At 53.6% G+C, this 57,550-nt stretch carries 56 protein-coding genes and 1 riboswitch (2 of these 57 running past the window's edge); of the genes, 40 read left to right on the forward strand and 16 right to left on the reverse strand.

Annotated elements, in window-relative coordinates; translation table 11 throughout:
* Positions 1–549: the 3' end of an RNA polymerase recycling motor HelD gene (gene helD, locus HQN87_RS01075; RefSeq protein WP_173126435.1), read on the forward strand. It extends 1,809 nt beyond the left edge of the window; the window shows 549 of its 2,358 coding nt (coding positions 1,810–2,358); its start codon lies beyond the left edge, outside the window; it ends in the stop codon at positions 547–549.
* Between the two features lie 95 nt (positions 550–644).
* Here helD and HQN87_RS01080 read toward each other — a convergent pair whose 3' ends face one another.
* From HQN87_RS01080 to fsa, 3 genes are all read right to left on the reverse strand, one after another.
* On the reverse strand, positions 645–1,865 hold the full coding sequence (locus HQN87_RS01080) for an MFS transporter (RefSeq protein ID WP_173126438.1): 1,221 nt from the start codon (positions 1,863–1,865) through the stop codon (positions 645–647).
* Positions 1,866–1,877: 12 nt separating this feature from the next.
* Positions 1,878–2,321 carry a MarR family winged helix-turn-helix transcriptional regulator gene (locus HQN87_RS01085; RefSeq protein WP_173126441.1) on the reverse strand — a complete coding sequence of 148 codons (444 nt, stop codon included), beginning with the start codon at positions 2,319–2,321 and terminating at the stop codon, positions 1,878–1,880.
* Positions 2,322–3,327: 1,006 nt separating this feature from the next.
* The gene (gene fsa, locus HQN87_RS01090; protein WP_042213033.1) at positions 3,328–3,975 is read right to left on the reverse strand and encodes a fructose-6-phosphate aldolase; all 648 of its coding nucleotides are present in this window, start codon (positions 3,973–3,975) and stop codon (positions 3,328–3,330) included.
* A 228-nt stretch (positions 3,976–4,203) separates the two neighbouring features.
* Between fsa and HQN87_RS01095 the strand changes: the two genes are divergently transcribed.
* Genes HQN87_RS01095 through HQN87_RS01105 form a run of 3 tightly spaced genes read left to right on the forward strand, consistent with a single transcriptional unit; the run spans position 4,204 to position 5,735 of the window.
* Complete coding sequence (locus HQN87_RS01095) at positions 4,204–4,668, forward strand: hypothetical protein (protein WP_173126444.1); 465 nt, start codon at positions 4,204–4,206, stop codon at positions 4,666–4,668.
* Complete coding sequence (locus HQN87_RS01100; protein WP_173126447.1) at positions 4,652–5,206, forward strand: macro domain-containing protein; 555 nt, start codon at positions 4,652–4,654, stop codon at positions 5,204–5,206. Before HQN87_RS01095 ends, HQN87_RS01100 begins: the two co-directional genes overlap by 17 nt.
* 52 nt (positions 5,207–5,258) lie before the next feature.
* On the forward strand, positions 5,259–5,735 hold the full coding sequence (locus HQN87_RS01105; protein ID WP_173126450.1) for a GNAT family N-acetyltransferase: 477 nt from the start codon (positions 5,259–5,261) through the stop codon (positions 5,733–5,735).
* 14 nt (positions 5,736–5,749) lie between these two features.
* Here HQN87_RS01105 and HQN87_RS01110 read toward each other — a convergent pair whose 3' ends face one another.
* Positions 5,750–5,947 (reverse strand): hypothetical protein, encoded by a 198-nt coding sequence (locus tag HQN87_RS01110; RefSeq protein WP_173126453.1) that lies wholly within the window; start codon positions 5,945–5,947, stop codon positions 5,750–5,752.
* A gap of 77 nt (positions 5,948–6,024) precedes the next feature.
* Here HQN87_RS01110 and rpiA point away from each other — a divergent pair, with 77 nt between their 5' ends.
* The 7 genes from rpiA (at position 6,025) to HQN87_RS01145 (ending at position 13,774) form a co-directional block, all read left to right on the forward strand.
* Positions 6,025–6,711 carry a ribose-5-phosphate isomerase RpiA gene (gene rpiA / locus HQN87_RS01115; protein WP_216857092.1) on the forward strand — a complete coding sequence of 229 codons (687 nt, stop codon included), beginning with the start codon at positions 6,025–6,027 and terminating at the stop codon, positions 6,709–6,711.
* Complete coding sequence (locus HQN87_RS01120) at positions 6,701–7,186, forward strand: VanZ family protein (RefSeq protein ID WP_367272642.1); 486 nt, start codon at positions 6,701–6,703, stop codon at positions 7,184–7,186. Before rpiA ends, HQN87_RS01120 begins: the two co-directional genes overlap by 11 nt.
* Before the next feature lie 97 nt (positions 7,187–7,283).
* The gene (locus HQN87_RS01125; protein ID WP_173126456.1) at positions 7,284–7,724 is read left to right on the forward strand and encodes a GNAT family N-acetyltransferase; all 441 of its coding nucleotides are present in this window, start codon (positions 7,284–7,286) and stop codon (positions 7,722–7,724) included.
* A gap of 569 nt (positions 7,725–8,293) precedes the next feature.
* Complete coding sequence (locus tag HQN87_RS01130) at positions 8,294–8,746, forward strand: MarR family winged helix-turn-helix transcriptional regulator (RefSeq protein ID WP_173126459.1); 453 nt, start codon at positions 8,294–8,296, stop codon at positions 8,744–8,746.
* Positions 8,743–11,901, forward strand: a complete 3,159-nt coding sequence (locus HQN87_RS01135) for an MMPL family transporter (protein ID WP_173126462.1) — start codon at positions 8,743–8,745, stop codon at positions 11,899–11,901. Before HQN87_RS01130 ends, HQN87_RS01135 begins: the two co-directional genes overlap by 4 nt.
* Before the next feature lie 221 nt (positions 11,902–12,122).
* Positions 12,123–12,635 (forward strand): sigma-70 family RNA polymerase sigma factor, encoded by a 513-nt coding sequence (locus HQN87_RS01140; protein WP_301953145.1) that lies wholly within the window; start codon positions 12,123–12,125, stop codon positions 12,633–12,635.
* Positions 12,632–13,774 carry a DUF4179 domain-containing protein gene (locus HQN87_RS01145; RefSeq protein ID WP_173126465.1) on the forward strand — a complete coding sequence of 381 codons (1,143 nt, stop codon included), beginning with the start codon at positions 12,632–12,634 and terminating at the stop codon, positions 13,772–13,774. The genes HQN87_RS01140 and HQN87_RS01145 overlap by 4 nt, the downstream gene beginning before the upstream one ends.
* 83 nt (positions 13,775–13,857) lie before the next feature.
* On the opposite strand, the gene HQN87_RS01150 is transcribed toward HQN87_RS01145, so the two are convergent.
* The gene (locus HQN87_RS01150) at positions 13,858–14,529 is read right to left on the reverse strand and encodes a tetratricopeptide repeat protein (protein ID WP_173126468.1); all 672 of its coding nucleotides are present in this window, start codon (positions 14,527–14,529) and stop codon (positions 13,858–13,860) included.
* Between the two features lie 263 nt (positions 14,530–14,792).
* Between HQN87_RS01150 and HQN87_RS01155 the strand changes: the two genes are divergently transcribed.
* The 6 genes from HQN87_RS01155 (at position 14,793) to HQN87_RS01180 (ending at position 18,604) form a co-directional block, all read left to right on the forward strand.
* Positions 14,793–15,794, forward strand: a complete 1,002-nt coding sequence (locus tag HQN87_RS01155; RefSeq protein WP_173126471.1) for an aldo/keto reductase — start codon at positions 14,793–14,795, stop codon at positions 15,792–15,794.
* Positions 15,795–15,842: 48 nt separating this feature from the next.
* Entirely contained in the window at positions 15,843–16,205 is a 363-nt protein-coding gene (locus HQN87_RS01160; RefSeq protein WP_173126474.1) for a hypothetical protein, read from the forward strand.
* Positions 16,206–16,287: 82 nt separating this feature from the next.
* Entirely contained in the window at positions 16,288–16,959 is a 672-nt protein-coding gene (locus HQN87_RS01165; protein WP_173126477.1) for an Hsp33 family molecular chaperone HslO, read from the forward strand.
* Positions 16,931–17,626 carry a MerR family transcriptional regulator gene (locus HQN87_RS01170; protein ID WP_173126480.1) on the forward strand — a complete coding sequence of 232 codons (696 nt, stop codon included), beginning with the start codon at positions 16,931–16,933 and terminating at the stop codon, positions 17,624–17,626. Before HQN87_RS01165 ends, HQN87_RS01170 begins: the two co-directional genes overlap by 29 nt.
* A 57-nt stretch (positions 17,627–17,683) precedes the next feature.
* Complete coding sequence (locus tag HQN87_RS01175; RefSeq protein WP_173126483.1) at positions 17,684–18,166, forward strand: hypothetical protein; 483 nt, start codon at positions 17,684–17,686, stop codon at positions 18,164–18,166.
* A gap of 279 nt (positions 18,167–18,445) precedes the next feature.
* Positions 18,446–18,604, forward strand: a complete 159-nt coding sequence (locus tag HQN87_RS01180) for a hypothetical protein (RefSeq protein ID WP_173126486.1) — start codon at positions 18,446–18,448, stop codon at positions 18,602–18,604.
* Between the two features lie 462 nt (positions 18,605–19,066).
* Here the strand turns inward: HQN87_RS01180 and HQN87_RS01185 are convergent, their stop codons facing one another.
* Positions 19,067–19,357, reverse strand: a complete 291-nt coding sequence (locus tag HQN87_RS01185; protein WP_436836445.1) for an HNH endonuclease — start codon at positions 19,355–19,357, stop codon at positions 19,067–19,069.
* 18 nt (positions 19,358–19,375) lie between these two features.
* Positions 19,376–19,588, reverse strand: a complete 213-nt coding sequence (locus HQN87_RS01190) for a hypothetical protein (protein WP_173126492.1) — start codon at positions 19,586–19,588, stop codon at positions 19,376–19,378.
* Positions 19,589–19,701: 113 nt separating this feature from the next.
* Here HQN87_RS01190 and HQN87_RS01195 point away from each other — a divergent pair, with 113 nt between their 5' ends.
* Complete coding sequence (locus tag HQN87_RS01195; protein ID WP_216857093.1) at positions 19,702–20,040, forward strand: hypothetical protein; 339 nt, start codon at positions 19,702–19,704, stop codon at positions 20,038–20,040.
* A gap of 131 nt (positions 20,041–20,171) precedes the next feature.
* On the opposite strand, the gene HQN87_RS32645 is transcribed toward HQN87_RS01195, so the two are convergent.
* The gene (locus tag HQN87_RS32645; protein WP_301953141.1) at positions 20,172–21,254 is read right to left on the reverse strand and encodes a thermonuclease family protein; all 1,083 of its coding nucleotides are present in this window, start codon (positions 21,252–21,254) and stop codon (positions 20,172–20,174) included.
* Positions 21,255–21,453: 199 nt separating this feature from the next.
* Here HQN87_RS32645 and HQN87_RS01210 point away from each other — a divergent pair, with 199 nt between their 5' ends.
* The 19 genes from HQN87_RS01210 (at position 21,454) to HQN87_RS01300 (ending at position 46,541) form a co-directional block, all read left to right on the forward strand.
* On the forward strand, positions 21,454–22,812 hold the full coding sequence (locus tag HQN87_RS01210; protein WP_173126498.1) for an ABC transporter substrate-binding protein: 1,359 nt from the start codon (positions 21,454–21,456) through the stop codon (positions 22,810–22,812).
* Positions 22,813–22,984: 172 nt separating this feature from the next.
* Complete coding sequence (locus tag HQN87_RS01215; RefSeq protein WP_173126501.1) at positions 22,985–23,938, forward strand: carbohydrate ABC transporter permease; 954 nt, start codon at positions 22,985–22,987, stop codon at positions 23,936–23,938.
* Positions 23,935–24,798, forward strand: a complete 864-nt coding sequence (locus tag HQN87_RS01220) for a carbohydrate ABC transporter permease (protein WP_173126504.1) — start codon at positions 23,935–23,937, stop codon at positions 24,796–24,798. Before HQN87_RS01215 ends, HQN87_RS01220 begins: the two co-directional genes overlap by 4 nt.
* Positions 24,799–24,983: 185 nt before the next feature.
* Positions 24,984–26,711: a cache domain-containing sensor histidine kinase gene (locus tag HQN87_RS01225; protein ID WP_173127623.1), complete on the forward strand. Its 1,728-nt coding sequence runs from the start codon at positions 24,984–24,986 to the stop codon at positions 26,709–26,711.
* A gap of 14 nt (positions 26,712–26,725) precedes the next feature.
* Complete coding sequence (locus HQN87_RS01230; protein WP_173126507.1) at positions 26,726–28,093, forward strand: ABC transporter substrate-binding protein; 1,368 nt, start codon at positions 26,726–26,728, stop codon at positions 28,091–28,093.
* 17 nt (positions 28,094–28,110) lie between these two features.
* Positions 28,111–29,706 (forward strand): response regulator, encoded by a 1,596-nt coding sequence (locus HQN87_RS01235; RefSeq protein ID WP_173126510.1) that lies wholly within the window; start codon positions 28,111–28,113, stop codon positions 29,704–29,706.
* Positions 29,707–30,541: 835 nt separating this feature from the next.
* The gene (locus tag HQN87_RS01240) at positions 30,542–31,756 is read left to right on the forward strand and encodes an MFS transporter (RefSeq protein WP_173126513.1); all 1,215 of its coding nucleotides are present in this window, start codon (positions 30,542–30,544) and stop codon (positions 31,754–31,756) included.
* Between the two features lie 115 nt (positions 31,757–31,871).
* Positions 31,872–32,954, forward strand: a complete 1,083-nt coding sequence (desA, locus tag HQN87_RS01245) for a Delta(5) desaturase DesA (RefSeq protein ID WP_173126516.1) — start codon at positions 31,872–31,874, stop codon at positions 32,952–32,954.
* A 162-nt stretch (positions 32,955–33,116) separates the two neighbouring features.
* Positions 33,117–34,253 (forward strand): sensor histidine kinase, encoded by a 1,137-nt coding sequence (locus HQN87_RS01250; protein ID WP_173127626.1) that lies wholly within the window; start codon positions 33,117–33,119, stop codon positions 34,251–34,253.
* On the forward strand, positions 34,253–34,855 hold the full coding sequence (locus HQN87_RS01255) for a response regulator transcription factor (protein ID WP_173126519.1): 603 nt from the start codon (positions 34,253–34,255) through the stop codon (positions 34,853–34,855). Before HQN87_RS01250 ends, HQN87_RS01255 begins: the two co-directional genes overlap by 1 nt.
* Positions 34,856–35,108: 253 nt before the next feature.
* A complete protein-coding gene (locus HQN87_RS01260) occupies positions 35,109–36,554 on the forward strand; it encodes an SWIM zinc finger family protein (RefSeq protein WP_173126522.1) in 1,446 nt (481 codons plus the stop codon).
* Positions 36,555–36,602: 48 nt separating this feature from the next.
* Complete coding sequence (locus tag HQN87_RS01265) at positions 36,603–38,447, forward strand: HEAT repeat domain-containing protein (protein WP_173126525.1); 1,845 nt, start codon at positions 36,603–36,605, stop codon at positions 38,445–38,447.
* A gap of 40 nt (positions 38,448–38,487) precedes the next feature.
* Positions 38,488–39,591, forward strand: a complete 1,104-nt coding sequence (locus tag HQN87_RS01270; protein WP_173126528.1) for an AAA family ATPase — start codon at positions 38,488–38,490, stop codon at positions 39,589–39,591.
* Complete coding sequence (locus tag HQN87_RS01275) at positions 39,588–41,933, forward strand: DUF5682 family protein (protein WP_173126530.1); 2,346 nt, start codon at positions 39,588–39,590, stop codon at positions 41,931–41,933. Before HQN87_RS01270 ends, HQN87_RS01275 begins: the two co-directional genes overlap by 4 nt.
* Positions 41,934–43,163, forward strand: a complete 1,230-nt coding sequence (locus HQN87_RS01280; protein WP_173126533.1) for a VWA domain-containing protein — start codon at positions 41,934–41,936, stop codon at positions 43,161–43,163. It begins immediately after the preceding gene.
* A gap of 122 nt (positions 43,164–43,285) precedes the next feature.
* Positions 43,286–44,371, forward strand: a complete 1,086-nt coding sequence (gene asd, locus HQN87_RS01285; RefSeq protein ID WP_173126536.1) for an aspartate-semialdehyde dehydrogenase — start codon at positions 43,286–43,288, stop codon at positions 44,369–44,371.
* Positions 44,372–44,516: 145 nt separating this feature from the next.
* Positions 44,517–44,702 carry a DUF3934 family protein gene (locus HQN87_RS01290; protein WP_173127629.1) on the forward strand — a complete coding sequence of 62 codons (186 nt, stop codon included), beginning with the start codon at positions 44,517–44,519 and terminating at the stop codon, positions 44,700–44,702.
* 114 nt (positions 44,703–44,816) lie between these two features.
* Entirely contained in the window at positions 44,817–45,512 is a 696-nt protein-coding gene (locus HQN87_RS01295; RefSeq protein ID WP_173126539.1) for a pseudouridine synthase, read from the forward strand.
* Positions 45,513–45,605: 93 nt separating this feature from the next.
* Positions 45,606–46,541 carry a hypothetical protein gene (locus HQN87_RS01300; RefSeq protein ID WP_173126542.1) on the forward strand — a complete coding sequence of 312 codons (936 nt, stop codon included), beginning with the start codon at positions 45,606–45,608 and terminating at the stop codon, positions 46,539–46,541.
* Between the two features lie 81 nt (positions 46,542–46,622).
* Here HQN87_RS01300 and HQN87_RS01305 read toward each other — a convergent pair whose 3' ends face one another.
* On the reverse strand, positions 46,623–48,455 hold the full coding sequence (locus tag HQN87_RS01305) for an ABC transporter ATP-binding protein (RefSeq protein ID WP_254075308.1): 1,833 nt from the start codon (positions 48,453–48,455) through the stop codon (positions 46,623–46,625).
* 182 nt (positions 48,456–48,637) lie between these two features.
* On the opposite strand from HQN87_RS01305, the gene HQN87_RS01310 reads away from it, so the two are divergent.
* Positions 48,638–49,201: a GNAT family N-acetyltransferase gene (locus HQN87_RS01310; protein ID WP_173126545.1), complete on the forward strand. Its 564-nt coding sequence runs from the start codon at positions 48,638–48,640 to the stop codon at positions 49,199–49,201.
* Positions 49,202–49,491: 290 nt separating this feature from the next.
* On the opposite strand, the gene thiE is transcribed toward HQN87_RS01310, so the two are convergent.
* The 7 genes from thiE to HQN87_RS01345 all read right to left on the reverse strand — a co-directional run bounded on the left by thiE (position 49,492) and on the right by HQN87_RS01345 (position 55,422).
* Positions 49,492–50,157: a thiamine phosphate synthase gene (thiE, locus tag HQN87_RS01315; protein ID WP_173126548.1), complete on the reverse strand. Its 666-nt coding sequence runs from the start codon at positions 50,155–50,157 to the stop codon at positions 49,492–49,494.
* A complete protein-coding gene (thiD, locus tag HQN87_RS01320) occupies positions 50,154–50,981 on the reverse strand; it encodes a bifunctional hydroxymethylpyrimidine kinase/phosphomethylpyrimidine kinase (RefSeq protein WP_173126551.1) in 828 nt (275 codons plus the stop codon). The genes thiE and thiD overlap by 4 nt, the downstream gene beginning before the upstream one ends.
* Before the next feature lie 45 nt (positions 50,982–51,026).
* The gene (gene thiM, locus HQN87_RS01325) at positions 51,027–51,830 is read right to left on the reverse strand and encodes a hydroxyethylthiazole kinase (RefSeq protein ID WP_173126555.1); all 804 of its coding nucleotides are present in this window, start codon (positions 51,828–51,830) and stop codon (positions 51,027–51,029) included.
* 24 nt (positions 51,831–51,854) lie between these two features.
* Entirely contained in the window at positions 51,855–52,937 is a 1,083-nt protein-coding gene (locus HQN87_RS01330) for an ABC transporter substrate-binding protein (RefSeq protein WP_173126558.1), read from the reverse strand.
* The gene (locus tag HQN87_RS01335) at positions 52,934–53,710 is read right to left on the reverse strand and encodes an ABC transporter permease (RefSeq protein ID WP_173126561.1); all 777 of its coding nucleotides are present in this window, start codon (positions 53,708–53,710) and stop codon (positions 52,934–52,936) included. Before HQN87_RS01335 ends, HQN87_RS01330 begins: the two co-directional genes overlap by 4 nt.
* Positions 53,691–54,512, reverse strand: a complete 822-nt coding sequence (locus tag HQN87_RS01340) for an ABC transporter ATP-binding protein (protein WP_254075309.1) — start codon at positions 54,510–54,512, stop codon at positions 53,691–53,693. Before HQN87_RS01340 ends, HQN87_RS01335 begins: the two co-directional genes overlap by 20 nt.
* 82 nt (positions 54,513–54,594) lie before the next feature.
* A riboswitch (TPP riboswitch) is annotated at positions 54,595–54,697 on the reverse strand.
* Positions 54,698–54,765: 68 nt separating this feature from the next.
* Positions 54,766–55,422: a TetR/AcrR family transcriptional regulator gene (locus tag HQN87_RS01345; protein ID WP_173126564.1), complete on the reverse strand. Its 657-nt coding sequence runs from the start codon at positions 55,420–55,422 to the stop codon at positions 54,766–54,768.
* A 181-nt stretch (positions 55,423–55,603) separates the two neighbouring features.
* Here HQN87_RS01345 and HQN87_RS01350 point away from each other — a divergent pair, with 181 nt between their 5' ends.
* Positions 55,604–57,124 carry a DHA2 family efflux MFS transporter permease subunit gene (locus HQN87_RS01350; protein ID WP_173126568.1) on the forward strand — a complete coding sequence of 507 codons (1,521 nt, stop codon included), beginning with the start codon at positions 55,604–55,606 and terminating at the stop codon, positions 57,122–57,124.
* Positions 57,125–57,407: 283 nt separating this feature from the next.
* Positions 57,408–57,550: the beginning of an amino acid ABC transporter substrate-binding protein gene (locus HQN87_RS01355; RefSeq protein ID WP_173126571.1), read on the forward strand. Its footprint extends 694 nt past the window's final position; the window shows 143 of its 837 coding nt (coding positions 1–143); its start codon is at positions 57,408–57,410; its stop codon lies beyond the right edge, outside the window.

The raw sequence follows: 57,550 nt of genomic DNA on the forward strand, positions 1-57,550 counted from the left end.
GAGAACACCGAGGTGATCTCCCTGACCCGCAGCTACCGCTCGACTTATGAGATTGTTGAATTCACACGGGCGATGATTCCCGGAGGCGAGAAGATCGTACCCTTTAACCGCAGGGGCGAGGAACCGCTCTTGACGGTAGTGGATAATGAAGCAGATCTGCTGGCCTCTGTGGAGCAGGATGTGCTGAACCTTCATGCCCAGGGCTACCACTATGTAGCCGTGATTTGCAAGACGGCGGAAGAGAGCGCACAGGTGCATAGTGAACTGGAGAAGCGGCTGCCGGTAAGGCTGGTCACGAAGGAGACGCCCAATTTCCAAAAAGGAACGCTGGTGCTTCCCGCCTACCTGGCAAAGGGCGTCGAGTTCGATGCTGTGATCATCTATGACGGCTCGGCGGAGAGATACGGCCGTGAACATGAGCGCAAGCTGTTCTATACGGCTTGTACCCGGGCGATGCATCTGCTGCATATCTACAGCCTGGGCCAGCCTAATCCGTTCCTTCCTGCTGCGGTGGGTGATACTGTAACGGCGGGCACATCGCCGAACTGAGCCATCGTCTGCTGAACCTGCTGAAATGACAAGACCGCCTGCGCGTATGACGCGAGGTGGTCTCTTCTGGTTATGAGGCTGCGCTGAGCGGCAGCTTATTCCCTGGAAGGCTGCGTTGCCGCTCCCGCCATAGGCGCTTTACGCTTATGGCCCTGCCGGTAAGCCGATACCGCAAGGTAGACGGTGAGCAGCAGAACCGGGGCCAGGATGGAATACCGGTACATCACGGCATAACTCGTGTACATGGCGATGGCACCAAGCAGCATGGAGCCGATAGCGACCCCAAGGTCCAGGGAGTTCAGGAACATCCCGTTGGCTAATCCGCGCTGGCGCGGCTCCACAGACTGGATCATCCAGGTCTGAAGTGCAGGCTGCATGGAGCCGAAGCCGAAGCCGTAACATAAGGCGGCCGGGAACAATGCCGCTGTTGTTGAGGCGAAGGACAGCAGCAGCAGGCCGGCGATGATGAACAGGCTTCCCGGGATCAGCAGGGCAGCCGGTCCGAAGCGGTCGTAGATCCTTCCGGACAGCAGACGGATCACTAAGATAGCTACCGCATTGAACAGGAAGAAATACGCGATATGCTGGAGGTTCCTCTCTGCCCCGAAGAGTGCCAGGAAGCCCAGCAGTCCCCCGTAAGAGATGGATAAGAGGAAATTGAGCAGGCCGGGAAGTAACAGCCTGCGGTACACTCCTCCTCCGGGGGCGGCAGCCGGAGCGGCAGGAGGCTCCTGATGCCCGGCTGGCAAGGCTGCGGACAGGCGGAAGCCCAGGGGCAGGATCAGAGCAAGTACGGCAGCCGTTCCCAGGAGCAGGGAACCGAAGCCCGGTCCCTGCAGCAGGCTTAGTCCGATTAACGGACCTGCCGACATGGCGAGACTGGTGGATAACCCGAAATAGCCCATGCCCTCACCCATCCGGCGGATCGGGATGACATCGGAGGCCATCGTCGGGAATGCCGTGCTGGCCATTCCGAAGCCTATACCGAACAGGATGCGGAGCAGCAGCAGGGTAAGGATGCTGCCTGCGAAATAATATCCGGCCACGGCTGCGAGTGAAACGGTAAGCCCGAGGAAGATCAGCAGGTTGCGTCCGCCCTTCTCCATGGCTCTGGCCGAGAACAGGCGGGAGGCAATGGCGCTGAGTGCGAACAGGCTGGTTACAAGACTGACCTGAACGGGAGTAGCCTGCAAGGCTGCTTCTGCATAAGCCGGAAGAGTGGACAAGGTCATCTGCAGTCCGAGGAAGAGCAGCAGATTACAGAGGGTAAGTGTGATGAAGGATGTAGTCCATAGACGTTCGGATGAAGGGTTCAAGTGAGTAGACTCCTATTCGTGATGTAGATTGCCGGTGTTGTGATAGATTTGCTCCAGCATGCTGCGGAGGTCTTCAAGCTGCTGCGGATTCAGCCCGGCTACAGCTGTGTTAATGGTCTGCTGCTCCAGTTCAAGCGTATTTACGATTAGCGATCTCCCTTCCTCGGTAGCGTAGAGCTGAAATGCCCTGCGGTCCCCCGGGTTGGTCGATTTGCTGATGAAGCCTTTCTTGAGGAGCAGCTCAACGATCCTGGCGGTTGTCGGCTGGTCTTTGGCGGCGGCGGCAGCAACCTCCTTCTGATTAATTCCGCTCTGGTCACAGATCATCAGCAGGACAGACCATTGCTCAGGCGTAATATCATAGGGCTTCAGGGCCCGGGCGAAGCCGCCCGAGATTCTCCGGTGGGTGGATCCCAGCAGGAAACCGAGGAATTGGTGAGGAGAGGAAGGGTTCATAATGAGTGGCTCCTTTATAATGATTGTTATGACAATTATAATTACAACAAGTAAAATGGTCAAGGCGGCGTTCGCGTGTGCCTCCCCGTTTTATACACCAACTAATCCCTGAAGCCGTATTCGTGCCATAAAAGTGAATGGTGCCCGCACTGCATGGTGCAGCACATAGTGCCCGCTCTGTGTGGTGCAGCACATGGCGCCCACTCTGTGTGGTGCAGCACATGGTGCCCACTCTGTGTGGTGCAGCACATGGCGCCCGCTCTGTGTGGTGCAGTGCATGGTGCCCGCTCTGTGTGGTGCAGTGCATGGTGCCCGCTCTGTGTGGTGCAGTACATGGTGCCCGCACTGCATGATGCAGCACATGGTACCCACTCCGCATGGTGCAACATTAGTTGGAAAAACGTATCTTAATTTAGATAATTTGCTGCGACTGGCGGAATTAGTTGGAAAAACGTCATTTATTTTTAGGATTTTCGTCTAATCGGGCGGATGTGAAGCAATTAAGTGTTGTTTTTCCAACTATTTCCTGAGAAACGTTCCTCCGCTCCTGAGCAAGTGGAGAAAATCCAACTGTTGTCGCCGGGGCCCCCGCATTTGTACCCGTACGAACAAAAGGCCCCACTCCGCGTGATGCAGTACATGGTGCCCACTCCGCATGGCGCAGCAATAGTTGGAAAAACGTATCTTAATTCAGATGATTTGCAGCGGTTGGCGGAATTAGTTGGAAAAACGTCATTTATTTTCGAGAATTTCCTCTATTCTGGCGAAAGTCCAGCTATTAAGTGTTGTTTTTCCAACTATATCCGGAGAAACGCTCCTCCGCTCTTAAGCAAGTGGAGAAAATCCAACTGTTGTCGGCCGGAGCCCCCGCATTTGTACCCGCACCCGCACCCGCACCCGCACCCGCACCCGCACCCGCACCCGCACCCGCACCCGCACCCGCACCCGCACAAAAAAGCCCCGCTCCGCTTGATGCGGAAGGGGGCTTGAACGGTATTCTTTTGTTTTAGACCTGCGGTACTTTCTCCCAGTCCTTCAGGAAGCGTTCGATTCCGTTGTCTGTCAGCGGGTGCTTCCAGAGCGATGGCAGAAGTGAACCCGGAATCGTGGCAATATGGGCACCGGCAATGGCAGCTTGCTCCACATGGGCAATATTGCGGATGCTGGCGGCGATAATCTCGGATTTCAGGCCGTAGTTGGTCAGAATCGTCTTCAGATCCTTGATCAGCTTCATGCCGTCTACCCCGATATCATCCAGACGTCCGACAAACGGACTGATATAAGTAGCTCCAGCCTTGGCCGCCATGAGGCCTTGAGCAGCGGAGAATACGAGTGTTACGTTGGTTTTAATGCCTTTTTTGGTCAGTTCATAGCAGGCTTCCAGACCATCTTCCGTCATAGGCAGCTTGATGACCACGTTCGGAGCCCATTCAGCGATCTCGTAAGCTTCCTTGAGCATCTCTTCTGCCGTAAGGCCGATCACTTCAGCGCTTACAGGACCGGGAACAATCGCTACGATCTCTTTGATTACGTCCTTAAACAATCTGCCTTCCTTGGCGATCAGCGACGGGTTCGTCGTTACGCCATCCACTAATCCGAGGCGGGTAATACGTTTGATTTCCTCAATATTTCCGGTATCCAAGAAAAATTTCATTTCCAGGTATCCTCCCTTGATTTCGTATGGATTGACAAAACAGCAGGCTCCACTTCATTATGAGACATGCCAAGTGAAGTTTCAACTGTTAATTTGAATATCTCAAAATAACTTTATGGAATCCCGGCAAAAAATTGATTTTACACGATAGGACCATTCACGGCTAGTTCTGTCCATGATAATATAGAAGCGGTATTGTCCATTACAGGCGAATGGCTGGTGAGAGGAATGTATACTTTAATTGCGGGAGTTGTGCTGTTTCTGCTGTTCACCGCCGGACTGATTGCTTACCAGAACAGCAGAATCCTTGCTGATCAGGAGACGGATGCTTCCCGGGCACACACCGGCAATCTGATGTATTCTGTATATAATCAGAGGTTCTCTCCGGATGAAGAGCTGCCGGAAGCGGTGCCGCTGTTTCAGTTCACTGTGCTTGACGGAGGTGCGGAGGCGATGCCGGAAGAGGCGGGAACGACCCGTGCCCTGTGCAGGGTTGCCGCCGGTACAGGCGAGCTGGTGTTATCCGATGCGCAGAATTATATGCTGGGCAATCTCCGTCAGGCCGCGCTGCAGGGGGGCAGGCTGGAGCATTTATCTTTTCCGGGAAAGGCCACCCTCAGGGGGGAGAAGGAACTGATCAAGGCGCTGGAGACTGCGGCGAAGGAGGAGGCCGAACATGCAAATTACCGTTAAGGATGTAGTAATTTCGGTAAAAGAGGGCGATATTACCGCCTGGCAGGGCGAGATGATTGTCAATGCTTCCAATTCCGGCCTGTATGGAGGCGGCGGGGTAGACGGGGCAATTCACCGGGCCGGCGGTCCAAGAATTGCCGAAGAATGCGCGGTGATCCGCCGCAAGCAGGGCGGCATTCTTCCCGGGGAAGCGGCGCTCACCACTGCGGGTCAGCTTTCTTTTCGCGGAATCATACATACGGTGGGGCCGATCTGGAAAGGCGGCACAGCCGGGGAAGCTGCGGTGTTGTCCAGGTGCTATAAGAGCAGTCTTGATCTGGCTTGCGCCCATGGCGTGCAGAGCCTTGCGTTTCCGAATATAAGTACGGGGATTTATAGCTTTCCTAAGGATCTGGCCTGCAAGACGGCCCTTGAATCCGTTATTCAATATATCCGCGGGAAGAACCCGGCAGAGCTTCCGCTGCGGCAGATCGACTTCATCTGCTTCGAGTCTGACAATGCCAGGTTATACGAAGCCATGCTGGGGACTTATAGTTGAAGCGGCGCTGTGCTGGAGACAATAGAGAAGAGATAAAGGAGTGGGGGCAAGTATGAACCCTGTAACTGAAGTGACTTTCGTGCGCGTTGATCCGCATCATACAGATCTGGGAACACTGATCGGCCAGCTCGATGAGGATCTGAAATCCCGTTATCCGCATGAGATGATCTATGGTGTGGATTTCTCCGATCCCAAGGTGAAGGAAATGACCTTCGTGATCGCTTATGTGAATGAACGGCCGGTGGGCTGCGGCGGGCTGCGCCCGCTGGACCCGCACAGCTCCCTGATGGAGCTGAAGCGGTTCTATGTAGATCCGGGTTCCCGCAAGCAGGGAATTGCCAGCCGGATGCTGCAGGATCTGGAGGCGCGGGCAATGGCAGCAGGGTGCCGGGAGATCAGGCTGGAGACCGGCATCAAGCAGCCGGAATCCATTGCCCTGTATGTGAAGCATGGCTATCAGCCAATCGAGCTGTTCGGGCCTTACATAGGTGATCCGGACAGCATGTGTTATGGCAAAAGCTTGTCCTGAACGCAGGTTCAGACTCAGGCATGGTATTTGCCGGTTGGGGCATTCAGTACCCATTCCAGCATTAGAATCAAATCCTCAAGCCGGGTAAGCTGGGCATCCAAGGCTGCCCGCTGCGGATCACCAGACGGCAAGGGAGCCAGCCGCGACTCAAGGGATCTGCGCTGAAGCGTCATTTCGTTAATTTTGGATTGGATTTGGTGTTCGGTTCTCATCCGGATTCCTCCTGGTGTGGTATTGGATTAAGGATCTGCTCATCGTTCATTATAACGGATAACATGGGGGTAATAAAATGAGTATCAATGTGAAGCAGCTTGCAGCGGAGAAGGCAGTCGAATATGTGCAGGACGGAATGAAGGTAGGCCTGGGTACAGGCTCTACTGCCTACTGGGCCATCCGCAAGCTGGGTGAGCGGGTAAACGAGGGGTTGAAGATTACGGCGGTAGCTACCTCACAGGCATCTGAGGATCAGGCCCGTGAGCTGGGCATTCCGCTGGTGTCCTTCAGTGAGGTGGACAGTCTGGATCTGACTATTGACGGAGCGGATGAGCTGGACGGGACGCTGCAGCTGATCAAGGGCGGAGGCGGCGCACTGCTGCGTGAGAAGATTGTAGCCATGGGCAGTACCCGCATGATCGTAGTAGCCGATGAGAGCAAGGCGGTGACCACGCTGGGCAAGTTCCCTTTGCCGGTTGAGATTGTGCCGTTCGCCTGGGAGTGGACGGTCGCTGATCTGGCCAAGCTGGGATGCAAGCCCGAGCTGCGGCGCAGCGGGGACGAGCTGTACAAGACGGATAACGGCAATTATATTGCGGACTGCCGGTTCGAAGCTATCGCCTCAGCCGCTGACTTGGCGCTATCTCTCCAGCGTATTCCCGGAGTAGTGGAGCACGGCTTGTTCATCGGGATCGCCAGCATGGCCATTGTCGGCAAAAGCGACGGTACCATTGAGATTATTGAAGTTGATAGTGGCCGCTAATACGCATCCGCGCCGCCGGAAGGGCAAGGCCGCTACAGGCAAGCAAGGGCTGCCGCCTGGACGCCGGGTACTGGCGTGGCTGTTGCTGATTACATATAGCGCATTCCTGCTGTACTGGATGTTCGTTGGATTCGGACGGACCGTACAGCTGGACGGGCCGCTGCGATACAATCTTGAACCGCTTCGTACGGTGCGTCTATTCTTCGATATGACCAACGGCTTATCGTATGCAAGCCGGCTGGTCAATCTGCTGGGGAATGTAGCGGTCTTTGTTCCTTTTGGCATTCTGCTTCCGCTGGTGATCTCCGGTTACCGCTCTGTTGTCCGGCTGACACTTCTGTCTGTCTTAGTCATCACCCTCCTTGAGCTGCTGCAGATGCTGCTGCATGTCGGAAGCCTGGATATTGATGATCTGCTGCTTAACCTGCTGGGCGTGTGGACAGGTTATGTGCTGCTGCGGCTGGTGCGGGGATAGCGGCGGGAAGTTTAAAGGTTCAGCGCAATTACGACTCAACTTCAAGTACCACTCTTAAGTGCGTCTTATTTAGCTATAAATTAAGGAGGTTACCCTAATGTTGATTGATTTGAAGCCGCTTGTCGGCACACCGCAGGTGAATGAGCTGCTGACTTATGCGGTGATAGATGATCCGGAGGCGCTGGAGCGTACTTCGGCAGAATACAGGGAGCAGGCGGCCATGCAGCTATGCGGCTGGGAAGAGGAAGGGCTGCTACTCGGGCTCACCGGATTTGAAGAGACGGAAGACGGCTCGCTGGATATCCGCCACATCGCAGTGCTCCCGGAGAACCGGGGCAAGGGCTACGCGCGCGGCATGATTCTGGAGCTGGTGACCACCCGGCAGCCGCGTTATCTGGTAGCGGAGACGGAAGACGAGATTGCCGCAGACTTTTACCGCAGCCTTGGCTTCATGGTGTACAGCCTGGGCGAGAACGCCGCAGGCATCGAGATGTTCCGCTGTGTCTACGAGGTTGAAGAGAGCGAGGACGAGGAGTAAGGCAGGCGTGCGGTAGTGGAAGCGAAACCGTAACCGCAACCGCAACCGCAACCGCAACCGCAACCGTAACCCTGTAGCTGCTTTAAACAGGACTGAACAACAGCCATTCTGCACTTACGGTGCGGGGTGGCTTTTTTGCGTCCAAGCGAGCCAACTTGCAGGAAATCCTGCACGTTATGCAACACGGCAGAGCCCGATCCGGGTAAGCGGCTGGAAATCCTGCGCATTTTGCAACAATACACGGTCTAATCGCGCCAAATCACCGGAAATCCTGCGTTATGTGCAACAAATTCGAATCCGGCCTGCTGGTCCGTCACAAATCCTGCATAATGTGCAACAAGTCTGGTATCCGAATGGCTGACGCGGGACAACAATAGTCATCATAGTCACCGTAGCCATCATTTCCCTGGAAATCCCGCTTGAAGGGCAGTTACCGCCCAATGAATATCTCAAATGAATCTCAATGTAAAATTCCTGAAAACCAGTTGACTTTTAATGAATCGGACAATATAGTTTTACTGTGAAACAGTTCTACACGTGAACTATTATCCAGAAAGGCGGACGCAGCATTGAAGAAAGATGCAGAGGAATGGATCAACCGCTACGTAGACGCTTATATGGTGGTCACCCGGCAGATCAATGCGCGGCTCCGGGATATTTTTGGAGAAGGGCTGACGAATGATCAATTCCTGATTCTCAGGCTGATCGCCGGGCAGGAGCAATGCACCTCCACCTATCTCGCTGAAGCTGTGGCGGTAGGCAAAAGCTCAATTACGGCCATTATCAACCGGCTGGATGAAGCGGGAATGATTCAGCGGACCCGTGATGAGAATGACCGCAGGCAGGTGTATCTGACCATGACGGCGCATGGGGAGAGTGTCTACCGGACCTGTGAGAAGCAAATGCAGGAAGTAATCTCCCCTTATTTGTTCCACTTCGAGGATGACAAGATTGAACAATTTATTGTGATGTTTGAGAAGCTGGCGTTTCTGATGCAGGACACTGGGGGGAGAAGCAATTGAGAACGATTTTGAAGGCAAGATGGGCGGTTATTGCGGTATGGCTGGCTGTGGCGGCAGTGTTATTCCTCACCGCACCCGGGATGTCTGAGCTGGTACGTGAAAAGGGGCAAATCTCGGTTCCGGCAGGCTACACCTCTTCAAGGGCTGCCGAGATTATGAAGGAGGTCGCTGCCGCCAAAGACGGGGAAACGGTGCATCAGGTGGCCCTGGTGTTCCATAAGCCGGAGGGGCTTGCAGCCGCAGACACCGAGAGTATCAAGCAGGGGGTGGAGCAGCTCGCCGGGAACAAGGATTCCCTGAAGCTCAGCACGATTACAGATCCTTTCTCGCAGCCGGAGCTTAAGGATACGCTGATTGCGGAGGACGGCAAGACGATCATGGTTGCGTTGTCTGTGCAAGGCGGGGAGGAGGCAGTCAAGGAACTCCCGGCTAAGGCCGCTGAGATGCTGGGTAACGTCACTGCGGAGCATTATATGACCAGTGAAGGACTCATTACGGAGGATACGATTGCCAGTTCGGAAGCCGGACTGAAAAAGTCGGAATATATCACAGTCGTGTTTATTCTGCTGATTCTGTTCGTCGTGTTCCGTTCGTTCGTGGCTCCGTTTGTTCCGCTGCTTACGGTTGGGCTGAGCTATATCGTCTCCCAGTCGGTTGTGGCTTTTTTGGTGGACCGGTTTGATTTCCCGCTGTCCACGTTCACCCAGATCTTCATGGTGGCCGTGATGTTCGGGATCGGGACCGACTACTGCATTCTGCTGATCAGCCGGTTCAAGGAGGAGCTGGTCCAGTCTGAGGATACTACAAGCGCCATTATTGCCACTTACCGGAAAGCCGGTGGAACGGTCTTCTATTCGGGGCTGGCGGTCTTCGTCGGCTTCCTGGCCATCGGGCTGTCCAAGTTCATGCTCTACCGTTCAGCGGTGGCGGTGGCGGTCGGCATAGCGGTGATGCTGCTGGCGCTGGTAACGGTCGTTCCGTTCTTCATGGCGGTGCTGGGTCAAAAGCTGTTCTGGCCGTCCCGCGGTAAGCTGGAGCATAGCGAGAGCCGGATCTGGGGAGCGGCCGGTTCGTTCTCCCTCAAAAGACCCTGGGCTGCGCTGCTGATTGTGGCCGCCATTGTGGTGCCGTTCCTGCTCACCTACAGCGGGAAGCTGAGCTTCAACAGCATGGATGAGATCGGGCCGAATTACGCCTCGGTCAAAGGGTTCAATATTATATCGGAGAGCTTCGGTCCGGGTGAATCCATGCCGGGCAAGATTGTGATCAAGAACGATGACCGGATGGATACCGCTGAATACATGGGGCTGGCGGAGAAAATCAGCCGTGAGCTGGAAAAGGTGGATGGAGTCAAGGCTGTGCGCAGCATGTCACGGCCCACCGGGGAGCAAATTAATGACTTCCTGATTCCTACCCAGGTGGCTACCCTGGCAGACGGTCTGGACCAGAGCAATGAAGGGCTGACCAAAATCCAGACCGGGCTGAGTGAAGCGAGCAAGCAGCTGAAGGCGAATGAGCCTAAGCTTACAGAGGCAGCTTCAGGCAGCGCCAAGCTGACAGAAGGGACAGCCGAGCTTAAGAAAGGCATAGCTGCCCTGGGCGATGGCTTATCGCGGATTGAGCGCGGTATCCGCAGCGGCTCTGCCGGAGCCGGAGAGATTAAGGCAGGCCTCGCGCAAGCAGCGGCCAGTGCGAAGCAGCTGGCAGAGGCAAATGCCGCGCTGCTTGAAGGGTATAAGAAGATAGGCAGCGGTCTGACCGCGCTGAACGGAGGGCTTGCAGGGCTGCAGACACAGCTTCAAGGCGTGGCTGATGCCCTCAACGGTCTGGGTGCCTCATTCACCGGACTGGAAGCCGCCTATCCGGAGCTGCTCCAGGATGTGAATTACCAGACGATCAAAGGCACGGTAACACAGAGCGGGACGGGGGCGGCAGGCTTGGCTGGAGGACTCGGCCAGATCTCTGATCAGCTCAGCGGTGCAGCGGCCGGATTGACAGAGGCCAACGCCGGGTACTCCAAAGCGGCGGCAGGCCAGGCGGCGCTGGCGAAGGGGCTGGATCAGCTTGTGGCCGGTATCGGCCAGCTGCAATCCGGCCTTGTGCAGGCAGCGGACGGACAGGGGCAGATTACCGGCAAGCTCCCATCCCTCACCAGCGGCCTGGATCAGCTTCAGGGCGGTCAGCAGCAGCTTGCCGACGGCTTCGATGAGCTTACGGGCCAGCTGGGTCAATTGACAGACGGACTTACACAAAGTGCGGATGGTCTGGGGCAAATCACCGGAGGCCTAAGCTCGGCGCAGGATTACCTCAAGCAGATTCAGGATGCCAAGGATGATGAGCTGAGCGGGTTCCTGGTTCCGGCAGAGGCGCTCAAGGCCAAGGGCATGCAGCAGGTATTCGATACCTATCTGTCCGGGGACCGCAAGGTCATGACGCTGGATGTGGTTTTCGCCGGGAATCCATACAGCGCGAAGGCTATTGACAGCGTCGGACAGATTCAGGCAGCGGTGGACCGTGCCGTGGCCGGCACCAAGCTGGAGAATGCGGAGACAGCCATGAGCGGCGTGACCAGCACCTACAGCGATTTGCAGACGATCTCGAATGAGGATTACACGCGTACGGTCATTCTGATGCTAAGCGGTATTTTCATCATCCTGGTGGTACTGTTCCGCTCGATGATTATGCCGCTGTACATCATTGCCTCATTGTTAATCACTTACTTTACGGCACTGGGCATCACGGAAGCGATCTTCGTCCATCTGCTGAACTACTCGGGGGTCACCTGGACGACGCCGTTCTTCAGCTTCGTTATGCTGATAGCGCTCGGGGTGGACTACAGTATCTTCCTGATGGACCGCTTCAATGAGAATAAAACCTGGGATGTGCGGGAAGCCATTCTCCACGCCATGCGCAATATGGGAACCGTGATTCTCTCAGCCGTTGTGATACTGGGCGGAACCTTCGCCTCGATGTACCCTTCAGGGGTGCTGTCGATGATGCAGATTGCTACAGTCGTGTTATCGGGTCTGGCGCTGTATGCCCTGGTATTCCTGCCGTTCTTCGTGCCGGTGATGGTGCGCATGTTCGGCCGGGCCAACTGGTGGCCGTTCCGTCCGGCGGCTGGGGATGATCAGCCTAGATCACTGGATATGTAGCGTTCTTCACTACCTGATAAGATACAGCAAAGAGCAGGCTTCCTGTTAAATGGAGCCTGCTCTTTGCTATTCGCGTAAGAAGAAGAGAAAATAATTGTTCGTGCTGAGGTAACCTTATGTGCCTGTGCTTCATCTAAACAGATATATACAACTAACAAGCGGGAAGCAGCAGCATCCCGAAGGAAGGGAGGAGATCTACCCTGGATACCGTACAAGAGGATCTGGTCCAGCGTGCACAGGCAGGCGACAGCGAGGTTTTCATCCAACTGGTGAAGAGTCTGGACAGGAGGATGTACAGTATGGCGAAGTCCATGGTCAGGAATGACGAGGATTGTGCAGACGCCATGCAGGAGACGGTGCTTAAGGCATTTAGAGCAATCTCCGGATTGAAAGAGGCGGCCTATTTCAACACATGGCTGTTTCGTATTCTGATCAACGAATGCAACATGATCCTGCGCAGACGGGACAGGGTGGTAGTGATGTCCGAGCCGCCGGAGCGCATAGAGTCCTCTTCTTCATCCGCAGAAGATATGGATCTGCGTCAGGCCATCAGCGGACTGGAAGAGGTAACGCGGACGATTGTTAAGCTGCATTATTATCAAGGATTAAGGCTGCAGGAGATTGCAGAGCTGCTTGAGCTGTCAGAGAGCGCAGTCAAAACCAGATTACACCGGGCCAGAAAAACCTTATATCAATCTCTCTCGCAACCTCTAGAAAGGAAGGTGAACGAATGAGTCAGCAGCCATTGGAGAACAGGCTGGCAGGTCTCAAGGAAGAGAGTCTTCCTGAACTGCCGGAAGCTGTGCACGCACGTATGGAGGACACTTACCGGATGATCATTGAAAGGAATGAGGTAAGCCTGGAGGAGACTCCAGAGCATCAGGAGACGCTCAGACGTAAAAGAATGCCCCGGTGGCTGACCCGGCTGATGATCAGTGCCGCATCTGTGGCCGCCGGGCTGGTGATCATTGTTAGTCTGGGGTTCATCTCTCCGGCAATGGCAGAGACCCTGAAGCAATTGCCGTTCATGGAAAGTGTGTTCAGACTTGTAGGGGATGCCGGGCTTCAAAAAGCAAACGAAGCAGGTCTAACCACAAATGTTCAGCAGAGCGTTACTCAGGACGGGACGACGATCAGTGTGTCGGAACAGATGTATGACGGAAGCCGCTTGTCATTGGTGCTTACCCGTGCTCAGGCAGCCGATGGTCAAAACACGGAGGCGTGGTGGGATTTAATCAACCGCAGGGGTCAGCCGCCGGGAGGAATCAATAATATTGAGTTTGTGGTTAACGGAAAAACGGTCAATACGGGATACGGCCTTGCCGCGGGAGGTGCGGGTGCACCTGAGTCTATCATAGTTACAGCACTGGATGGAGCTAATCTGCAAATTCCTGAGCAGTTTGATCTCACCTTGCTGGTCCTTATTGATGGAATGGATCAGCCATTCCGCTTTGAGTTTCCCGTAAGCAAGAATACGTTGGGTGACCTTGTGCTTGTTCCGGGAGAGGTCAAGGTACATGATCATATTCATCTGCGGTACACACGGCTAGAGTTAAGCCAGACATCAACCCGGCTGCTAACTGAAATTAAGGGAGACCCCGGGGGGGATACTAAGGCTATTGAAGAAGCTATTCCAGATAAATACAAGCAAGATGGGCTTTTCACTATTTGGTTTGAGCTGCGGGATGAGCAAGGGCAAGAGGCTGTCATGCTTGGAGGTAGCGGTACTGGTGACGGGGATACGCTGTCCAGCAGCAGTGTCTTTGAACCTTTTGAGAAGAGGCCGGAGAGTATCATCATTAAGCCTTACGTCTGGAAAGACCGGCATAAGCTCTATATTCCTGAACTTGAGGTAACGGTTCCTGTAAAATAAAACAAACGACCTCCGGGGCACTGCAACGTGCAGCAGCCGGAGGTTGTTTGCGGTTCATGTCATCTATTCCTAATATCTGCGGCTCAGCGCAGCTTGGCGAAATAACTGCGCAGCGCCCAGCCGCGTTCCTGGCGTTTCTTGTATTTGGGCAAGGTGCGGTAGATGGCAAGCGATTCGTTAAAAGCAAGCTTGGCGTCCTCCGTCCGGCCCAGCGCCTTGTACATGGAGCCTGCCAGATAATAAGCTTCACTGGAGGAGGACTGGATCTCCTGGAACTGGCTCACATAGTGGAGCGCCTTGTCATGGTCAACATGCCGGAAGGTCTCGGCCAGTCGCAGGTAAGGCTGCCCGTATTGCGCCCGGCGGTTGATCTCCAGTCCCTTGAGCATCTGAGCTTCTCCTTCGGGAAGCTGACCCAGCTTGAGGTTGGCGTAACCCAGTTCCACCCAGTATTCAGCGGAGGTCTCATAGCGGTCGGCAATGGCTATCAGCAGCTCCTTGGCCTCGCTGTAACGCTTGCGCTCAATCAGCAGCCGGGCCAGGTCGAATTTGGCGGATACATCGTTCGGGTTCTGTGCAATGGTCAAGCGCAGTCTGGAAATCTGGCGGCTGCGGCGGAAAGGCTTGGAGAAGCTGGGCAGAATGCCGACATAACGGCGGTCTACGAAATATAGAACGACGAGCAGAATGATCAGGGCCAGAAATGGATTGCCGAGCAGACGGTACAGCAGCAGGAAACCTAGAATTTTAATCATGGATAATGAATTCCCTCCGTTATGGTTGTGTTATGTAAGCTTCTTGCATGGATTAGCGCAGTAGGGCAGGGTAATTATACCATAAGCCCCTTTTTCAAGGCTACGGTAGTAGAGGAGGAGCGTCCGGCTCCCCGGTGCGGGCAGCGGCGGGACCAAGGCCCGCGCCTGTTCCGCTGTAATTGACAGTGCGCCGGGAAAGTCATAAGCTGTGACTACAGTTAGAGGGTCAGACAGCAACTAATATGCCGAGAGAAGGATGAACTATGGAAACACCTGTAAGTGAGGTCCGTCTGCGCTTCCTGGGACAGTCTGAATTATCTGTATCGCCGCTGGGACTCGGCTGCTGGCAGTTCAGCAGGGGCAGCGGCTTCGTAGGCCGTTACTGGAGCAATCTGACCGATACGGATATTCTGGATATCGTACGGGTCAGCCTGGAAGGCGGCATGAACTGGGTGGATACGGCTGAAATTTATGGCGGAGGCAAATCGGAGGAGGCATTGGCTCATGTGCTGGACCAGCTACAGCAGGAAGGCAGCTCACATGCTGCACCGCTGATTGCGACCAAATGGTGGCCGATGCTGCGGACGGCACGCTCGATTCCCTCCACAATTGATCAGCGCATTGCTTGCCTGGGCGGCAGGGAAATTGATCTGTACCAGATCCACCAGCCGTTCTCCTTATCCTCTATTGCCAGTGAGATGAAGGAGATGGCCGGGCTAGTGAAGGCTGGCAAAATCCGCTACGTCGGGGTAAGCAATTATTCAGCCAAGCAGATGGTGGAAGCGCACCGTATTTTACAGACTTACGGGCTCACTCTGGTCTCCAATCAGGTCAAATATAATCTGCTGCACCGCAGCATTGATCAGAACGGCATCATGTCCGCCGCCAAAGAGCTGGGAATTTCGATTATCGCCTACTCGCCGCTCCAGCAGGGGATTCTGACCGGACGATTCCACAATGATCCGTCGCAGATTAGCGCAGTCTCGCGGTCCCGGCGGATGATGTCCGGCCTGGACGACCGGAGCCTGGCCCGCAGCAGGCCGCTCATCACCACCCTGACCGCACTGGCTGACAAATACGGGTGCACACCGGGACAGATTGCACTTAATTGGCTGATTCATTATCATGGCGACACCGTTGTTGCCATCCCTGGCGCTTCCAAGGTCCGCCATGCCCGGGAGAATATCGGCGCCATGACCTTCCACCTGGAGCGGGACGAGCTGGAGCTGCTGAATGAAGGCTCCTGGGCAGCGGTGAAGAAGTAACCCTGACTTCGGCAGCTCTTCATTAATTCAAACGGGGGGTGAACTGACATGAATGAGAAATGCTGGGTAGTCGTACAATATCCCTTGAAAAGCATTAAAGGGAGCCAGCGCGATGAATGGTTGAGGGATAAAGTAACGGAATATCTGAATCTATTTTTGGCAGATGCTGAACTCGGCTATGTGGACGGGTTTGAGATGGGGAGAATGGTGTCTGACCCGCAGCAATATGTGCTTAACCTCTTTTGTGTTGTTACGGATGAACAACGGGGGATAGCTCTGATCAAAAAAGTTATAAGAGAGCATAGGCTTGATTATACCCGGATCAAAATGGCCACGATGCCCTTTGAGGGCGGAGGAGCCTATACGCTGAAATATGCCTCTAAGAAAGGCGTGACTGATTTTTCGTTGTAACTGTTAATAGCCTCTTAATGTAAATTAGGGCTTGTGTATCACGTAGCGTGATATCCTATTATTCATTCAAGAGGTGATAGACATGAATAATATCATAAGAATGCTTTCTGTAAACAAGGACTTCAGAATGGTCCTAGCGGACACCCGTCAGATTGCAGAACAAGCATTAAGCGAATTTAGAGGGACGGATTGCATGCGCGGGTTTTTGGAGCAGATCATTACAGGTTGTACGCTGCTCTCCTCCATCAATGATGTTAATGCAAAGATAAGTTTTTCTTTTCGTCTTTCTCAAGGGGTCTCTATTTTTTGTCAGATCACAGATGCAAATTTCACGATGGAGTATAAAGATACGATCCATGAATTTAAAGGGACAGTAGCTGAATTGTTTGACAATAAATCGGTTGTGTCTATTACAACGGGGAATTGGGAAACCGGATTACACACAGGGACCGTTGAGGCAAATATGGATAGCGTCGTGATGCTGTTTGCTCACTTTACAGTTCAGAGCGAGCAACTTCCCAGTCAGTTTATATGGGCCGGGGATGGGTGTTCCAGAGGGATCCTGATGCAGCCCTTACCGTTCGCAGTAGAACCATTCATTTCCAAAGCTGCGTATGAATTGAACTATCACTCCAAGGAGCTGGAGCACATGGATTGGAAGTGCGTTCCGGCCAGGTTCCGTCACTTAGCCAAGGTCATCTCAGAGAACAGGATAGGTAGACTGTATGACGATGGAACAATATATAAAAATTAAAGAGCTTTCCGAATTGACCGGTGTAAGTGTGCGGACCTTACAATACTATGATGAAATTAACCTGCTCACCCCGGCATATATCAACGAGTATGGTCACCGGTTTTATGATGCAGATTCCTTTTCCAAGATTTTCGTGATTATATCTCTTAAAAATATGGGGATGACTTTAAGGGAGATCAAGCAGTATATCCATAATACTGATTTTGATATTCGGCTTTTTATTAAAGCAGAACAACACAGGATTGAGACAGCCATTACTGACCTGCAGCTGCGTTTAATGCGCTTGTCCATTCTTGAGGAGCGGATCAGCGAGCAACAGGAGATTACCGCGTATCTTCTTCCGTTTTTTGCACAAATCACAGAGGATACGGATAGTTCAACATTCCGCGTTGATCATCCCGAACAGAAATTAAGCAAAACCTTCAATATTAAAGGCTGGAACACATTTATAAAGGATTTGAATTTCTGCCTGGAGCATAAGCTGTCTTCGGCGGACCAGAGAGCGATAAAGTGCATTCAATATTGGAAGGAAAACATTCTTGAGGCCAATCAGATATCCGGGGATATGATAAAATTTGCCGAAGGATTCTATCACAAGAACCCCGCGAATTCATTTGGGATTACAGAGGAGAATTACAAATATTTAGTCGGGCTGATGAATGAATAGGATGAAAATCACCTTGACGAAACCCGTATCCGGTTCGAATTTTTATGAGGTGACATTATGAGACAAAAGCGAATAAGCTTACTTGTTCTAATTGTTGGTTTGCTCATTTTAGGCTTTTTGGCTGCACGTTATTTCGGGTGGACAAATACACCTAAGGAGACTTCTATCCCTGAACCGAATATTGAGATTCAAACCCAAATAGTCGAAGACACAACCTTTGCCTTACGATATGCCTCATATACGAGGGATGAAATTAAGGTCGGTTACGAGATAAAAGGGATCACTATTTTAAAAGATTATAATATAGTCTGCAAACTTATTAACAATAAAAAGGATATAACCGCTTCAGATACGTCTGGAGGAGGATTAGTGAAAATGGGTGAAAACCATTATTATCTTACGGGTATGGAGAATATCAGCAAAATCGTCTTACCCGATCCTCTAATCTTGACTGTAGAGATAACAGCAGTGCCTACTGATTCTCGTCTAGAGCCTATTACTGCATCTTTTGAGTTGTCTCTAAATAAAGAAAAGAATTAATTCCATAGCTATGTGGTGTATAGCAGCCTACTCTGAATTAATTGTTCACTCTTTCTGAGCTTGGATTCAATGTAACTTCAAAAATACAGCGGCGGACCCGGACTTTATTTTAAGTCTGGGTCCGCCTTTGCTATTTTCAAGGGGGATAACTTTAAGATTCCATTCCCATTTTTCTGAGATAAAACTGTTTAGGATTGGAAAGAGCAGTTTATATAAGGGATAAGAAGTTTCGCACTCACGCAAATATAGGGTGAAGATTATGGAAGGAGGTTGAACTCAATGAGTATGAGCGTACATAATCTAATGGCTTTTAATCATCAGTTTTTTAGACCTCAGCCCGTTATTGATCCTAAAGCGCAGAGACAGGAAGACAAAGTCCAGAGCTTCCAGGAAGTTCTGAATGAGAAGCTGAATACCTATGGCGACATGAAGAAATAAGCAATGGAGCAGCAGAACTATTTTCCACAGAAGATCTTGCAGCAAATCATAGAGCCTTCAGCAAAAGCAGCAAAAAGGTGCCTCCCGGAACTCGGAAGGCACCTTTTTGTTGTTTAGGAAATTATAATTTCCTCCTCTTGTGGACAAGGTGTGTGTATTAGCGGATAAGGGCTCTTTGAATGGATGGCCCGAATGTATGCGGAAAACAGCATACATTGTGCTGGTGCGCAGGCATATGGCTCGTATGTATGCGGAAAACAGCATACATTGTGCTGGTGCGCAGGCATATGACTCGTATGTATGCGGAAAACAGCATACATTGGGCTGGTGCTCAGGTGTGTGGCTCGAATGTATGCCAAAAACAGCATACATTATGCTGGTGCGCAGGCATATGACTCGTATGTATGCGGAAAACAGCATACATTGGGCTGGTGCGCCTGCATTATCCTGCTGACCGGCAGATTAACGTTTGCTTCGTACGCGCTTTGATTTGCGCAGCTTCGGTTCGGAGCCCGGTGCCTGCCGCATGATCCATTTCAGGTAAGCGGAAATCTGCGGGTCGCTGCGTAGGCTGTCCAGTGTCGTAAGGCCAAGAACAACGAGATCGCTGTTGGTATACAAGGCATGAATCTGCCGGTGGCAAGCCTTGCACAGAAGGGCAGTCGGGAGCAGGCTGCCGCCTTTCTCGCGGGGGATCAAATGATGAACGGTAGTTGCAAGAGGAGAACGGCCGCACAGCTCACACGTGTCCAAGGCCCGGACAGTCATCCTTTAAGGCCGGACTTCGAAGAATTCGCAGCGGCTGCGCGAATAATAGGTTAAGTCGCTGACACGGGACTGGATTACAACATCCGAATCGGTAAACCGCACTATAGTAGCGCCGGAATTCACCAGATGGTCATCCTGAAAGACGCGGACAGGCACCTTGCGGTCAATCGCTTCCTGCAGATCCTGGTCAGTCAGCAAGGGACGGTTAATGGGCATGCGATATAAATCTCCTTTATATAGGGATAACTGCTGCTTCAGCAAATACGATCAGTATACCCGTCTGCCCGCCAGAAATCCACTTAACGCTTACTTTGGTGCGAAATATGAAAATGAAGGGAATTATGACAACTGGTTTAGCAAGTCCATCTACTTTTGAAGTTCGCCAAGCTCTTAATGCTAGTAATATTTCTTTTTTTACCAAATTAGTGTTGTTAAGTGAGATACTAGGAAATATAATATATATGTTTGTTCGTATCAGTACATTAGTTTTGAAGAGTGAAAACGGGAGGGGAACATTTGTGAGTAAGGTCGTATTACTAATTTCAAGTGTCGTTGTAGGTGTGCTTATAATGATATCACCAGGATTTATCACTGGGCATACTTTCGGCTCAACGCAATACCAAGGGAGCCTCTATATTGCTGAGTTCGTTGTAAGAAGTTTGGCTTAATTATTGGTTTGATGGTCATATATGATGGAATCAAATCCTTTTTCAAAAGACTGGAAAATATTTAATACAGAGTTTAGAAATGATATGAATATTACATAACAAAACCCCGGATCGTAATTCCGGGGTTAAATCTATTCACACGCTACTCCGTCACCCTCTCGATCAAGCTTTCTGGAGTAGCCAGGCTCTCCAGCATAGATCGGCGCAGCACCGGCTGCTCTCACAGCAGAACAGTTCTTGTAGTAAACATCTTGAACTGGTTGCGGGGTTGCTTTTGGTTTCGGTTTTTTAGTAGTTGCAGGTTTTTGAGTTTTAGCTGGAACAGGTTTTTTAGTAGCGGTAGGCTTCGGTGTGGCTGTGGGCTTAGGTGACGGTTTAATTGTGGCAGTGGGCTGGATAGTAGCTTTAGCCACAACGGTCTCATCATATCCTTTATCAGTTGCGTAATCTTTTAAGCTCCATATCCCTAATTTTGCTGCTTGGGCTTTTTTCTGGATAGACCTGAACTGATCCACATTTTTCACATTCGGCTGAAAGACAGCGACTCGTGCAAGACCTTTCTCCAGCAGCAATTCATTTACCATTTTATCATCGACATAGGCGTAAGCAAGGATACGTCCGTACTGGTCACGTTCGGATACATCGAATTCAAGTCTGACTGTATTATCCGTAAGCAACTTTGTTGTAAACGCACTCGCCTCTGGCCCGAAGGGCTGTACAGGTTTTATTTCAGGAGTGTCGATTAGGATGAGCCGCACCTTTTCAAGCTTTCCATCTAATTTGACTGTGAAGGTATCACCATCAGTCACTGCGGTGACCTTTGCTTCAATGGTTTTTGCATTCATAGACAAGCTGGTAAGTTCAGTGTTCTTCTGAGTTGTTTCAGATTTAAGCACATATGTGTCGAGAACTTCTGTGTGGTCATCAGTCTTATTAGTAGCTTGTTCCAAGGGAGAGGCTTTTGGAATTGCAATAACGAACAAAATAAAAAATATAATAAACATAACAGCAGAATACTTGGTAATTGTTTTTCGATTTCCCCGGCGAACAATGGTCGGCTTAAACATGCCAACGAACCAAAAAATAATTACAGCAAGTGAGGCAAGAAGAAAGTTCATCCCTAAGGCTTCTCTCAAGGACATGCCTGTAAAAATAGCAATTTCTAATAAAGCGATGATTCCGATGGTAATTAGAAGCTTTTTTGATCTAAACATTAAAATCCCCCTTTGTACGTCTACCTTTTAAACTATCGGTAATTTACAATGATTTGTAAATACTGTAATGATAAAAACTCTCCAGTTTTAGAATCGTAAGTATTTCCACCATAAATCGGCAATTTGCCTCCTCAAAAAAAACTTCTCCCTACGGTACACTAAGTCTTGTAAAAGAAACCTTTGAGAGGGGTACAGAGGAATGAAAAAAGTTAAAAACCTGGCGCTGACGCTGGTCTCTATCATGCTCATGAGTTCACTCGCAGCATGTGGAGGCAACAACGGCGGCAATAAAGCTGCTGAAGGAAATACAGGTAACAACCCGGCAAGTACGACTGCACCGGCAACAGATGGAGAGAAAACGGAGCCTGCAGAGAAGGTGGAGCTGTCTTTCTGGACGCTGGGCAACGTGAACTACGAAGAGCTGGCTACAGCCTACACGAAGGAACACCCGAATGTAACGATTAAGATACAGAACACCGGGGACCAGACTGCTCACCACAACAATCTGACGACAGCCTTGTCGGCGGGTTCGGGCGCACCTGATATTTTCCAGCTTGAGATCGGTTTCATGGAGCGCTTTCTGGGGGCCCAGGACAAATTCTACAACCTGAATGATCTGGGCGCGAAGGACATCCAAGCGAACTATCTGGACTGGAAGTGGAAGCAGGCATCTTCCCTCGACGGCAGCTTCCAGCTTGGACTTCCGACAGATATCGGCCCGACTGTAGTCTATTACCGCACCGATCTGGCTGAAGCAGCCGGCCTGCCGAGTGATCCTGAAGGCTTCGGCGCAGCCATTGACACATGGGACAAATTCGCTACCGTAGCCAAAGCATTCAAAGATAAGACCGGCAAATATTTCTCCGACCTGACAGATCTTACGTACAATGCCCTTCGTGACCAATCCGCTGACGAGATCTATTTCAGCAAAGCAGACGGCAGCTTCATCGGCGACACCAATCCGCAAGTGAAGAAAGCGTATGACTTCACCGTTAAAGGCATTCAGGAAGGCTGGATCAGCAATGTAATGCTCTGGTCGCCGGAATGGGGTCAAGGCATGAATGACGGTTCGTTCGCAGTGGTTATGGGCCCGGCCTGGATGGCTGGCAATATCAAGAGTAACGCGCCTGATTCTTCAGGCAAATGGAAGATTGCCCAGCTTCCTGAAGGAGCCGGCAACTGGGGTGGTTCGTTCATCACGCTGCCGAAGGAAGGCAAGCATTCCAAAGAAGCTTATGATTTCATCCAGTGGCTTGTGAACAAGGATAACCAGCTGGAGTCCTTCAAGACCAAAGGCCTGATGCCTTCCATTCCTGCACTGTATGAAGATCCTGCATTCGTAGATTTCAAGGATGACTTCTTCGGAGGCCAGCAGACGGCTGTTGAATTCGGTAAAGCGGCTAACCGCGTGAAACCGGTATATTACGGACCGCTGCATGACCAGACGGACACCTTCTTCAAGAATGCGCTCAAAAACGTACTTGAGAAAAAAGCCGATCCGGCAAAAGAGTGGGAAGATGCTGTAAAGCAGTCGAAAACTCTTGCAGAGCGCGGCTAAATTCTTAACCAGCGGGGAATCCCATTCCACGGACGTCCGGATTCATCCAAATATAAGAATTTTGATGTGCACACGATAACTTATCCTTTTAATTCTCGCTGAAACGGATGCCGTCCTATAAAGGGCGGCACAGCCGTTTTAGCTTGCGTTATGAATTCCCTGGAGGTGTGACATGGCAGAACCCGTAATCGCGAGTCCGCATGCCGAGAGCAAACGCCCTTTCCTTACTGAACAAAGACGGAGCCGCATCACTGCATATACATTCATTTCACCGTTCTTTATTCTGTTCTCGATATTCGGACTGTATCCAATCTTCTTCACATTCTATTTATCGTTCTTCAAGTGGGATGCCCTCGGTCCCATGAAATACGTAGGCTTCAAAAACTATGATCTCATCACCAGTGATCCGACCTTCTGGATCTCCTTCAGCAATACGCTGATTATGGGGCTGATGGGCACCGTACCGCAGGTCATTCTGGCGCTGCTTCTGGCTGTGCTGCTTCACTCGGGGATGACCAAATTCAAAAAGACCTTCCGCATTCTGTACTTCATGCCCAATATCACTTCAATCGTTGCCGTTACGCTGGTATTCAGCACGCTGTTCGGCAACAACGGGATGATCAACTGGCTGCTGAATGGAATGGGGATCGACAGCATGGCCTTCAACTCCGGCTGGTGGGGGGTCAAAATTGCCATCTCCACCATGGTGATGTGGCGCTGGACGGGCTACAATGCCATTCTGTTTCTCTCAGGACTGCAGAGTATTCCGATGGATCTGTATGAATCCGCCAAAATCGACGGGGCTAACCGCAGACAGCAGCTATTCTCCATTACCTTGCCGCTGCTCAAGCCGTTTATTATTTTCGTATCCCTGCAATCGACTATTGGAGCGCTTCAGCTCTTCACGGAGCCTTATGTCTTCCTGGGCCAATCGGGAACCGGTTCTACCCGGCAGGAAGGAATCACGATGGTTACTTATTTGTATAGCGAAGCATTCCGCAATGGATTCTTCGGCACGGCGGCGGCGACGGCAGTTCTGCTGTTCCTCGTTACGATTCTGTTCTCTGTCTTGAATATGCTGATCTCCAGAAGCGGCGGCAGAGAGACTGGAGGGAAAAAAGCGTGAGCACACTGCGTATGTTCAGAAAAAAACCGGATGACCTCGGCTTCTTCGGCAAGCTGGGCTTCTATTGTCTGCTGATCCTCGGGGCGCTGGTCTCCATCTTCCCGTTCTACTGGATGTTTGTGGTCGGTACCAATGATAAGGGAGCCGTGTTCCATGTCCCGCCTCTGCTGACCGTAGGAGATCAGTTCTTCGACAACTTCAAGCGTGTGCTGGAGAAGTCGGACTTCTTCCAGGCACTCGGCAACTCGCTGTTCGTATCATCCATGGTGACAATCTCGGTGGTGTTCTTCTGTACACTGGCCGGTTATGCGTTCGCCAAATATGAATTCCCCGGTAAAAACGTGCTGTTCGTGTTCGTTATTGCTACCCTGATCGTTCCGCAGCAGCTCGGCGTCTTGCCAACCTATGTTATTATGGCCAAGCTTCACTGGATTGACAGCTTCAAGGCACTGATTGTCCCGGCCATGGTGAATGCCTTCGGGATCTTCTGGATGAGGCAGTACATATCTTCGGCTGTGCCTACCGAGCTGATTGAAGCCGGACGCATTGACGGGGGCGGCCACTTCCGGATCTTCTGGAAGATTGCGGTTCCGGTCATTACACCGGCGATGGCTACCCTGGGTATCCTTAATTTCATGACGGTATGGAATGACTTCTTCTGGCCGCTGGTGGTCTTGAAGAACAAGGAGAATTTCACGATTCAGATTGCCCTGCAGCAGTTGTTCACTACCCGTGACGGTCTCGATTACGGAATGATTATGTCGGCGACCTTCACAGCAACCTTGCCGCTGCTGGTAGTCTTCCTGCTGTTCAGCCGCTGGGTAATCGCCGGTCTGACCTCCGGAGCCATCAAGAGCTAATCTATCTATTAATGTAAGCAAGAGGAAATACAGAATGCTGTGAAGAATAATAATCAAGTGGAAACGGCTTTGCCGTCCTTGTAAAGGGCGGCATTCGTTTCAGCGAGAAATAGAAGGATAAGGTATCGTGTGAAACCTATGAATTCTTCTATTTGGACAGAGACAGCAGGAGGAAGGGACAGACCATGAAGCTCCGCCGCAAAATCTTGTTCGCTATTATTCTTCTTGTATTCATACCCGTGATTGTCATGGGGATTGTTACGTATGTCAACTTCTCCAACGCCATGGAGAAAAAATCAAGCAATTTCTACTGGATCTCGCTGCTGGAGACGGACCGCAAGCTGAAGTTCGCGCTCAGTGAGATTTCCTCCATTACCAATTCAGCCATTACGCAGCCGGCGATTCAGCAATCGCTGAAGCAGCAGAATTTCGTTCTGACCTATGACCGCAAGCAGGAAATCAACAATCTGCTGATCAACCATCCGATGATCACTTCCTTCAGCCTGTACGGCAAAGACCGGCTGCTCTATCAATACAATGCGCCGATGTCTTTTGCAGATATGCATAAGCAGGTCTGGTTCGGAGCCATGGAAGGTGCCGAAGGGCGCCCTGTCTGGTCCGGTCCCGGGGAGAACGGCTCGGTAAGCGGCGATAAGCCGGTGCTCATCCATGCCAGAGTGATTAAGGATTACTATTCACTGGAGGATATCGGCTATCTGGTGGTGTACGTCAAGCCGGATCTGCTCGATCAGATCTTCTGGGAGGCAGCCACCTTGAAGAAGGGGGATATCCTGCTGGTGAACAAGCAGGGCAATATCGTCTTTAACAAGTCCGGTGAGCATATCGGAGAACGGACGGATTTTCCTTTTTTGCAGGAGAATTATACACAGGAGCAGGACTATTACATCGACAATTATCAAGGGGAGCGGTCTCTGATCACTTTCCTGCCTTCACATAATTCGGATTGGTTTCTGGCAGCGATTACACCGATGAATCTGATCTCCACGGAGTCGGCTTCGATCCGCAATATTGCCATTATTCTGGGGATGGTGTCGCTGCTGTCCGCCTTTCTGTTCGACCACTATTTCATCCGCAGGCTGGTCCGCAGCATTAACAGTGCCGTGAACGGCATGAAACGGGTGAAGCAGGGGATATTCACCCCGATCACCGTACCTCTGCGGGCCAATGATGAGAGCGATTCCCTGATTGACGGCTTCAACCGGATGAGCTCACAGATCAACGAGCTGATAGAACAGGTACAGACAGAGCAGGGGCGCAAGAAAGAAGCGGAGATGAAGGCGCTGATGGCCCAGATTAATCCGCATTTTATCTATAATTCACTGGAGTCGATCAACTCCATGGCTGTGCTGGCAGGCAACAGGGATATCAGCAAAATGGTGATCTCGCTCGGCAGGCTGCTGCGGATCAGCATCAGCCAGAATCAGGAGCTGATTCCGCTGCAGATGGAATTCGAGCATGTCCGGCATTATCTGGATATTCAGAAATTCCGTTTTGAAGACAAATTCTCCTATCAGCTTGAGCTGCCCGAGCCGCTGAAATACGTAATGACCCAGAAGCTGATTGTTCAGCCGATTGTAGAGAACGCCTTGTATCATGCCATTGAGCAGATGGAGGAGCAAGGGACGATAACGGTCACTGCCCAGGAGAACGGCAAGGATATTATCATTATTGTGAAGGACAACGGCCCCGGCTTCGATCTTGAGGTCCTGATGAGCCAGTGGAACAAGGAACGTAGCAACCCCAAGAAATACAGCGACAGCGGGGTCGGGCTGAAGAATGTGCATGAGCGCCTGAACATCCGGTTCGGCAATCCCTATGGCATTCTGGTCTGTTCCTCTCCGGGCTTCGGGTCAGCCATCTGCATCCGGATTCCGAGGATACAACCGTCATGAGAGGGAGAAGCCAAATGAAAGACCAGCGGCATATGGTAAGATGGCTGATCAACTGGGGGTGGATTCTGCTCTATATTGTGCTCATGTCCGGTGCCGTATGGTTCATTATGATGGAGGACCGGGAGCAGATTGAGGACACCTCGCCCGAGAAAATCACCTTGACGTTCCGGCATTTCTGGATCAAGGAGCATGACCGGCCGCTGCTGGCCATCTTCGAGGAGGTGGTGCGCAGCTATCAGGAGAGCCATCCGAATGTGAAGGTGAACTTTGAAGGGCTGGATCAGAATATTCACCGGGAGCAGAAGCTGAAGAGTGAGATGGTTACCGGGACACCGCCGGATATGTTCGTTCTGTTCGGCGGGGCGGAGATAGAGCCTTACGTGCGTTCGGCCCGGCTGATGGATCTGACTGACTTCACTATCGGGAACGGACTGAGTAATCAGTTCAAGGATCTGCATCTCTGGACGTTCAATAAGCATATCTACGGGCTGCCGATTGAGGGGAATGCAGAACCGCTCTATTACAATAAAAGCATCTTCACCAAGCTCGGAATCAGCATTCCGGCTACAGTAGCAGAGCTGGATGCCGCCATGGCGAAGCTGAAGGCGGCGGGGTATATCCCGTTTGCGCTGGGGAATGAAGACCGCTGGCCTGCCGGGATTTTTGCCCATTATCTGATGGACCGCTACGCCGGACCGGAGCTGATCCAGAAGCTGGTTACAGGCGAGGATCAGTCCAGCTTCCAGAACAGCAGCTACCTGGAGGCCTTCCGCCATTTGAACCGCTGGGTGGCAGCGGGCTACTTCAGCAAGGGCTCCAATGACACCTCCACGGAGAATGCGGTCCGCCTGTTCACGGAAGGCAAGGCCGCCATGTATCTGAACGGCAACTGGGATATCAATCTGTTCTCAGGTGCGGCAGCGCCCGGGGAATTCCAGACGCAGGTCGGTGTTATTCCGTTTCCTGTGCTGGCTTCGGGGACAGAGCCGTCGATAGCGGGCGGTTATACGATCGGCATCGGACTCTCTTCAAGCCTTAGCGGAGCGAAGCGGGAGGCAGCGCTTGAATTAATGAAGGGCTTCTACACGAAGGAGATTCAGACGCGGATTGTATATGAAGGACTTAGAATCCCATCCATGCGGATTGCGTTCGATCCCGATAAGACCGGACCGGTCTTCGCCCAGGTCATGGAGATGATGGAGGAGAATCACCAGAGCTTCGTTCCTTATGATAACCTGTTATCACCTGAAGTGAAGAAGACTTTCCTTAGTGTCATCGAAGAGATGATTGACGGAGGGCTGCAGGCAGACCTGGCCTTGAAGCAGCTGCAGGATGCGTCCAAGCAATACTGGAATCTGATCCGTAGTTCGTCCGATCAATAAGCCTGGGGGGGTATGAGATGAAGGAGCATCAGGAGAAATATAAAGTCCTGCTCGTAGATGATGAGCCGATTATTCTGCGCAGCCTGAAGGTTGCCATTCCATGGGATGAGCTGGGTCTGAGCATTGTCGGGGAAGCGAAGAACGGGGAAGTTGCGCTGCAGCTGATTCAGGAGACCTCGCCGCAGATCATTATTAGCGATATCCGTATGCCGGTGATCGACGGAATCGCTCTGATGAAAGAGGTGCTGCCGCGCAGCGCCAAGCTGATCTTCATCTTCATCAGCGGCTACGGGGAGTTCGAATATGCCAGGGAAGCCCTGCGGCTGGGCGCGTTTGATTACCTGCTGAAGCCGATTGACCATGATGAGCTGGCGGAAATGCTCAAGCGGGCGAGGGAACGGCTCGACCGGCAGAAAGAGAATGAGCAATTGCTGCTCTCTGTGCAGAACTTATCGCTGCTTGCCCGTGAGCGGATGCTGGCCGAGTTCACGCTCGGCAATCCGCGGCCGCTCCAGCATCTGAAGTGGCTGGAGAACAGTGAGCTGGAGGACGAATACTTCATGGCGGTGGTCCGTCTGGATGACTACGCCGGACTGACGGCGAGATGGAGTGCCGAAGAGAAGCGTCTGTGGCTGTTTGCCGTGCGCAACATTCTGGAGGAATGGTCGCTGGAGAACGGGGCGCTCTCTATCTTTCCGTTCTACAACGGGGAATGGATTCTGCTCTTCCCGGCCAGCCCAGGTATCGGCAAGAGGGAGCTTGGGGAGCAGCTGATTGCCGGGATCAAGCGCTACTCCAAGCTGAACTGTTCTGTCGGCATCAGCAGAAGCACCCGGGGAATTGATCAGCTCAGCACGGTTTATCCCTTGGCCGCCCAGGCGTTATACCGGCGCTTCTATTCCGGCCAGGCCGGGGTCTTCCTTGAAGAAGAGACGGCGGCGGGCGGCAGCCGTGAGGTGCAATATCCGAAGGAGCTGGAGCATTCGCTGATTGAGAGTATCCGCACCCTGAACCTGGAGCGTATGCTGGCCCTATTCGATGAGATGTCCGTATTCATCGAAGCCCAGAGTCTACCGCAGCCGCTGGCCGAGCGGCTGATGATTGAGATGAGTGTGGTGCTGTACCGGCAGTTCGAGCATCTGAACACACATAATGACTGGTCCATTGAAGGGCTGCTCAGCAGGCTGAACGGACTGGGCAGCTTGCCGGACATGATGAATGTCCTGAAGTCAACCTTCCGCGACTGGCTGGAGCAGAGCCGGGGGACCGCAGGCCGCGAAGACGGGCGGAGTATCATCGAGAAGGTCAAACGGTATATTGAAGCCAATTACCACAAGGATCTCAGCATCGAAGAGGTGTCTGAGGTGGCGGATCTCAGCATCAGCCATTTCTGTACCCTGTTCAAACAAATCTCAGGATACACGTTCCTGGAATTTGTCACCCACTGCCGGATGGAGAATGCCAAGTACATCCTGCGGAGCAGCAATGTGAAGGTCTATCAGGTAGCGCCGCTTGTCGGCTATCAGGACCCGCGGTATTTCACTCAAGTGTTCAAGAAGGCAACGGGCAAGACCCCCACAGAGTATCGGGAGGAGCATGTGAAGCAGGCTTAACAGACCGGCGGGTAAGAAGCTGCTTGAACGCAGGATATACATAAAGGCCGGATAAGGGTACCGCCTAAGAATCTGAGCAACTAAGAATCGAAGCACCGAAGCGCCCAAGCGACTAAGCACCCAAGCACCTAAGCTAATGGGTGCTTTTTTGTCGTTCGAGGCGTCGAGCCTATTCAAGCCTCATAATGCTGATTAATTCGCTGCCCGCCTGTGCCTGCTTCGAGGAAGCTGCTAAGTAAGAAGCACTAAAGAAATAAACAAAAAGCAAAAGAAGCGGAGGGGAAATTTGGAACTGTAGGAGCGATAGCGACCGCCTTTGTCACCGGATTTCCACCGCGAAGAGCGGAATAAATCAAGAAATCTGGGGACAACAGCGGCCGAAAGTCCAAATGTTCACCGCAGTGACGGCGAAGCTTCAAGTTCAAATCTTAAGTGCGTCTTATATAAGTGGAAAAACTCCAACTATTTCAGCCGAAATCATTGAAACCGGTGAAGCAGTTGGATAAACAACACTTACTGGGAGCGATATTGGAGCTTTAGCGGAATGGGGGCGAATTAGATGACAAAAATCCACTTACTCTTCTTATGGAAAGAGAAACGGAATTATTAAGTGTATAAAATCCAACTAAGGTGGCGAACAGGGGCTAGGGGCTGCTTTTCATTCATCATAACTGCTCATGTGTTGGACCGGTTAATCATGCTGCTATAAGAGATTCGTAGACGAATGGAAACATTATCTTTAAATATATAGACAAAAAAATAAAACATCTATATATTTATAAACAGATTAGATGTATATCTATTTAGTCAAATATGAAATGCGGAGGATGTTAACGTGTTAAGTAACAAGTATGTACGGACAATTATGCTGTCCAGGGTGCTGCTTCAGCTCGGGATTTGGGTGAGGAATTTTGCGATTCTGCTGTATGTAACGGATATTACGCAGAATGACCCTTATTATGTCTCGCTCATTTCGGTGGTTGAATATGCGCCGATCTTTATTTTTGCCATTATCGGAGGAACCTTCGCAGACCGCTGGCGGCCCAAGCGGACAATGATGTTAAGCGATCTGTTGTCTGCCTGTTCAGTCTTTGTGGTACTGCTGGTGGTCATGTCTGGATCATGGAAAGCGTTGCTGCTGGCAACACTGGCTTCGGCCATTCTGTCCCAATTCTCACAGCCTTCCGCCATGAAGCTGTTCAAGCAGCATGTGCCTGAAGAGCAATTGCAGAGTGTGATGGCCATGTTCCAGTCGATGACAGCCTTTTTCATGGTGATTGGTCCGGTATTCGGCACATTTATCTATGGACACTACGGAATTGAAGTATCGCTTATCGTGATGGGCGGCATGTTCATCGGCTCATCGCTCATTCTGGGCCTGCTGCCTCCGGATACCTCTGACGAAGCCGGACGTTCCCGGAGCGGATTCCTGGCTGAGATGAAATCGGGACTGGATTATGTGCGCTTTAACCGGGTGCTGAGGAATCTTGGAGCGGCATTTGCCTTCGCGGGACTTGCCGCCGGGCTGACCCAGCCGCTGGGCATCTTCATCATTATTGAGAATCTGGGCAAGGACAAAGAATTCCTGCAGTGGATTATGATGGCGAACGGGGGCGCAATGCTCCTCGGGGGAATGTTTATTATGAGTAAAGGCAAAACTATGAAACCACAAACCATGTTGTCCTTAGGTCTGCTGGTCAGTGCTGCCGGAACAACGGGTGTAGGCTGGTCGCATCATACCGCGCTAACGCTTGCCCTGCAGACGGTGAGCGGATTCTTTTACCCGTGTATCCATATCGGCATCAACACACTGCTGCTGCGTAATACCGAGTCGGCCTTTATGGGCAGGGTTGGCGGGATTATGGGGCCGATGTTCATGGGCTTCATGGTGATTGGCATGTCAATCGCAGGTTATCTTGCAGGAATTCTCTCCCTGTCTGTGGTGTTCTCCATCAGCGGTGCATTATTCCTGATCGCGATGCTGATACTGCTGCCGATGGTTCGAGCGAAAGAAGCTGAACAACAACCCTCCCTTCAGGGGCGACTATGACAAATGTCATACATCAGAGTTGATGTTTATGACTTACGGGGGTGACACTTCCTCCCCTATAATGACATTACATGAAGTATCCTTGAATGGATGCATCCTAGGAGGAACGATCCCGATGAACAACAACCACCATAACAATAACAACATACCCCAGCTCTCCACCTTGAAGAAAAGCGTAGCCCCTTACGAAAAAACAGACCGCAACACGAGCATAAAACAGCTCATCAATACGCTTGGACCGCTGGTGCTGTTATGGGCCGCCGCATACTTCAGCTTATCCGTGTCTTACGGGCTGACGCTGCTGTTTGCCATTCCGGCCGCCGGATTTGTCATCCGCACCTTTATTATTTTTCATGACTGCTGTCACGGGTCGTTCTTCAAGAACCGCAAGGCGAATGATATTCTCGGAACGATCACCGGTGTGCTCACCCTGGTCCCTTACCGTCAGTGGAAGCACAGTCACTCGATTCATCACGCCGGAAGCAGTAATCTGGACAAAAGAGGCATCGGTGACATCTGGATTATGACGGTGGATGAATATGTGGCTGCGAAGCCGCTGCAGCGGCTGTATTACCGGATCTACCGCAATCCGCTGGTTCTGTTCGTCATCGGACCGATTGCTGTTTTCCTGATCCAGTACCGGTTCAATGCCAAGGGTGCAAGACGCAAGGAACGGATGAATACGTATCTGACCAACGTCTCTATCGTGGGTTTATACACGGGTCTTATTCTGCTTATTGGCTGGCAGGCGTTCCTGCTGGTACAGCTGCCGATCGTGTTCGTGTCCGGATTCCTCGGCATCTGGCTGTTCTATGTGCAGCACCAGTTTGAACATACCTATTTCGAGCATGATGAGGAATGGAGTTACGTGAACGCTGCTGTAGAAGGAAGCTCGTATTATAAGCTGCCGAAGCTGCTGCAGTGGATTACCGGCAATATCGGTTTTCACCATGTGCATCACTTAAGCCCGAAGGTGCCTAACTATAATCTGGAGCTGGCCCATAATGCCAGCCCATCGCTGCAAAAGGCAACAACCATTACGCTGGGTACCAGTCTGCAAGCCTTGAAATACCGTCTCTGGGATGAGGACCACAAAACCTTCATCAGCTTCAAGCAAATGAAGCAGCGGCTGCGGCAGAACGAACCTGCTGTGACCGAGGGGCTGAAGGTCATCAAACCTGGATTTCAGAGTGAATAGAAACCATTAACTGAACTAGAAAGGCAGGTCCGGGGAGCAGGTTTCCGGGTCTGTTCTTTCTTTTTTGAAATATAAGCGGTGACTGGCGGGCGAAACTGCCGGTTATGTGATGGTTTATGTTAAAATGGGGGTATAAACTTGCTGGCAAAAAGGATGGCTAACATGCAGAAGTGGCATCATATTTTTCATAAAAGCACTGGACTGAGCCCTTATGTGTGGGTTATTTTTTACATTCTTCCGTTCTATTTCATCTTCCGCTCCTCCTCGGCGAACCGCTGGGTCTACGGGATTCTGATGATTATGGTCTTCTTCGCCTGCTACGTGCTGGCGTTCAAGTCGCGGGGCTGGGTGGTCTATTTCTGGACCAGTGTGCAGATGGTGGTCTCGGTTACAATGACGGTGCTGTTCGGGTATATGTATTTTGCGCTGTTTCTGGCTTTTTTTATCGGGAATATCCAGAAAAGGGCTGCCTTCTTCACCCTCTATCCGATCCATCTGTTGACGACCGTTATAGCGATTAACTATGAGCTGATTATGCGTAATCCCGTGTTCGTCTCGCAGCTGCCGTTCGTGCTGGTCAGTATCATTGCGGTGGTCCTGCTACCCGTCACGACCTATAACCGGAATAACCAGGATAAGCTGCAAGGGCAGCTGGAGGATGCCAACAAACGGATCTCCGAGCTGGTTATTATGGAAGAGCGCCAGCGGATCTCCCGTGATCTGCATGATACGCTGGGACAACGCCTGTCACTGATCGGACTGAAGAGCGACCTGGCGGGCAAGCTGATCACCAAGAATCCGGCACAGGCCATCATCGAAATTAACGATGTCCGCGTAACCGCACGCAGCGCGCTTAAGGAAGTCCGGGAGATGATCACACAGATGCGGGGCATCCGGGTGGAAGATGAGCTGGTACGCATCCGGCAACTCCTCCAGGCGGCGGAGATCGGTTATATGCTGGAGGGTGATCCCGTTCTGACCAATACCTCGCTGATTACCGAGAATGTGCTGAGCATGTGTATGAAGGAGGCCGTGAACAATGTGGTGAAGCATAGCGGCGCCTCGCTCTGCCTGATCCAGATTGAGCCTTCCCGGACAGACCTGGTGATTAAGGTGAAGGATAACGGCACAGGAATTGAGGGAAGCCATCTCTATACCAAAGGGCATGGCCTGCAGGGAATGAGGGAGCGGCTTGAATTCGTCAACGGGTCTATGGAAGTGGTACATGATGAAGGGACGACGCTGGTCATTAAGGTGCCCAATGTTGCACCGCTGCGCGAAATGGAGGTTACCGTGTAATGATTAAGATAGTGATTGCCGAAGATCAGCGGATGCTGCTCGGGGCGCTTGCGGCCCTGCTGGACCTGGAGGAAGATATGCAGGTGGTCGGCAGGGCCGGCAACGGGGAAGAGGCGGTGAAGCTGGTAAGGCAGCATCAGCCGGATATCTGTATTATGGATATTGAGATGCCTGCCATGACGGGACTGGAAGCTGCGGAAGCGCTCAAAGGAGCAGGCTGCAAAATCATGATCCTCACCACCTTTGCCCGGGCAGGCTATTTCGAGCGGGCGGTCAAAGCCGGAGTGAATGCCTATCTGCTCAAGGACAGTCCCAGCGAAGAACTGGCTCTGTCGATCCGCAGTGTGATGGACGGCAAACGGATGTATGCGCCGGAGCTGATGGACGAGGCTTACAGCCAGGAAGCGAACCCGCTGACCCAGCGGGAGAAGGAAGTGCTGGGGCTGATCGCAGACGGCAAGAACACGAAGGAAATCGCCAGCCAGCTCTATATCACCACCGGTACGGTCCGCAACTACATCTCGGTCATTCTGGACAAGCTGGATGTGGGCAACCGGATTGAGGCGATTACGCGGTTTAAGGAGAAGGGCTGGTTCAAATAGAATAACGCTGTACGCTTAACGGGGCTGTCTTTAAGATGGCTGCCGTTTTTTTGTTATATAGGACCTTTTAACTGTTTTTGGCGTGAATGGGGCTATAGCATTGGATCGGCCGGGCAGATTTGCTAATATAAATGCAAACATGTGATCTTATCCTGTGATTTTTTCATGTAAAGTATGGGTAATAGATTAATGTGTCCCATCTGCACTCTTATTTATTCTGCATATATCCTAATTCAGCCGGGAGGAATCTAATTTGCCAGAGCTTACATCCACTTACGTCGATTCACTTGCACCCAACGCTGCTGCCATCAAGAACGGCCAAGGGCTGGTCCGCAAAAAGAGCTTCGTGGAGCTTCATCAATCGGAGAACGGAGAGCTGCTGTTCGGAAAATGTGCCGGGAGCGGCAAAACGCCCTATGAGTGTTCAGTGGATTTCATCGCAGCAGACAGTCCGGTATTCCGCTGCACCTGCCCCAGCCGCCAATTCCCCTGCAAGCACGCGTTAGGTTTGCTGTATGCCTATACCGAAGGGCAGACGTTCACGGCTGCACCGGTGCCTGAAGACATCGCTTCCAAGCGGGAGAAGGCAGAGAAACGGGAAGAGAACAAAGTGAAGCAGGCGGCTGAAGGAGTAGAGCCCAAGCCTAAGAAGGTTAACAAATCTGCCCTGAAGAAAAAAATCACCGCACAGCTCGAAGGGCTTGATCTGCTGGAGAAGCTGGTGCTCTCGTTCGTCCGGGGCGGCTTATCGACGATGGACCGCTCTGCGGTGAAGACCATTCAAGAGCATGTGAAGCAGCTCGGGAACTATTACCTGTCCGGCGCGCAGATTGAACTGCGCCGCTTCTCGAACCTGATGTTCGGCGGTAAGGATCAGGAGCAGAACTATACATATGCGATGGAGCAGCTGACACGGCTTCACGCATTTATCAAGAAGGGCCGGGCGTACCTCCAGGCCCGGAGCGAGGACCCGGAGCTGGCTCTGGATCATGAATCGACCATTGATGAATGGCTGGGACATGCCTGGCAGCTAAGCGAGCTGAAGGAATACGGGCTGGTGAAGGAAGGGGCCGAACTGCTGCAGCTGGCCTTCTACAGCTTCAATGATGCGGCCCGCCTGGAGTTCGTAGACCTGGGCTACTGGCTGGACCTGTCTGCGGAAGGAGGGGGGATTCACCGGACGTTCAACTACCGCCCTTACAAGGCAGCCAAGCTGATGCGGGAGGAAGACAGCTACTTTGAGGTTGCTGTGGTTCCTCAGCTCTACACCTATCCCGGGGAGATGAATGCGCGGATTCGTTACGAGGCCGTGACTCCAAGGCAGGTGCAGGGCACAGATCTGCAGCGGGCTGCCGCTCAGGCGCACCGTTCTTACACTGAAGCCGTCAAGAAAGTGAAGAACCAGATCAAGAACCCGCTGAGTGACAAGCAGCCGGTGATGCTGCTGCATGCCGCGACTCTGGGCGTTACGGAGAACGGCCAGTATGTCATGACGGACGAAGAAGGCACCCGTCTGCTCCTGGAGGATCTCCCGTCCGTGCCGCAGGGGACGGTAGAGCTGCTGCCGTTCCTGCCGGCTGCCGCCCGGGAGGACTGCTATATTCTGGTGATGTTCGAGCATAATCTGGATCAGGGACGTCTGCGTGCCCAGCCGTTAACCGTCATTAAGGATGAAGAGATGATCCGTCTGTTGTACTAGAGTACTTCAACTACATCCATTAACTTTATTCATAGGGGAGGACAGTCCATGAGCACAGCGTTATTACAAGAGCTGCATCAGGAGTATAGAAGACTGTATATTGCAGGCAGCGAGCTTGCGGCAGGAGATTTCCGCCTGAAGCGTCTGCTTCCACAGTTCCAGCAGCTCGGGGAGCGGTCTCCGGTCTTCAAAAAAATCGGTGAGGGTATTGCTGCGTTGCTTGAACCAGCCAGCTCTGACGGACCTGCACCGGGCGTTCAATTGCAGGAGCATACCCTGCTGCTGGAATCGGTGCTGTACACGCAAGGGACAATAGCCGTGGATGGAACTCCCGGACCCTTGCCTGTCCGGAATTTCACACTTCACACGAAGCAGCCTTACCGGAAGCTTGCTCCGGTGCTGGAGGCACTCAGCACAACCGGTAGCGGCAGGCATGAGATTGTGGTCGATGCCTATAAGGAAGGGGCCTTTCAGGATCTGCGCCTGCTGCCGCCCGCAGTCGCTGCCTTGAGCGACCCTTATTCGGAGCTTGCGGAGTATGCGATGACGAATATCCTGCCTTCCTACGGGCCGGGTATTGCGGGTTACTTGCTGGAGAGCCTCGATCTGACAGGAGGACGAAGCGAGGTCCGCAAGCTTGAGGTCATCAGCAGAGTTGGCGCTGACGAATATCTGGATCAGATCTTCCATGCCGCCGGGAATGGCAGCGAGGAGATCCGTGCCGGGGCGATCAAGTGCCTTGGGGGCTACGAGCAATATCTGGATCATCTGCTGGAGTGGTCCACGGATAAGAAGAAGGCTATCCGTGAAGCGGCTTACACAGCGCTGGCGGCTGGAGGTTCGGCGCAGGGCGGGGAACGGCTGGTGGAAGCGTTCATCAAGAAGAAGGACCGCGAGATGGTGGCCGCTGTGCTGGCGCGCTGGCCTGTTGCGGAGGTATCGACCAGGCTGGCGGCTTTGTTCATGGAGGAGCTGAAGGCAGCCCCGCAGGACAATGCCGACAAGAAGCTGACGGATAAGGTATGGGATGAGCTGCTTCCCTTCATCACCGCGCTTCGCCGCGAACGGAGTCCGCAGATGGATGAAATCTACAGCTATGTGCTTCAGGAATATGCCCGTTTCTCTCCGCTGGGCTGGATTACGCTCATTGAGCATGCAGCCTGGTACAAGGAGAATACGCCGGACAATGCCGCGCTTGCAGAGCTTGAGGCGCTGGACAAGCGGAGCGCGCGATTCCTGCCGAATTATTTCCGTGCCGCCCAGAAGACTATGAGTCCGAAGGAGCTGTTCAACCAGTTCTGCGGAACCTTTATGGATAAGCTGAAGGCGCTCGTGGGCAAGGAAGCCAAGGATGCGGCTCAGCGCTCGCAATTGCTGATTCACACGATTGAGGAGCAGACCGTGGATATCCGCCGGAGAAATTATCAGGTGGAGTATGATGCTGCGGGAGTCAGACAGTACAGCAGAGACCTGCTGCCTTCCGAAGAGATTGCGGCAGACTGGGACCCCCGCTGGCTGGATTGGTTCATCAAGCAGGATGCGGTGAATCTGGCCGGCACCTTTGCCCGCCCGGGCCATCAGGGGGTACGGGATTACCTGATTGGCAAGCTGAAGGAGCCTTATAAACGGCGTACTTATGATTATATTCCTAATATCTTCAAAGGTCTGGAACGGGCGGGCGTGCCGGAGCCGGAACGGCTTGAACTGCTGATGACTGCCCTGGAGAATAATAATGTTCATACGCCTTATACGTTTGAATTCTATTTAGTTAAACTGATGGAGCGCTTCCCTGCCAGCTATGCCAGCCGTCTGGAAGCGGTCGTTCCTAAATATAGATATGAATGCAAGCAGCAACTGGAGTATGTGCTGAACAGCCTGCGGAGTGCCAAGTAAGTAAATAATCGGTTTCATCTAAGGATAAGGAGAGGTGTACATGTCAACAGAACAAGAACAGCTCCAGGATTATATGCGTCTGCCGGCCGAAGTCCTGTACAAGGATGAGCTGGAAGCCTTGCGCAAGGAGGATACCGGGCGTATTCCTGCCGGATGGCAGATGTCACCGCGCTCTGTACTGACCTTCATCGCAGGCGGGATGGCGGGCAAGACGGTCATTACCCCGAAATATATCGGCAATACCCGGCTGATCGAGATGGCGGTCGCTACGCTGGTCACTGACCGGGCACTGCTCCTGATCGGGGAGCCGGGGACGGCGAAATCCTGGCTGTCCGAGAATCTGGCGGCGGCTATCTACGGCAACTCGGGCATGGTTGTGCAGGGAACAGCGGGAACGAGCGAAGAGCATGTACGCTATTCCTGGAACTATGCCATGCTCCTGGCGAACGGTCCGACGCCGGAGGCGCTGGTGAAGAGCCCGATTATGCGGGCGATGGAGGACGGCGGCATTGCCCGGTTTGAAGAAATCTCCCGCTGTGCCTCCGAGGTGCAGGATGCGCTGATCTCGATTCTGTCGGAGAAGACGATCTCTGTGCCGGAGCTGGGCAAGGAGACCAGTGCCCGCAAAGGCTTCTCGATTATTGCCACTGCCAATACGCGGGACCGCGGGGTCAATGAGATGTCCGCTGCCCTGAAGCGGCGGTTCAACATCATCGTGCTGCCTGCACCCTCCGATCTGGAGACCGAGCTGTCCATTGTGAAGAAGCGTGTTGCTGAGATTGCCTCATCATATGAGCTGCAGGCTGCGGTTCCGGCGGATGAAGCCCTGCTGAAGGTAGTGACGATCTTCCGCGAGCTGCGCAGCGGCATGACTCTTGACAAGAAGGAGAAGGTCAAGACTCCAGCCGGTGTCATCTCCACGGCAGAGGCGATCTCTCTGCTTACGAACAGTATGGCCCTGGCCGCCAGCTTCGGCAGCGGAGAATTGACCGACGGGGATCTGGCTGCTGGACTTCAGGGGGCCATCGTTAAGGATGACGATAAGGATAAGCTGGTCTGGAAGGAATATCTGGATAATGTAATGAAGAAAAAAGGAGCGGACTGGCGCGGACTCTATCATGCCTGCAAGGAGATGAACGAGTGAGTGGGGCAACGGTTGCCGGCGTTCATATATTCGGGGTCAGGCATCTGTCTCCGGGCGGTGCCAGGCATGTGCTGGAGTACCTGAACGAGCTGCAGCCGACCGCCGTGCTGATTGAAGGACCCGGCGATGCAAGTGCAGAGATCCGTCATCTGACCCATGCCGTAACGAAACCGCCGGTAGCGATACTGGCCTTCACCGAAGATCTGCCTGTGCGGACTGTACTCTGGCCGTTCGCCGTCTATTCCCCGGAATATCAGGGAATGAAATGGGCGCAGGAGCATGGGGCGGAGGCGGAATTCATAGATCTGCCTTCCTCTGTAACCCTGGGCTTACAGGACACCTTACGGCAGGAAACCGGCGGCCGCCCGGAGCTGAAGCCTGTGGCTGATGAGCAAGGCGAACCGGCGGAGGAGGATGTGCAGGAGCCCGAGTCCGTCTATAGCCGGATTGCCCGGCTTGCCGGTGAGCATGACTATGATATGTACTGGGAACGCAACTACGAGCATAACGCCAGTAGCGGAGCCTACCGTGCCGCTATTCTGGCATTCTCTGCTCACATGCGCGAGCTGTCGGAGTCCAAAGAGCGCTCGGACCAGCCGCGTGAATATGCCTACAATGCCCTGCGTGAATCCTATATGCGGCGGCAGATTCAGCGGAAGATTGAGGAGGGCCATCAGCCGGAGAAGATTGTCGTGATCTGCGGCGCTTATCATGCCGCTGCGCTGGCCGATCTCACGGATGTGATGAGCGATGCGGAGCTGGCATCACTGCCCTCACGCGCCACCAAGCTGACGCTGATGCCTTATTCCTATTATAAGCTCTCCACCATGTCCGGCTACGGCGCAGGCAACGCCGCTCCGCATTACTTCCAGATGATGTGGGAGCTGATGGCATCGGGGCGTGCAGAGGAGCTGCCCCATCTCTATCTGTCCTCCGTCGCCCGCCAGGTGCGCGGCTCCGGGACACACCGCTCCACCGCCGAAGTGATTGAGGCGGTGAGGCTGGCCGAATCACTGGCCGCGCTGCATGGCGGAAGCGCACCTACGCTGCGCGATCTGCGCGATGCTGCGCAGACCTTGCTCGGGCACGGTGATCTGGCTGTTATCGCCGATTCGCTGGCACGGATCGATGTCGGTACGAACATCGGGAGCTTGGCCGATGGCGTCAGTCAGACGCCGATTCAGGATGACCTGAACCGGCTGCTGAAGCGCTACAAGCTGGAGAAGTATAAATCCACGGTAGCGAGCGACCTGGCTCTGGATCTGCGTGAGAACCGCCGGGTGACTAGCAGCGAAGCGGCCTACCTGGATCTGCACCGCTCCGTACTGTTCCACCGGCTGGAGCTGCTGGGCATCCACTTCGCCCGGAAGGTGCCGAGCAGCCAGTCCGGGGCGACCTGGGCGGAGCACTGGATGGTCCAGTGGTCGCCGGAGGTGGAGATAGAGGTCGTGGAGTCTACCCTGCTGGGGGAGACGATTGAGGTAGCCGCAGCTTATGTGCTGCGGGAGAAGCTGCTGGAATGCCGTACGATTACTGAGGCCTCGGCACTGATCGTCACCGCCTGTGAATGCGCCATGACCGCACAGATGGAAGAGAGCAGCCGGGTGCTGCAGAGTCTTGCCGTGGACAGCCGGGATGTGGTCTCTATTGCGGTAGCGGCAAGGGAGCTGGCCAAGATTATCGGCTATGGGGATATCCGCAAGGTGGATACGGCCCCGTTCATACCGCTGCTGGAAGAGCTGTTCCGCCGGGGCTGCCTGTTCCTGCTGGATGCCAGCGGCTGCAATGATGAAGCGGCTGCGCTGATGATCAGCGCGATGAACGATTTGAATACAATCTCACTGGAGCATAGTGAGATTGCAGATACGGCCCTGTGGCTGCAGGAGCTGCTGCAGCTGGCACAGCGGGATGACCGCAACCCGCGGCTGTCGGGCTTCGCCTGTGCGATCCTGATGGAGCGGGCGGCGATTCCTGCCGGGGAGGTCGCGGCTGAGGTGTCGCGCCGCTTGTCTCCCGGTATACCGGCAGATCTGGGGGCAGGCTGGTTCGAAGGCCTGTCTATGCGCAACCGCTACGGGCTGTTATCCCGGATGAGCCTGTGGGAGCAGTTGAACGATTATATCAATGCCTTGGAGGATGAGGAATTCAAGCGTGCCCTGGTCTTTTTGCGCCGGGCGTTCAGCACCTTCTCCCCGCGCGAGAAGACGATGATCTCGGAGCTGCTGGGTGAGCTGTGGGGCGTGAACACAGAGCAGGCGGCCGAGATTCTGACAGGTGAACTGAAGGAGGAGGAAGCCAAGATGCTGGATGATCTGAATGATTTTGACTTCGGTGATCTGTAGATGGGGGACGAGAAGCTGAAGGATGATAAGCAGAACGCAGCCGTTACACGCTGGCGGCTGATTCTGGGGCAGGAGGCTGAAGCGGCCTTGCCCGGCTATGGGCAAGGCGGAGGCCGGACGCTGAGCGAGGAAGAGCTGATTATGGATGCGGCGCTGGCGGCTATCTATAATGAGACCGGCTCAGGCAATGCTGGCGGGAATTCCGGTGCCGGCTCGAAGGGGAGAGGGGCAGGCTCAGGACATGCCGCGATTAATCTGTCCAAGTGGCTCGGCGATGTGCGTAACTTCTTCCCGGAAGACGTCGTCTCTGTCATTCAGAACGACGCGATGGAGCGCAGAGGCTGGAAGCAGCTGCTCTTCGAGCCGGAGCTGCTGGCGGCGGTGAAGCCGGATATCCAGCTCGTGGGTACCCTGCTGGCTCTCAAGGGCAAAATCCCGGAGAAAACGAAAGAAACGGCAAGAATGCTCGTCCAGGCTCTCGTAGATGAGCTGGTCAAGCTGCTGGAGACCGATATCCGCCGTGCAGTGACCGGAGCGCTCAACAAACGGCAGCATTCCCCGCTGCCGTCGCTCAGCGGACTGGACTGGAAGCGGACGATCGAGCGTAACCTGAAGCATTACGATGCGGAGCGGCGGATCATTATCCCCGAGCGCTTCTTCTATTTCGACCGCGCCCGCCGCAGCAAGGAATGGACCGTGATCGTAGACATTGACCAGAGCGGCTCGATGGCCAGCTCCGTGATCTGGGCTTCGGTGATCGGCTCGATCTTCGCCAGTATTCCGGCGCTGGACACGCGGGTCGTGGCGTTTGACACCGAGGTGGTGGATCTGACGGAGCAATGCGCGAATGATCCTGTAGATATGCTCTTTGGCATTCAGCTTGGCGGCGGTACGGATATCCATAAGTCCGTGAAATACTGCGAGCAGTTCATCGAAGAGCCGAAGAAGACACTGTTCATCATCGTATCGGACCTGTATGAGAACGGCAATCAGGCCGGACTGGTCCGGCGGATGCGCGAGCTGCGGGAATCCGGCGTGCGGACCATGACGCTGCTGGCCTTGTCGGATGAAGGCAAACCGTCCTACGATGAACGGCTGGCCGCCCAGCTCACCCGGGATGGAACCCCTTGCTTCGCCTGCACTCCGGCCCTGCTGCCTGTCCTGGTGGAGGGTGCGCTGAAGGGCCAGGATCTGGGAGAGCTGGCCAAACGGCTGGGAACGGCCCGATAATTTTATCGTACAGGAAACACTTACTTTATAATCACATATTGTGTAACATGCAACTATCATTTATAATCGGTTATTAAAAAGCACCTTTCGCTAGGCGCTGCTTGAAAGGAAATGAATTTCTTATGTCAAGGAAGCTCAGAGCAGGTATTGTTGGCGGTACCGGTATGGTCGGCCAGCGTTTCATTGCACTTCTTGAGAATCATCCGTGGTTTCAGGTAACGGCTATTGCAGCTAGCGCCAATTCGGCAGGCAAGTCCTATGAGGAGTCTGTCCAGGGCAGATGGAAGCTGTCCACACCTATGCCCGAGGCGGTCAAAGGGATCATGGTTCAGGACGCCTCCAAGGTGGAGGAAGTGTCTGCGGAGGTGGATCTGATTTTCTGCGCCGTAGATATGAAGAAAGAGGAGATCAAGGCGCTCGAAGAAGCCTATGCACGCACCGGAACTCCGGTCATTTCCAATAACTCGGCGCACCGCTGGACTCCCGATGTTCCGATGGTGATTCCTGAGATCAACCCGGAGCATCTTGAGGTGATTGCCCAGCAGCGCAAACGTCTGGGTACAGAGACCGGATTCATCGCCGTGAAACCTAACTGTTCCATTCAGAGCTATATGCCGACCCTGCATGCGCTTCATGGTTTCAAGCCGTCCAAGGTAGTTGTAACCACTTATCAGGCCATTTCAGGTGCAGGCAAAACCTTCACGGACTGGCCGGATATGGTCGATAACGTGATTCCTTACATCGGCGGCGAAGAAGAGAAGAGCGAGCAGGAGCCGCTGCGGATCTGGGGGAAGGTAACCAGTGAAGGAATTGTCAAAAGTGAGCAGCCAGTTATCACAACACAGTGTATCCGTGTGCCTGTGGCTGACGGCCACATGGCGGCTGTATTCGCCTCCTTCGAGCAGAAGCCATCCAGAGAAGAGATTCTGGAACGCTGGAACAGCTTCCAGGGGCGTCCGCAGCAGCTTGGACTGCCAAGCGCGCCTAAGCAGTTCATCACTTATTTTGAAGAAGAGAACCGTCCGCAGACCCGCCTGGACCGCGATATTGAGAATGGCATGGGGATCTCTGTAGGACGTCTGCGCGAAGATTCACTGTACGATTACAAATTCGTCAGCCTGTCCCACAACACGGTAAGAGGGGCTGCCGGCGGTGCGGTGCTGATCGCTGAACTGCTTAAGGCCGAAGGATATATTCAGCCCAAATAAGCAGTTGTCCCCGTTGATGGATTCCCTGTATACAGCCTGCCGGATGTTCTCCGTGCAGGCTGTTTGCAGTTTTACCTGACATTACCCTCGAAATAATGGTAAGATAGAGAAATGATTGACGATAACTGAATACTGACGGAGTGATATTGTGGCAAAAAGCAAAGGCGGCGGCACAGGCAGAGGAACAGGCAGCAAGGGCTGGACCCGCTGGAACAAGACGGCGAAGCCCGTGAAGCCGGCAAAAAGCGGACCTCCCGGAAGCCCCGGCACCAAAGGAGCCAAGCCTGTCAAGGGCAACAGCGGCAGCAGCAAAACCGGAGGCAGTAAATAAGGCGGCATGTGACCATAAAGGAGTTCAAAATATAGGGTTATATGTTTGGGCAACATCTGATTTGTATGTGAATCAGGTGTTCTTTAATATGTAGGGCATGAAAGCGGGTACTTCATGAGAATTGACAAGTATATAAGTGAGACAGGGGTCTATCCGCGCAGAGAGACCGGCCGGCTGCTTGCAGCGGGCCGGATCACCATTAACGGGCAGGCCTGTGCACCCGGGGCAATCGTTGAGCCGGGGGATACTGTGGCTGTGGATGGGATCATACTAACTCCTGACCGGGGGGAGCGGGTCTATCTGGCGCTTAATAAGCCGGTAGGCATCACCTGTACAGCGGCCCGGGAGGTGGAAGGGAACATTGTGGATTATGTCAATTATCCCTCCCGGATCTTTGCCGTCGGCAGATTGGACAAGCACTCGGAAGGACTGATTCTCATGACCAATGACGGGTCGATTGTGAACCGGATGATGCGCTCCGAGCATAGTCATGAGAAGGAGTATACGGTTACGGTGGACAAGCAGATTACGGAAGGTTTTTTAGAGGAGATGTCAGCAGGGGTAGATATTCTGGAGACCCGGACCAGGCCCTGCCTCACCCGCCGGATCTCGGAGCATGAGTTCTCCATCATTCTGACCCAGGGACTGAACCTGCAGATCCGCCGCATGTGCAAAGCGCTGGGCTACCGCGTACTTCGGCTGGAGCGTGTACGGATTATGCATCTCACCCTCACAGGGCTGGAACGGGGACAATGGAGGCGGCTGACCCTGGAAGAAGTGGCTGAGCTTCATGCAAGACTGGAGGAATAACCTGAACGTACACAACTGGATATAGGCTTCCGAAGCTGGTTTTTTGCGAAGTACGCTCAGAAGTCATCTTATCCTGACTATTAGGAGGTTCACATGCGAATTATAAGCTTATTGATAGCATTAGCAATAATAGCGGGTTGCTCAGGCACAGGAGGCAGCGGATCAGCCGATCCCGCAGCGGCGCCGCACTCGTCTTCAGTAGCAGACCCGTCAGCAGCTAAGGAGAAGCTGGAGGAAGACATGGCTGCCGCGGCGCTCGCGGAGGTGTCGCCTGAAATAGCGGATCAATACTCAGGTTACGTACATATGGATGCGGTTCAATTGAACGGGCAAATCTTTCAGGTCTATTACTGGAACAAGGGAGATTTCAAGTATACGCAGTTTGCGATTGTCAAAGAGGGGAAGATGGTCTTTGACAGCAAGCAGGCCGGACTGACCCTGGAAGGCGGGGACATTTGGAATGAGGAAGAGGAGCTCTGGGCGGAAGCGGTGGTGCAGAATAACCGGAACACGTTCCTGTTCACTCTGACGGACAACCGTCCCGAATTCGCCTCCATTGTGGTCGAGGAGATCGACGGAGAGATGCAGGTCACCGTGAATGATGACTTCAGCGTGAACTATGAGGATGTAGATCAGGACGGGAGCGAGGATCTGCTGGCCAGCCCGTATTCGGGCCAATCCCCGCTGGGTCCGGCGCTGATGGGGATCTATCAATTGAATGGGAGTAACTATGTACCCGACAAGCTTCTCACCCGGCAGTATGCGCAGGATCAGCTGCAGTTAAGCGAGCAGGAGTACAAAAATGATCCTTCAGAGCAGACGTTAGAGCAGCTATTGAATGCTTACCTGGTTCTCGGACAGCGCAGTGTTGCGCTGAGCCGGTTCGCTGAGTTCTATGAATGGGCAGGCCAGTTTGCCGGGGATGGCGGATATGTGGACGAATATAACGGGCTGTTGCGGCAGACAGAAACCGCTGAACAAATCAGCGGCTGGATGGACAAGCTTCAGCCGCTGCGGACGAAGAGATAATTCGCACGAGGCTCGTCAACTCAACAAGGGATTCCCGGGAGCAGCGGCTCACTCCGGGAACCCCTTTTTGCTATATATAAGTCAAAATTCGGATTCTCTGGCCTGAAACTGCTTATTGTACAAATCCCTGTATAGCCCGTCCTGTGCCAGCAGGGTATCATGTTGCCCGGACTCTGCGATCATGCCGTCCTGAACAACCAGAATAGTATCGGCAGCGCGGATGGTGGAGAGACGGTGGGCGATGACAATACTGGTCTTCCCCCGCAGCAGCTCGTGCATGGCCTGCTGGATATAGTACTCCGATACTGTGTCCAGCGAGGAAGTGGCTTCATCCATGATGATTACCGGCGGATTCTTGAGCAGCACACGCGCAATGGAGATCCGCTGCTTCTCACCGCCCGACAGCTTAATTCCGCGGTTGCCGACCACCGTGCCGTAGCCTTCGGGCAGCTTCATAATGAAATCATGAATATAGGCGGCTTCGCAGGCGGCAATCAGCTCGGCTTCCGTGGCTCCGGCGTTTGCGTAGAGCAAATTCTCCCGGATCGTTCCGTTGAACAGGTAGGTGTCCTGGGTGACGAGGCCGATCTGCGAGCGGAGCGAATGCAGCGTGAATTCACGGATATCCTTGCCTCCTATACGGATGACGCCTGCCTGAAGCTCATAGAGCCGGGGGATGAGGTTGGTAATGGTGGTTTTGCCTGCTCCGCTGGGTCCCACGAGGGCGGTCAGTGATCCGGCAGCCGCCGTGAACGAAATCCCCCTCAGCGCCGGTTTGTCCGGGTGGTAGGAGAAGTCCACCTGCTCGAAGACGATATCTTCACCGTCTGCGCTCTCTGGCAGAGCCAGCGGAGTATCCACAATCAGCGGGTCCATATCGAAATAGTCAAAAATCCGTTCAAACAGCGCCACCGAACGGTTTACATCCACATAGAGATTGGTCATCTGCATGACAGGACTATATAGTCTGCCGAGCAGGGCCACAAAGGTGATGATCGCCCCGACCGTCAGCTCTCCCTGGATAAATAAATAGCCCCCGTACAGATAAATCAGCATCGGTCCGATACTGGTGAAGGTGGTGAGGACCAGCATGAACCAGCGTCCGGCCATGGATTCCCGGATTTGCAGCCGCGTTGCCTGGGCATTTACTGTTCTGAAGCCGGCCAGCTCGGTGTCTTCCCTGGTGAACAGCTTCATGAGCATATATCCGCTGAGACTGAGTGTTTCCTCGATGATCTGATTTTGCTCCGAGATTTTCTCCTGGGTTTCCTTGGCCAGCTTCCAGCGCAGATTTCCCATTTTGCGGGTTGGCATAATGAATAGAGGGACGACGAGAATGCCGAGCAGCGCCAGCTTCCAGTTCATAATGAACAGGGTCGCCGCTGTGGAGATGAGAATGAACAGGTTGCTCGCAAAATTGACAATGGTGCTGTTGAACACGCCCTGAATTCCGGCGATATCACTGGTCATCCGGGTAATAACTTCCCCTTGCTTGACGCCTGAGAAGAACTGCAGCGGCATCCCCTGCAGATGGCGGTACATCTGGTTTTTCATATCATGGACAATGTTTTGGGAGATAAAAGAGTTCAAATAATTCTGCAGCACCCCCAGCAGGCCGGATACTACCGTTGTAGCCAGTGAGGCAACAACAAGCAGGACAAGCAGCTGCAGATTCTTCCCGGGGAGCGCCCGGTCAATGATCTGCTGAATCAGGAGGGGAGGGAGCAGTCCAAGTACTGCGGAAATGCACAGCACAAGCATTACCAGCAGGGTCTGCTTCCAGTAGGGCAGGAAATATTTAACGATACGGAGCAGCAGAGCTTTGGACAGATTGGGCTTCGCCTCATCGTCGTTGAACTTTAGCTTGCCGAACCCGGACCCTCCGGGTCCCATGGGTCTGATACCTCTGGACAATGTATAATCACCAGCTTTATGTATTTTGAAGGATTCCTGACCGGAGCAAAGTTCCAGTCTGAATCAGACAGGGGAATTATACCCCTGGATTTTCCAAATGTAAATGCTAAGCTGGATAAGCAAGTGTAAGCTGAAATGCGTGAGGCTAACTAGGCCAGCCAAAGATTCAGGAGGAGAAAAAAATGATTATTAAGGCACAAACCTATGAAATCAAGGGATTAAGCTATATTATCAGGTCCGCAGTGGCGCAGGATGCTGAACAGTTGTCAGCTCTCAGGCTGCAGGTCGACGGGGAGACCGAGAATTTGGACCGGGAACAGGGTGAGGGATGGATGGGCCCGGCAGAGTTCTCAGCGCTTATAGCGGCGGATACCGTTAGCAGCAGGAACCTGTTCCTGGTGGCTGACGTTCAGGGCAGGCTGGCGGGATTCGCCAGATGTCAAGGGAATGAACTTAGCAGACTGGCGCACCAGGCTGAATTTGGTGTGGGCGTGCTTCAGGAGTTCTGGGGCTACGGGATGGGCCGGAGCCTGCTTGCGCAGGCAGCCAGTTGGGCAGACGCAATAGGCCTTGAGAAGCTGAGCCTGAAGGTACTGGAGACCAATGACAAGGCAATCAAGCTGTACGGGAGGCTGGGCTTCGAGGTCGAAGGAGTCCTGCGCAGAGACAAGCGTTTGGCCGACGGACAATTCTATAATACGATCGTTATGGGGAGGCTGCGCCGGGACAGAGTAGGGGATTCCTGATCTCGGCGGCAATGGCCGAATGTAATCGAAAAACCGAACACAATTGGACTGTGAGCGCCGCGTAGGCTGAATGTAATCGAAAAACCGAACACAATTAGACTGGGAGCGCCTCGTGGCCGTGCGTTTATCGCAGGTTGTGCCAGAAGTATTTTCACAGAAAAACCAAACACAATGGCCGTGCGCCATGGTTAACGCTCTATGTCGCCAAAAAAGCAGGCGGATGGAGTTAGACGTTTGCCTATGCGTGGCATGAAGCATCCGCATCATTCCATCCACAGCTTTGTTCGTAATTATGGAGAAGGAGCAGTGACTAACTGCGCGAATCTCCGCGTGGTCCCCCTGATATCTTCAGCTCCGGCAATGGCCGAGATCACGGAGATACCGTCTGCTCCCGCCTGGATCACTGGCGGGGCATTCTCCAGGGTGATTCCGCCGATTCCCACGAGGGGGATGGTAAGCCCGTTGTGCCTTAGCTCTTCAATAACAGCCGTTCCCCGGACAGCTTGGGCATCGGCTTTGGACGTAGTGGGATAGACGGGACCGACCCCGAGATAATCTGCCCCGTCCGCAATGGCCTGCCGTGCTTCCGTCAGGTTATGGGCGGATACCCCGATGATCTTATGCTCGCCAAGCCGCTGACGGATCAAGCGGGCCGGAAGATCATCCTGGCCGACATGAATCCCGTCCGCATCAAGAGCAGCAGCAAGCTCGAGATCATCATTTACGATGAACGGGATGCCGTAATTCCGGCAGATTTCCCTGAGCTGCCCTCCAAGCTGGAGCAGGGCGGCACCCGTTAGCGCGGAGGGACCCTTTTCCCGAAATTGGAACAGAGTAATTCCCCCGTCCGCAGCAGCCGATAAGGTGTCAGCCGGTGAGAGCTTGCAGTTCACGCTGCCCATTATGAAGTACAGCTTCAGAAGTCTGCGCATGTCCTCGCTGTTAATCCGTTTCATAGCAGCTCCCCCTTGGATCTCATCCGGTTCTGGTAAGCAAAATGATTGGTCGGCCCCTGCCCGGCCCCAATATTCAGACTGTCCTCGATAGCGGCCTGAATGAAGGCCTTGGCGGTACGGACCGCTTCCGGCATGGAGCGGCCGAGCGCCAGACCCGCCGTCACCGCTGCCGAGAAGGTACAGCCGGTTCCATGCGTATGTCTGGTCGCAATCCGCGGACTGGACATATATTGAAATTCCCGTCCGTCATAGAGCAGATCCACAGCCTCATCGCCTTCCGGGTCATGTCCCCCCTTCAAGACAATATACTGCGCTCCCATCTGATGGAGGAGCCTTGCGGCTTGTTCTCTGTCCTGCCGTCCGTGAATCTTCATGCCTGTAAGCATCTCTGCTTCAGGAAGATTGGGGGTGATGGCGAGTGCCAGAGGAAGCAGGTCTGTAATCAGCGCCTGCACCGCTTCCTGCAATAGCAATTGGGAGCCGCCCTTGGCGACCATGACCGGGTCGATGACCAGCCGCTGCTGCCAGCCGTATTGCTTCACTTTGGCGGCAACCATGCGGATAATGTCACTGCTGAACAGCATCCCCGTCTTGATGGCGTCCGGCGGCAAATCACTTCCGATGGAATCGAGCTGGGCTGCGACTGTCTCCGGCTCCATGGGATAGACCCCTTGAACACCGAGCGTGTTCTGTGCGGTGAGCGCAGTAAGGGCGGACATGCCATATACCCCCAGCTCCTGGAAGGTCTTCAAGTCTGCCTGAATGCCGGCCCCTCCGCCACTGTCGGAGCCGGCAATGGTCAACGCTATACGTATGCTAGTCATCGTGTAATCTCCTTCTGTAATATGCGGTCTAGGATAAGGTGAGGTCTAGGATTCGAGCAGCTTCAGCCGGGACCGGCTGCTGTATAGCTCCGGGGTTACCAGGGCCAATTGATTCAGGAACTCTATCTGGAAGCTGCCGGGCCCTTGGGCTTCTGCCGCTTCAGCAGCAAGCTCGGCAGCCACGCCATAGAAGGAGAGGGCTTCGGCAGCCGCCTCCAGCACATCGCCGCCCCCGCCGCTTACCGCAAGAAACGCGCCCACGACAGCACTAAGCAGACAGCCGGTTCCGGTGACCCGGGTCAGGATGGGGTGGCCGTTGCTGGCGATATAGGTCCGCTTGCCGTCGGTAATGATATCTTCCTTGCCGGTGATGATGACCACACAGTTCAGCTTCCGCGCCGCCTTGTTCGCCAGGGCGATTACATCGCCTTCGCCTGCCCCGGCATCCACGCCTTTGCTCGCCCAGCGCTCTCCGGCGACATTAGCAACCTCAGCCACATTGCCGCGCAGAGCGGTAAGCTGAAGCTCCCCGAGCAGCTTAGCGGTAACCTCCGTGCGGTAGGCGGTGGCGCCTGCCCCAACGGGATCAAGCACCAGCGGAACGCCCTGCCGGTTCGCCGCCTGCCCGGCTTTGAGCATGGAAGCGATGGCGGCTTCATTCAGCGTGCCGATGTTCAGCACGACAGCCCCTGACATGGCGGCGACATCGGCAACTTCTTCGAGCGCATCGGCCATAAACGGGGAGGCCCCGAGCGCAAGCAGCCCGTTTGCGGTGAAGTTGGCGACTACGATATTCGTGATATTATGCACCAGCGGATTCGCCTGGCGCACCTTGGATAGATAAGACATATGAATTCCTCCTGAGGGTATAATCTAGAAATTAATAAAAGCGTTCTTAATATCCACTTCCTGCGCCAGCAGTCTGTTCTCGCTCAGCCACCGGTTAACTTTCTCCCATGTAGCCCCATCCTGATAGCCGAAGGGCTGAGAGCCGGCATCCATCAGCGGCAGCAGGATCTTCAGACTGCGTTGTTCAATCGCTTCATCCAGCGGAGCCGTATCCTCCTGATGCTCCAGCAGAAGCTTCAGCGCTTCATCCGGGTTCCCGGCTACGAACTGCTGGCCTTGTCGTATGGCTTCCACGAATTTTTGGTAATACCCCTGCGAATCCTGAAGTCCCTGTTCACTGGCGACCAGCACCAGCTCATAATAATCGGGAACCCCGTATTCCACAGGATTGAAGGAGCGTACCGGATGGCCTTCCTGCTCCAGAATGAGCTGCTCATGGTTGATGAAGCCGCCCATTATGGCATCCACACGGCCCGTGGAGAGGGCGGGAATCAGCTCAAAGCCGACGTCAATCAGCTTCAGAGATGAGGGATCTCCGCCGTCACTTGTCACCATAGTTTTTAGCATGGCTTCATACAGCGGAACAGAGGAATATCCGGCCTGCTTGCCTGACAGCTCTCCCGGACGGGTAATTCCGCTGTCAGCGGCTACCATAAGATGATTCAGCGGATGCCGCACCAGGGCGGCGATGGATTTGACCGGAATGTTCTCTCCCCGTGCCATCAGCACCTGAGGCTGATAGCTGAGTGCGAGATCTACCTTCCCGGCAGCGACAAGCTTCAGCGCATCATTGGTATCGGCAGGCATCTGAATCTCCACCTCAAGACCTTGTTCAGCGAAATATCCTTTAGCCTGAGCTGCGTATAAAAAGGAGTGGACAGCGTTCGGATACCAGTCGAGCATAATCGTCAGCTTATGGGCTGGACCGTCAGCACCCGCTTCGGAGGTCGCAGTTGTTGCAGCCGTGGAGCCGGAAGCCCCCGGACCGTTGCTGTTGGCGCAGCCTGCCAGGACCGGCAGGGTACAGAGCACAAGAGCGGACAGCAGCAGCTTGGCCGGCCTTGAAATGCTATTGTACAGATTACGTGCATAGCGGATAGTAGTCATGAATAACGTCCTCTTTTCTTCAGAATAATCTTCTCCAGCCCGGCGACAGATAGAAACAATAAGATACCGAGTGCGGACAACAAGACAACAGCGGCAAACATCTTGGCGCTCTGCAGATTCCCGGCCATTCTGCGGCTGAAGTAGCCCAGCCCCTGGCTGCCCCCGAGCCATTCTCCGATCGTTGCACCGATGACACAGTATACAACCGACAGCTTCAGTCCGGAGAAAAAAGAGGGCAGGGCCAGCGGAACGCCAACCTTCCTGAGGATCTGCCAGCGGTTCGCGCCGAATGTCAGCAGCAGCTCCCGGTAGCCGTCTGTGTTCTTGGACAACCCGTCATAGGTGCCGATGACCACCGGAAAGAAAGCGGTCAGGAAAACAACAGCCACCTTACTCCATATGGTGTAGCCGAACCACATAATGAACAGGGGCGAGAGGGCGATTAGCGGTATCGTCTGGCTGATAACCAGGAGCGGGTACAGCGCCTTGGCCAGCGGCCTGAACAGATGCATCCCCGTCCCCAGCAGGCTTCCGCAGCCTACGGACAGGGCGAAGCCTGTGAGCACCTCCAGTAGTGTCGCAGGCAGATGCACTCCGAAGAGCAGGCTGCGTTCTTCAATCAAGGCCATCCAGACCGCAGACGGAGCTGGAAGAATGAATGGGGGAATCAGGCCAAGGCGCGCTACAGTCTCCCAGACCGCCAGGGTCAGCACCGCCAGCAGGGCAGACGGGCCGTAATCCTGTATCAGCCGTCTAGGTGAGACGGTTATCATATAACTTCAGCTCCAATTCCTGACGCAGGGCAGCAAACTGCGGTTCATAGTTCAGAGTGTGGTGCCGGGGACGCGGGAGGCCGGAAGTGAACTCCTGTATCCCGCCGCCCTGACTGCCGGTCATCAGATAGATTCTGTCACTGAGCAGCAGTGCCTCCTCCAGGTCATGGGTGATGAACAGCACAGTCTTGTCCAGCTCCGACCATAACTCCAGCAGCCAGATCTGAAGCGCCCGCTTCGTAATGGCATCCAGCGCTCCGAACGGCTCGTCGAGCAGCAGAAGTTCGTTGCCCGCAGCGACCGTGCGGAGGACGGCCACCCGCTGGCGCATCCCGCCGGACAGCTCATGCGGATAAGCACCTTCGGTCTCGGTGAGACCGAAGCGGCCCAGCAGGGTGCGGATTTGCGTAACGGCGTCCGCTTTGGGGACGCTGCGCTTCAGTTCCCAGGGCAGCAGACAATTGTCCAGCACGGTTCTCCAGGGCAACAGGAGATCCTGCTGCGGCATATAGGCGACACGGCCCAGCCTCTGGGCCGCTGATGTTGACTCAACCCCGTTCAGCGTAAGGCTGCCGCTGGCAGGCTCAAGCAGGCCGGCGATAATTTTGAACAACGTGCTTTTGCCGCATCCGCTGGCACCGACGACAGAGATGAATTCCCCCCGGCGCACATTCATGGACAGCTCCGAGAATACCAGTGCCCGGGACGAGCCGGACCCGAAGGCGTAGGATAGATTCGTAAGGTTAATCATAAGACTATGCAGGAAGCCTCCTCCGGGATCAATTAACAGCCGTACGAACATCAAAAAGCCCCATTCATTTCCCGGAGGAGATGAATGGGGCGGAAGGTACAGTCAGCTGCGGCCTATGACGCGGAAGCCACTGATACAATCTGCTCCACTTCCCTCCGCTGGTATGATCCAGATCAGGTTCCAAGGGTCCGGAGCTTAAGCTCCGTCTCAGTCGGCCGACTCCCCTAGTGAAATAACAGGTGCTATTGAATTCGTAATTGCTACTTAATATACCATAAATTCCCCTCTTGTAAAGAGCAGGTTGTCAGCGCCTGGAGAGGCCTGTTACGAACAAAGCCACGATTCCGCGGGAGATTTCCAGCTTGGAGGAATGGTTACGCTTCTGTTCATATAAGTACAGATCGGGGCTGAGTATTGAGATTAATGCGGTAGCTGCGAAGCCCGGATCTATATCAATAATCTCTCCATTGTCAGCAGCCCGCTGCAGCAGCTCAGTCATCATCACTCCCAGCCGCTGAAAAAAAGGATGCTCAAACTGGGTAAGCTGCTTCTTGCCGGTGAACTCGGCTTTGATCATATTCAGCAGCTCGGCATACTGCTCTATGAAATCAGCAATCTGCTCAATGCTGCTCTGCAGCCGGGCCAGGGCCGGAGCTTCACCGGCGCCGGCAGCGACCTGCTGCTCCAGGCCGGAGAGGAACTGGTCCGCGCTGCCCTTCAGCAGAGCAGAACAGATCTCACCTTTGTCCGTGAAGCGGCGGTACAGCGAGCCTTGCCCTATCCCCGCCCGCTTCGCAATGCTGTACATGTTCACCGCATCCAGACCGCTCTCAGTGAACAACTGGCGGGCGGCTTCGAGAATCCGCTGCACATAAGGATCGGCGGACACGGGCGGAGCGGATTCTACGGCTTGCGGAGCTGACGGCGGGAGCTGTGCAGCATCGGTGTCTGGCTTTTTCATGAGATCCCCTTTCAGAAACAGATCAGCAATTTACAGAAAAACAAATAAATCAATTGACACAACGGACAATTGTCCGTAGACTATGAATTGCACTTACGGACAGTTGTCCGTTCACTCATTATATCTAAAAATCTGTCCGCAGGTCAATGCTGGGCGCGGACAGCTCAGGAGGAGAAGAGACATGGATCAAACCTTGAAGCAGGAGGCCGATTTCCGGCTGTCCGGCATTCTGGTTCCGCTGCTGGCGATTATTGCCGGGGTATTTATGGTTGTCCTGGACAGCACGGCAATGAATGTGGCATTGTCCCGGCTGGTAGTGGATTTCAAGACCGATCTGCATACGCTGCAATGGGTGGTAACCGGCTATATGCTGGCCCAGGCTTCCGTTATTCCGCTGTCCGGCTGGCTGTCAGACCGGTTCGGGGCCAAAACGGTCTTTTTGACAGCGGTAATCATATTCACATTAGGCTCCATTCTGTGCGCTACGCCGAGCAGTGCCGAATGGCTGATTGTATTCCGTGTAATTCAGGGACTTGGCGGAGGGTGCGTACTCCCTGTCGGTATGGCCTACGTGTACAGACTTGCTCCGAAAAGCAAGGTTGGCGTAGTTATGGGCATTATGGGCATTCCCGTCCTGTTTGCACCGGCGATTGGTCCGGTACTGTCAGGCTGGCTGGTCGAATACCATTCCTGGCGCTGGATCTTCCTCATTAATATTCCGATCGGCATCATTGCGGTACTGATTGGACTGCGCAAGCTGCCGAATGCGGCGAAGAACAGCGTGCCCGGCATGGATAAGTTCGGGATGGTTCTTGGTCCGTTGGCTTTTGCTTCCCTCACCTACGGTGTCAGCCAGGGTGCGCAGAGCTGGACATCCGAGAAGACTCTGCTGGGGCTGGGACTGGGAGCGGTTGCTCTGATCGCCTTCGTGATTGCAGAGCTGCGTTCCAAGACACCGCTGCTGGAGCTGCGGATTCTGAAATCTGTTGATTTCACCACCGGAATTATCGTGCAGTGGATTGCCCAGTTCGGCTTATACGGCGCGTTATTCCTGCTGCCGCAATTTCTGCAGCAGGCCCGCGGCTTCGGCGCTTTCGACACCGGTCTGACGCTGCTGCCGCAAGCGATTGCTTCCGGGCTGATGATGCCGATCGCCGGAATTCTGTTCGACAGGATTGGCGTGCGCTGGCTTGTGGTCTGCGGTCTCAGCCTGGTCTCCGGCGCGTTGTTCCAATACTCCCATGTGGATCTTACAACACAGAGCCGGGATCTGATCCTTCCGCTGATCATGTGCGGTGCCGGAATGGGGCTGATGATGATGCCGATGAATACACATCTGCTCAACAAGGCGCCAAGCAATCTGGTGAACCGGGTAACCTCGCTCACCAACTCTATGCAGCAGGTCATTACCTCGCTCGCAATATCGACACTGGTTACCATTCTGACTGCGAGAACAACGGCACGCGGGACAGAGATGCAGGAAGCGGCAGCTGCTGCCGGGCAGAGTGCCGCCGGAGCCTCACAGGAGGCCTTGCTGTTGGCGAAGCAGACGGTGTTGTCCCAAGGCTTCGCCGACACGTTCCATATCATGATGTTTGTTGCGCTTGGCGGTGCCGTGCTCGGACTGCTGCTGCGCAGAGGCCGCAAATCAGAAGGTGAGCCTACCAAGGAACAAGCGGTGCCGGAAATCATGCACGGATAGTTAGGCTCAGCTAAGAGCGATGATTGGATATACCTGACAGAATAGAGCAGCGATTCTCCATTGATGGAGGGTCGCTGCTCTGCTTTTAGCCAGCGGAAACTCTTCAGGCAATCCTCATGCAGAAACAGAAATTGGGGCAAGCTATACTATAAAAATCCAATACAATATAAATCCGATGGATATAATCGGAAAAAAGTGTTGACGCAGGTTATGCCGCGGTGTTACTATTCATTTTGCCGGTCATTACGGACCTGAGAAGAAGAGACGAGAGGGGATTCATCGAATGAAAAAAATCAGTCTAACTATTGTGCTGCTCCTTACCCTGGTCATGGCTGCAGCTTGCGGAAACAATAATGCCAATTCCCCGGCAACAGGCGGCAACGCTGCTGCAGAACCGACTACGGCTCCTGCGGGGCAGAATAGTCT

Origin of the sequence: Paenibacillus tritici (assembly GCF_013204885.1) — a bacterium.
Lineage (GTDB): Bacteria > Bacillota > Bacilli > Paenibacillales > Paenibacillaceae > Paenibacillus_AQ > Paenibacillus_AQ tritici.

What these genes read in the sequence shown, in the direction of transcription:
- HQN87_RS01085 (WP_173126441.1), bottom strand. Translation starts at nt 2,321, where the DNA reads ATGAACCCTTCCTCTCCTCACCAATTCCTCGGTTTCCTGCTGGGATCC.
- fsa (WP_042213033.1), bottom strand. Translation starts at nt 3,975, where the DNA reads ATGAAATTTTTCTTGGATACCGGAAATATTGAGGAAATCAAACGTATT.
- HQN87_RS01095 (WP_173126444.1), top strand. Translation starts at nt 4,204, where the DNA reads ATGTATACTTTAATTGCGGGAGTTGTGCTGTTTCTGCTGTTCACCGCC.
- HQN87_RS01100 (WP_173126447.1), top strand. Translation starts at nt 4,652, where the DNA reads ATGCAAATTACCGTTAAGGATGTAGTAATTTCGGTAAAAGAGGGCGAT.
- HQN87_RS01105 (WP_173126450.1), top strand. Translation starts at nt 5,259, where the DNA reads ATGAACCCTGTAACTGAAGTGACTTTCGTGCGCGTTGATCCGCATCAT.
- HQN87_RS01110 (WP_173126453.1), bottom strand. Translation starts at nt 5,947, where the DNA reads ATGAGAACCGAACACCAAATCCAATCCAAAATTAACGAAATGACGCTT.
- rpiA (WP_216857092.1), top strand. Translation starts at nt 6,025, where the DNA reads ATGAGTATCAATGTGAAGCAGCTTGCAGCGGAGAAGGCAGTCGAATAT.
- HQN87_RS01125 (WP_173126456.1), top strand. Translation starts at nt 7,284, where the DNA reads ATGTTGATTGATTTGAAGCCGCTTGTCGGCACACCGCAGGTGAATGAG.
- HQN87_RS01145 (WP_173126465.1), top strand. Translation starts at nt 12,632, where the DNA reads ATGAGTCAGCAGCCATTGGAGAACAGGCTGGCAGGTCTCAAGGAAGAG.
- HQN87_RS01150 (WP_173126468.1), bottom strand. Translation starts at nt 14,529, where the DNA reads ATGATTAAAATTCTAGGTTTCCTGCTGCTGTACCGTCTGCTCGGCAAT.
- HQN87_RS01155 (WP_173126471.1), top strand. Translation starts at nt 14,793, where the DNA reads ATGGAAACACCTGTAAGTGAGGTCCGTCTGCGCTTCCTGGGACAGTCT.
- HQN87_RS01160 (WP_173126474.1), top strand. Translation starts at nt 15,843, where the DNA reads ATGAATGAGAAATGCTGGGTAGTCGTACAATATCCCTTGAAAAGCATT.
- HQN87_RS01165 (WP_173126477.1), top strand. Translation starts at nt 16,288, where the DNA reads ATGAATAATATCATAAGAATGCTTTCTGTAAACAAGGACTTCAGAATG.
- HQN87_RS01170 (WP_173126480.1), top strand. Translation starts at nt 16,931, where the DNA reads ATGACGATGGAACAATATATAAAAATTAAAGAGCTTTCCGAATTGACC.
- HQN87_RS01175 (WP_173126483.1), top strand. Translation starts at nt 17,684, where the DNA reads ATGAGACAAAAGCGAATAAGCTTACTTGTTCTAATTGTTGGTTTGCTC.
- HQN87_RS01180 (WP_173126486.1), top strand. Translation starts at nt 18,446, where the DNA reads ATGAGTATGAGCGTACATAATCTAATGGCTTTTAATCATCAGTTTTTT.
- HQN87_RS01190 (WP_173126492.1), bottom strand. Translation starts at nt 19,588, where the DNA reads ATGCCCATTAACCGTCCCTTGCTGACTGACCAGGATCTGCAGGAAGCG.
- HQN87_RS01195 (WP_216857093.1), top strand. Translation starts at nt 19,702, where the DNA reads ATGAAGGGAATTATGACAACTGGTTTAGCAAGTCCATCTACTTTTGAA.
- HQN87_RS32645 (WP_301953141.1), bottom strand. Translation starts at nt 21,254, where the DNA reads ATGTTTAGATCAAAAAAGCTTCTAATTACCATCGGAATCATCGCTTTA.
- HQN87_RS01210 (WP_173126498.1), top strand. Translation starts at nt 21,454, where the DNA reads ATGAAAAAAGTTAAAAACCTGGCGCTGACGCTGGTCTCTATCATGCTC.
- HQN87_RS01215 (WP_173126501.1), top strand. Translation starts at nt 22,985, where the DNA reads ATGGCAGAACCCGTAATCGCGAGTCCGCATGCCGAGAGCAAACGCCCT.
- HQN87_RS01225 (WP_173127623.1), top strand. Translation starts at nt 24,984, where the DNA reads ATGAAGCTCCGCCGCAAAATCTTGTTCGCTATTATTCTTCTTGTATTC.
- HQN87_RS01230 (WP_173126507.1), top strand. Translation starts at nt 26,726, where the DNA reads ATGAAAGACCAGCGGCATATGGTAAGATGGCTGATCAACTGGGGGTGG.
- HQN87_RS01235 (WP_173126510.1), top strand. Translation starts at nt 28,111, where the DNA reads ATGAAGGAGCATCAGGAGAAATATAAAGTCCTGCTCGTAGATGATGAG.
- desA (WP_173126516.1), top strand. Translation starts at nt 31,872, where the DNA reads ATGAACAACAACCACCATAACAATAACAACATACCCCAGCTCTCCACC.
- HQN87_RS01250 (WP_173127626.1), top strand. Translation starts at nt 33,117, where the DNA reads ATGCAGAAGTGGCATCATATTTTTCATAAAAGCACTGGACTGAGCCCT.
- HQN87_RS01255 (WP_173126519.1), top strand. Translation starts at nt 34,253, where the DNA reads ATGATTAAGATAGTGATTGCCGAAGATCAGCGGATGCTGCTCGGGGCG.
- HQN87_RS01265 (WP_173126525.1), top strand. Translation starts at nt 36,603, where the DNA reads ATGAGCACAGCGTTATTACAAGAGCTGCATCAGGAGTATAGAAGACTG.
- HQN87_RS01270 (WP_173126528.1), top strand. Translation starts at nt 38,488, where the DNA reads ATGTCAACAGAACAAGAACAGCTCCAGGATTATATGCGTCTGCCGGCC.
- HQN87_RS01280 (WP_173126533.1), top strand. Translation starts at nt 41,934, where the DNA reads ATGGGGGACGAGAAGCTGAAGGATGATAAGCAGAACGCAGCCGTTACA.
- asd (WP_173126536.1), top strand. Translation starts at nt 43,286, where the DNA reads ATGTCAAGGAAGCTCAGAGCAGGTATTGTTGGCGGTACCGGTATGGTC.
- HQN87_RS01295 (WP_173126539.1), top strand. Translation starts at nt 44,817, where the DNA reads ATGAGAATTGACAAGTATATAAGTGAGACAGGGGTCTATCCGCGCAGA.
- HQN87_RS01300 (WP_173126542.1), top strand. Translation starts at nt 45,606, where the DNA reads ATGCGAATTATAAGCTTATTGATAGCATTAGCAATAATAGCGGGTTGC.
- HQN87_RS01310 (WP_173126545.1), top strand. Translation starts at nt 48,638, where the DNA reads ATGATTATTAAGGCACAAACCTATGAAATCAAGGGATTAAGCTATATT.
- thiE (WP_173126548.1), bottom strand. Translation starts at nt 50,157, where the DNA reads ATGAAACGGATTAACAGCGAGGACATGCGCAGACTTCTGAAGCTGTAC.
- thiD (WP_173126551.1), bottom strand. Translation starts at nt 50,981, where the DNA reads ATGACTAGCATACGTATAGCGTTGACCATTGCCGGCTCCGACAGTGGC.
- thiM (WP_173126555.1), bottom strand. Translation starts at nt 51,830, where the DNA reads ATGTCTTATCTATCCAAGGTGCGCCAGGCGAATCCGCTGGTGCATAAT.
- HQN87_RS01330 (WP_173126558.1), bottom strand. Translation starts at nt 52,937, where the DNA reads ATGACTACTATCCGCTATGCACGTAATCTGTACAATAGCATTTCAAGG.
- HQN87_RS01335 (WP_173126561.1), bottom strand. Translation starts at nt 53,710, where the DNA reads ATGATAACCGTCTCACCTAGACGGCTGATACAGGATTACGGCCCGTCT.
- HQN87_RS01340 (WP_254075309.1), bottom strand. Translation starts at nt 54,512, where the DNA reads ATGTTCGTACGGCTGTTAATTGATCCCGGAGGAGGCTTCCTGCATAGT.
- HQN87_RS01345 (WP_173126564.1), bottom strand. Translation starts at nt 55,422, where the DNA reads ATGAAAAAGCCAGACACCGATGCTGCACAGCTCCCGCCGTCAGCTCCG.
- HQN87_RS01350 (WP_173126568.1), top strand. Translation starts at nt 55,604, where the DNA reads ATGGATCAAACCTTGAAGCAGGAGGCCGATTTCCGGCTGTCCGGCATT.